The organism is Achromobacter sp. Root565, assembly GCF_001427425.1.
GTDB classification, from domain to species: domain Bacteria; phylum Pseudomonadota; class Gammaproteobacteria; order Burkholderiales; family Burkholderiaceae_B; genus Achromobacter; species Achromobacter spanius_D.
Window position 1 is genome coordinate 1,372,605 of record NZ_LMGO01000001.1, and the last position, 57,671, is coordinate 1,430,275.

The window sequence follows — 57,671 nt, forward strand, 5'->3', positions numbered from 1 at the left end:
TGCCTGCTAGCGTTCGGCTGGCCCCGTCAGGATGGACGCCAAGGGGCGCCCGTCCTGGCGCGTACGCCGCGTCGGGCGTAAGATTTGCGGGTTTCAGCAGCAACCTATACCCGCAGCCCCGACATGAGTATCCCCTTACTGATCCTGATCGACAGCGTTCGGGACTATCTTCCCGTCATTGAATCCAAGGGCTTTCGCCCGATCCTCGCCACCACCGACCAGACTCGCGCCCAGGCCATCCAGGACCATGGCGCCGATATCCGCGCCGTTCTGACCCGTGGCGCCACTGGCTTGCGCGCCGACGAGATGGCCGCGCTACCGCAATTGAGCATCGTGTGCTCGCTGGGCGTCGGCTATGAAAATATCGACCTTGCCGCAGCGCACACGCGCGGCATCCAGGTCACGAATGGTCCGGGCGCCAATGCCGTGTCCGTGGCCGACCACGCGATGGCGCTGCTGCTGGGCGCCGCGCGCCGGCTGCCGCAGGCCGACGCCTGGGTCCGGCAGGGGCACTGGAGCGGCTTCATGGGTCCGCAAGTCAGCGGCAAGCGTCTGGGCATTCTTGGGCTGGGCACGATCGGCCTGGAAATCGCCCGCCGGGGCGCCAATGGGTTTGGGATGAGCGTGGGGTACTACAACCGCCGCGCCCGCCCGGAATGCGGCTATACGTACTTCGACAATCCGCGCGCGCTGGCGGCTGAGTCCGATTTCCTGGTGGTGGCCACGCCCGGCGGCGCGGGCACGCATCATCTGGTGGACGCCGGCGTGCTGGAGGCGCTGGGTCCGGACGGGTATCTCATCAATATCGCGCGCGGCAGCGTGGTCGACACGGACGCGTTGATTGCCGCGCTGGCCGAGAAGCGCATCGCCGGCGCGGGATTGGATGTGGTGGACGGTGAACCGACCATTCCCGATGCGTTGAAGCGGCTGGACAACGTGGTCCTGACGCCGCATAGCGCGGGACGCTCGCCCGAAGCGGTGGCGGCGACCGTTGCTCTGTTTCTGGAAAACGCCACGGCGCACTTTGGCGGCAAACCCGTCCTGACGCCGGTGCGGGACGCGAGCCTCGTGGCGGCGTGAAGCCGCGCGGCCGTTTGCCGACGTGAACGTAACGTCGGCGGATGTGCCGATGTTGAATGCGCCGACGTCGCGTCCTTTGGGGGACGCGGCGTCGGCGTCTTTGCGGCTACGGTTCGGCCACCCCGTCAGTGCGAGAACATGATCGGCACGGTCATGCTCTTCAGAATGGACGCTGTGGCGCCGCCCATGGCCCATTCCCGGAACTTGCTGTGCCCGTACGCACCCATGACGATCAGGTCCGCGCTGTAATCCGCGGCGGCATTCAGGATGGTGCTGCCGACGCCGACGCCCTTGATGTCGCGGCGCACGTGGTCCGGCGCGGGAATGCCGTGCGCCACGCAATAGGTGGCCAGGTCTTCGAAGGGGATGGATTCGATGTTGCGGGTGGCCGCGCCTTCGTCCATGGTCAGCACGACCACGTGCGAGGCGCCCTGTAGCAGCGGGGTGGCGTCGGCCAGCGCGCGGGCGGCTTCGCGGCTGCCGTCCCAGCAGAGTAGGACGCGATCGCCGATGACCGGGAATTCGCCGCTGGACGGCACGACCATGACGGGACGGCCCGCGGTCAGCAGGGTTTGCTCGACGAATTCGTTTTCGTGCGCGGCCTCGACGTCGTCGCGGTTCTGCTGGCTGACGATGATGAGGTCGCTGGCACGGCCGTGCAGAGCGACGGTGGCGCTGGGCGAGGATTCGCCGGCGCGGACGACGGCCGGTACGTCTGCAGTGGCGGCGGCTTCCAGAAAGGCGTTTTGTACCTCGCCCCGGTTCTGCGCCTGCAGGTTTTTGATGATGTTGAGCGAGCGCGACATCATGACGGATTCGCCGTAGTAATACTGCGGCGGCGCGGAGCTGGCGTAGACCCCCACCAGTTCTGCCTTGTGGCGCTTGGCCAATTCCAGCGCGAGCGCGGTGCGGCGCTTGCAGTCAAACCCGTGGTCCAGGTGGACGGAAATGCGGCGGTACATGGAGGGCCTCCTTGGTTAAACAAGCCATGTCCGTATGGTTGCCGTTTAACCTGGGCTCCCCATTGATGCGCGTCAAGCCGGTTGGAGTTTCACCCCGCCGGCTCAATGCAAGCCGCTATTGCGGCGCCGGGTCGCGTTGCACGCGGTCGCGCAATTGGCGGATCTGCCGTGCCTGCTGCGCGATGCGGTCCAGCGGCGCGGCGAGCGCCGGCTCGGCGGCGGCGATGACCGCGGGCACGCCCAGGCCGCGTGCCTCGCGCACGGGGACCGGGCCTTCCGGATGCAGCACATGCGCCAGCACGGCGCCATAGTCCCGCAGGGCTGCCGCCGCAGGGGACTCGGGCGGCAGGGCTGGCTGGATTTCCAGCACAGTGCCCGCGGCCGTGATGCGGCGCATGGCGTTGAGCAGGTTCACGGCGGTGTCCACGTTCCGGTCGCGATGCACCGGATTCTGCTGGAGCCGCTGCAGGGACGCCTCGGCGTTGTCGGCCGACAGGCAGGCAAGCCGGCGCAGTCCCACGATGTCGCGGGAGGCGGCGGCGCCGCTCTTGTCCTGTGCCAGGGCCAGCGCGTAGTCCGCATGCCGCTGCAGCGCGCGCGTCAAGGCGCCGGCAAGCTGCCGCGGCTCTTTTTCCGGCCAGACCAGAAATCCCACGAGCAGCGCCAGAATGCCGCCCAGGACGCTGTTGAACGCGCGCAGCGCGGCGAGCGTGGGCTCGTAGATCTCGGGCTGCTGGATGTGGCTGACCAGGACGAACTGCGACGTCAAAAAGAAGGTGAAAAGCGCGTAATGGACGGTGCGCGCGGCGAACGTGCCCAGCGCGATGGGCAGGACCGCCAGCGCCACGGATAGGGGTGTGGTGAGCAAAAGTCCCAGCAACGAGGCGCCGATGGCGCCGGCCACACTGCCGACCACGCGCTCGACCGTGCGCTGCCAGGTCGTCGCAAAGTAGGGCTGCAGAATGAAAACCAGCGTTAGCGACATCCAGTAGCCGTGGTTGACGGCGAACGTCTTGGATAGCGCCACTGCAATGGTGGCGCCCACGCCAACACGCAGCGCGTGACGGAAGGCGTCGGATTCGAACCGCAGGTTCTGGCGCAGCGTGCGCCAGGCCTGCCGGGCGCCGCTCGCATCGCTTGCGCGGTGCGCGGGCGCGGCCGGGGTGGCGGCGAGGTCGAACAGGGATTGCGTGACCGCCTGCGCGGTGTGCAGCAGGCGGTCCAGCACCGGCACCACGGTGGCAAGGTCCGGCGCGTAAGCCATGGCGCCGCCGCGCAGGTCGCGCAGTCCGGCGTTGTAGTGGGCCAGGCGCTCGCGCAGGCACTCGGCCTGCTTGGCGTCGCTGACGTCGGAGGTGCTGGCGATGGCGTTGCAGACGCTGGCGTAGCGATGCAGCGCGTGCGACAGGTGCGCCCCGGCGCTGCGGCCCAGCCAGCGCGGGGCGTTGGATTCCAGCAGGTCGGCGGCGGCGACCAGTGCGATGAAGCTGTCCTCGGCGCTGTCCAGCAGATACAGCAGTTGATGGGCGCGGGCCCGGCGCGACGGGCGGGCGTCGAGCACCTCGCGGATCCGGACGCGGGCGGCTTCCAGGGCGGCGCGCTGGGCGCTGCGCTGCGGCCGGACGACGGCGCTCCAGGCTTGTGGCTCTGCCGCGGGCGCCAGGCCGGAGTACATGCGGGCCAGCGCATCGGAAAAGTCGGCGAGGCCCCGGTAGCAGTGGGCGACCGCATGGGTCGCGTCCTTCCAGGGCCGGCGGCGCCAGACAAGCGCCGTCATCAGGATCGCCCATACCGCGCCAGCCAGGAAGAACAGGGTGTACCAGAGGCTTTCCTGAAGCGTCGGCGCCGGCAGCTCGGCGGCCACGACAAAGCCGGCCGACAGCAGCGTGCCCACAATGGCGGCAGCGGGGCCCAGCACCCGCAATAGCCCGCCGAAGGTGCAGCAGACAAAGGTCAGCGGCAGCAGCAACCACAGATGCGACGCGCTGGCGCTGGCCAGCAGGCAGAACAGCGCGCCGATCAGGCCCAACGCCAGCATCGACCCGGCGCGCTTGCGCAAGGGGCCGCCAGGGTCGCCGAAGCAGGCCCAGAACGCCGCGATGGCGGTCCAGCCCAGGCGCGGCTCGTGGACCAGCACGGCGAGGATGACGGGAGCCGCGCTGATGGCGGCGGCTTGCAGGGCATCGAGCCACAGGACATTGCGCAGGGAGGCGCGCCAACGGGTAAGCAAACTAGTCACGCGGATGAAGTGCAGCGAAAAGAGGGCGGGCCAGGGCCGAAAGACGGCAACCCTACCATGTCGACAAGACAGTGGCAGGAGGATTCGGGGAAGGCCAGGCAACAAACCTGCAACGGGCGAACGAGCCGCCCGCAAAGCCGCGCCAAACATGAATTTGCGCACCTTAACACTGATGGTTACATGTGTGTGACTTTATGGCTCGGAGGGCGCAGAATGCGTCAATATCGTGTCCCGATCTGCGCCCGGACAGCGCAGGCAAGCCGTCGGGACACTACCGGAGCAAGCCATGTCAAATACTGAGTCTTGCCAAAATCCCGTGGTCAGCGACGCGGAAATCACGGCAATGATCACCGGCAGGGACGGGCTGCGAGTGCTCCTGCAACCGCAAGTCGACCTGCTGACCGGTCGCATCGTTTCCGCCGAAGCGCTGGTGCGCTGGCAGCACCCGCAGCTTGGCACTGTGATGCCTAACGATTTCATCCCTGCGGTAAATCGGCTCGGGCTGGACTGCATGCTGTTTGAACGCGTGTGCGTGCGGGTCATCGACGCGCTTCAGACGCTGCGCCGCGTTGGCGTCGCCGTGCCGCTGGCGATCAACGCGCCGGCCACCACGCTGTCGGAAATTCGCTGTGTCGACTTCCTGCTGGACCGCGTGCGGGCCGCGGAACTGCCGCCGTCGCTGGTGCGTGTGGAACTGACGGAAGACCAGCCCATACACGACCTGGACGTGCTGCGCGCATCTTTGCTGCGCCTGGAAGAGGCGGGCTGCGAAGTCAGCCTCGACGACTTCGGCACCGGCCACGCGTCGCTGAAGCTGCTGTCGGCGCTGCCGCTATCCGAAGTGAAGATCGACCAATATTTCGTCACGCGCATGCGCCGCAGCGCCGTGGCCTTCGAAGTCCTGCGTACCGCCGCGGAGCTGGCTACCCGCCTGGGTTGGCGCGTGGTCGCCGAAGGCGTGGAGAACGTTGCCGACATTCCCGCCCTGCGCGCGGCGGGCTGCCGCTACGGACAGGGGTTTTCGTTGGGTCGGCCCATGCCGCTGGACGAACTGATCCTGCGGCTGCGCACTCAGCGCGACGGCGGAGAGCCGCTGGCAGCGCCTGCCGCCTACGCGTCGTCGTGGCTGGACGCGTTCGATGGCCCCGGCCAGGATGCTGAAACCGGACGGCCCGCCGTGCACACGGCATTGCTCTAGCCCCTGTGCAACGGTAGTTTTTACCGATCGGCGCGGCATTTTGCGCCTTCCGCTTCCGTCCCCCAAGAATCATGTCTGGCGCTTCCCGTTGCGGGCGGCGTTGGGCACGCGGGTTGCTCTATGGTCTATGCGGAATATCTCCGCCTACTAGGAGACGTGTAATGGCCAACCAAAACCAACCCGACCAGCAGAAGCAACCGCAAAAGCAACAATCCCAGGAGAATCCTCGGGACCGTAACCAGCCGGGTCAGCAGCCCGGCCAAGCTGGCGAGCAGATGGAGAAAGACCGTAATCAGCAAGGTCAGACTTCAGATCAGCAAAACAGGAATCAGCGCTAAATGCGCTGACTACGCCGGCCGCGTGACCAGCGCGCGGTTCGTTGCGTAGTGCCTGACGGCCCCGGCCGCGTCCGCTCTCCGTGGCGCATCCGGGGCCAAATTGCGTCTGCCACCCCCGGTTATGCCGACAGGCACAGCACTGCGGGTCCGTCGCGCAGCAATTCGGTGATGGGCAGCAGGCCGTGGGCGTCCGTGCGCACGCGGCGGCCGGTCAAGGCGTCATGCAGCGACAGGCCAGGACTGCCTGCCGGCAATCGCAGCGTCGTCCCGGCCCAGAACGCGCGCGCGCCGGCTGCGTCGCCACGCGCATACCCGGTCAAATGCAGGGCACACGTCCGCGCCGCGACGATGAGGGCCGTCTGACCCTCGTGTTGGCGCACATACGCCAGCACGTGGCCAGCTTGAGCGCCCTCGGCCGCGACCGAGTGGAATTCCCCACTCGTAAAGGGCGCAGGGGTGCGCTGGCGGGCCAGAAGCAGCCGGTGAATCAGCGCCTGCTTGACCGCGCCGGTGCGCCAGGCCGACTCGGACAGGTCGATCGCCACGTCGCGTGATCCGTCAGCGAGCAGCTTCGCACGCAACGCGTAGTCGACCGGCCTGCGATTGTCCGGATCGACCAGGCTGAAATCCCACAAATCGGTTCCCTGGTACAGATCCGGCACGCCGGGCAAGGTGTTGCGCAGCAGCGTCTGCGTGAAGCTGTTGACCATGCCCGCGGGCGCGATCTCCAGGGCAAAGGCGGCAATGCCGGCCAGCACGCGGCGGCCTTCGGGGTCTCCGCCCAGCCACGCCAGGCATTCCTTTGCGGCGGCTTCGTAGGTGGGATCCTGGTCGGTCCAGCTGGTGTGCAGCTTGGCCTCGCGCAGCGCCTTTTCCTGCCACTGGCCGATCCGGTCCAGCCACGCTTGCAGGGCGTCGGGCGACCAGTCGGGGGGATCCGCGCGCCACTCGCAGGGCCATGCGCCGATCAGCGTCTGGATCAGCATGTAGCGGTCTGCCCGCGTCATGCCGCCGGGCAATGCGTCGATCCAGCCGCGCGCGGCCTCCTGCCAACGCTCGGGCATTTCCGTCAGGACAGCCAGCCGCATCCGTGTGTCTTCGCCGCGCTTGTGGTCGTGCGTGGCGGTGGCGAGCATGGCGCGGGGATGGGTGCGTGCGCGGGCGGCGCAGGCGGCATGGAAATCTTCGGCCGATAGGCTGAAGCACGCTGGCGACGCGCCCACCTCGTTGCGCGACAGCAGCGGTCCGTAACGGTAGAAGAGTGTGTCTTCCAACGCCTTGGCGGCCAAGGGCGGCGTCAGTTGCTGGAAGCGGCGCAGGGCGGTGGGATGGTCCGTTTCGCCGTTGAGCCATTGCGCAATCTGCGCCAGCAAGGTTGCGTCGGCCGAGCCTTCGCGCGCCGCCATCGCCGTCGCGGCGCCCTGAACCGCGACCTCTCGCTGGTGGGCGTCGGCCGGATTGCGGCCCTCGTCCTCCGCATAGGTGCGGTAGACGGGAAAGGCGGCCAGCAGGGCGCTCAGCGCGCGGTCGATCGCCGTGGCGGTCCAGTCGCGCGTGCGCAAATCGCGGGCGGCGATCTGTTCCAGGCAGCGCACCAACGCCTGCCGTTCCGCCGGGAAATGCCGGGCAAGCATGCGCACCCGTGCCGCGCGCAGCTGCTCGGCGGCGTCGCGGTCATCGCCGGTCAGGGTGCGCCAGAACGCCTGCAGCGGCGCCTCGGCCTGCGGGTCGTGCAGCACCGCGCTCACCTGATCCATGAAGTCGTAGCCCGTGGTGCCGTCCGTCAGCCATCGCGGGTCCAGCGCCTCGTCATGCGCCAGGATTTTCTCGACAACCAGGTAGGGCTGGTCCTGGCGCAGCGCCGCGGGACGGTTGGCATTGGCATCGGCAAGCCGTGCCGACAACCGGCGCAAATACCCGCCCGGCGTTGCCAGGCCGTCGATGTGGTCGATGCGCAGGCCGTCCAGCACACCCTGCGCGTACAGCCGCAGAACCAGCGCGTGCACGGCATCGAACACGCCGTCGTCCTCGACGCGCACGCCGACGAGTTCGCTGATTTCAAAGAAGCGCCGCCAATTGATCTGGTCCGGCGCGGTGCGCCACCACACCAGACGGTAGTGCTGGCGTTCCAGCAGTTCATGCAGGCGCTGCCGGCCAGCCGGTTGCGCGGGGTCGTATTCGCGTAGCCACGCCTGACGCTCCGCGCCGCGCGGCACGGACGACGGGGTCAGCGGAAAGCGCTGTCCATGCACGTCCAGCTCGGGGGCCGACGCGCCGGTGTCCCATTGCGGCGTGATGGCGCCGTGTTCCAGCGATGCGCCGTACGGGTCACCGAGGACCGGCAGCAGCACCTTGTTGCGCAGCGCCGGCGTGGGCGGGTTCCATTCGATATCGAAGTAGGCCGCGAATGCGCTGGCGGGACCATAGGCCAGCACGTCGTGCCACCAGGCGTTGGCGGGATTCGCCGCCATGTGGTTGGGCACGATGTCCGCGATGAGGCCAAGGCCACGCGCCCGCGCGGCGCTGGCCAGGCGGAGCAGGGCGGGCTCGCCGCCCAGTTCGGGGCTGACAACGGCGTGGTCGATGACGTCGTAGCCATGGGTGGAGCCCTCCCGCGCGCGCGTGATGGGCGATAAATACAGGTGACTGACGCCCAGGTCTGCGTAATAGTCCACCTGCGCGCACGCGTCGTCGAGCGTGAAGCCTGCGTGCAACTGCAGGCGGGCGGTGGCTTGCGGTGTGCTCAAGATTGTCTCCTTCCGGCGCGCGCGGCATCCAGGCGGGCCTGCGCGGCGGGGTCTGCGAATGTCGCGCGGATGCTCAATGGCATACGCTGGCGCCAGTTGGGATGGGTGTCGATGGTGCCGGGCAGGTTCGGCTGATCCAGCACGCCCGCAATATCCTCCATCGGCACCAGCAGCAGCGGGCAGGGACTGGAGGACACAAAGCGCAGCAGCTCGGGAACCGGGGCCTGGCCGGGCGGCGTTTCCGCCTTCGGGTCCAGGGCGCGGGTGAGCGCTTGGCGGTCCTGCGCGCGGGCGGCGCGCAGGCTTTGCTCGTCGTCGTCGTCGCCCAGCAGATGGAGTTTGACGCGCCAGTCGATGTCGCGCTCTTCCCACCAGCCGCGCAGGGTCGGCAGATCGTGGGTCGTGGTCATGGCGGCGGCGTTTTCGGGCCATTCGGCGGGCGGCGTGAAGCCGGCGGCAGCCCGTGCGCCGGAGGCATCCGCGCCCGCGGCGACTGCTTCTGCCGCATCCGCGACCGGCGGTGCGTCCACCGCCTGGCGCATGAACCACAGCACGTTCATGCCGAGCACGCCGTTGTCGTTCAACCGGTCGTCGAAGCCTTCGGGCACCGTGCCCAGGTTTTCGCCGATGGCGCAGGCGCGGTGGCGCCAGGCCTCCAGCGCGATCAGCGCGAGTATCTCGTCCAGCGGATAGCGCAGATAGGCGCCGTCGGCGGGCGACGCGCCTTCCGGCACCAGCCACAGGCGTGCCATGCCCAGGATGTGATCGATGCGCACGCCACCGGTGTGGGCCAGCACCGCGCGCAGCATCTCGATGAATGCGGCGTAGCCGTTGGTGTGCAGCGCGCGCGGTGAAAACGCGGTGAGGCCCCAACCCTGTCCGAGCGGGTTGTAGATGTCGGGCGGCGCGCCAACCGACATGCCGCGCATGAGGTCGGCCTGCCGGCTCCACGCATGGCTGCCGTCCGGACTGGCGCCCACTGCCAAGTCGGCAAGCAGGCCCAGCCGCATGCCGGCCTCGCGGCCCGCCGTGTGCGCCGCAGCCAGGTTTTCCGCCGCGAGCCATTGGGCAAATTGATGAAAGTCCACCTCAAGCGGGTGATCCTGCGCAAAGCGTTTGACTTGAGAAGAGGCCGGATCGCGCAGGGCGGCCGGCCATTTCTGCCACGGCGGGATCTTGCCGTCCGGCGCGCGCTGCGCGGCATGCAGGGCCTCGAAGATCGCATGATCGCGCAGCGCCTGGCCACGGTCTTCGCAGAACTGCGCATAGCGGGCCCGCTGGCTGGAGGCGCCGCTGCTGGCAAATTCCGCATGCAGGGCGCGCAGCACCCGCAGCCGGATCGCCGCGGCCGCCGGCCAGTCGATGAGCTCCAGCCCGTCCAGCGCGCTGAGTTCGGCGGGCTCGACGCCGGCCAGCGCGCGCACCATGGCGTCCTGGCCGAGTACCGAGGCGGGCGCCGCGTACAGCACGTTCAGGAAGAGGCGGTTGGACGGCGAGTACGGGCTGGAGCGCTCGGGCTGCGCCGTGTACATCGCGTGGACCGGGCTGATGGCCAGCATGTCCGCGCCTTGCTCCGCGGCGGCCACCGCCAGTTCGCGCAGCGCGCCGAAGTCGCCGAAACCGTGCGTGCGCGGCACGGCGGCGCTTGCGTCCTGCCGCAGGCTGTAGACCTGCGCGGCCAGGCCCCAGCAGCGCGGGCCGGTCACGCCGGTCAGGTCGGCCAGGCTTGGGGCCTTCTGCGGGGCAACCGCGAGTGTGGCCTCGGCCGTTGTGAGCAGCAGGCGATGGTAGCCGGGCTCGTCGGGGGCAATCATGAAGGGCACGCGGTCGGCGCCGGCCTGGATGTGCCCGTCCAGGATGCGGCCGGACTCGCACAGGACGCGATACGGCCCGCGCGCGGTCTTGGGTAATACGGTGCGGGCGTTGCAACGCGTCACCAGCATGGGCGGCAGCACGTCCGCGGCTTGTTCCGCCAGGCGCCGCCGGCTGTCGTCGATATCGCGCGCGGTGCCCGCCGGCAGGTCCATGGCAGCCAGCAGGGCGCGCAACGTGTCGGGGGCCACGCGCTGCGGGCGCTGGCGCGCGTCCGTCCAATGTTCCGCGATGCCAGCGTCCAAGGCCAGCGCAGATAAGCCATCCGGCTCGGCCATGGGGCGCTTCATGCCGCTTCCTCCAGCAGCCAGACGGTGCAATCGGGACACAGCTCGCCTTGCGCGAGGCGGTCGCGCCCGCCCGGAGGCGATTCGAAGAGCAGGGTTGCGAACACATCGGGACCGGGCATGAGCGATTCCGGCACCGTTTGAGGCGTGGGTCCCAGATTCGTGTAGACCGTGAGCCGGGCGCCATCGGCCAGTTCCCAGCGGGCGAACACGCTGCGGTCTCCCACCGCCGCGGCGCCCAGGCTTATTGCGCCCGCCAGGCGTGGCGCAATCGACCGCGCGCGCAATTGCAGCAGCGCGGAATAGTCGCGCATCCACTCTGCCGCATCTGGCTCGTCCTGCCAGGGAGAACTGGCGTGGTACGTGGATTCGTCGTTCGGGTCGGGCAACTTCGCGGCGGGCGAATCGCCCGCGAATTCGGGGAAGGCCGAGAATTCGCGCTGCCTGCCGTCGCGCACGGCCTGCGCCAGTTCGGGATCGGTATGGCTTGTGAAATACAGGAACGGCGCACGCGATCCGCGTTCCTCTCCCATGAAGATCAAGGGGATCTGCGGCGAGAGCAATTGCAGCGCCACGGCCGCGCGCAAGCGCTGGGTATTGTCGACCAGGGCGATCAGCCGTTCACCGCGTGCGCGGTTGCCGGTCTGGTCATGGTTCTGCAGGAACAGCACGAAGGCCGTCGGCGGCAGGTCCGCGCTGCGCTCGCCGCGCGCCTGGCCGCCTCGGTAGGCCGAGGGTTGGCCCTGATACACCCAGCCTTCGGCCAGGCAGCGCGCCAGCGCCTGCGCGGGCGCTTCGGCGTAGTCGGCGTAATAACCGCGCGATTCGCCGGTCAGCAGATGGTGCAGCACGTGGTGCGCATCGTCATTCCATTGCGCCTCGAAGTCGCCGCGCAGCAGGCTGGCGCGGTTGTCGTCGTTTTCCACCACCAGATGCACGTGACGCTCGGCAGAGACCCCGTCGCGCACAAAGCGGGCAAGTTCGTGCAGCCACTCGTGCCCGGCGATAGCGTGGACGGCGTCTAGCCGCAGGCCATCGAAGCGGTATTCCGTCAGCCAGTACAGCGCGTTTTCCTTGAAGTACGTGCTGACGGCTTCCTGGCGAAAGTCGATGGCCGCGCCCCACGGGGTGTCGATGTCGGTGCGGAAAAAGGGCGCCGCGTAACCGGATAGGTAATTGCCGTCCGGGCCGAAGTGGTTGTAGACCACGTCAAGCATCACGCCCATGCCATGGCCATGCGCCGCGTCGATCAGGCGCTTCAGGTCGTCCGGCGAGCCGTACGCCGTATCGGGCGCATACGGCAGCACGCCGTCATAGCCCCAGTTCCGTGCGCCCGGAAAATCGGCGATGGGCATGAGTTCCAGCAGGGTGATGCCCATGTCCGCCAGTTCCGGCAACCGGGCGATCAAGCCCGAGTAGCCGCCGGCCATACCCGCGTGGACCTCGTAGATGACCGTCTCTTCCCACGGGCGGCCGGTCCATTCCGGGTGGCGCCAGCGGTACACGCCCGGCTGCACGACGACGCTGTCGCCATGCACATCGCCGTCCTGCAATCGCGAGGCGGGATCGGGAGTGATGGTGTGCTCGTCCAGCCGATAGTGGTAGCGGGTGCCGGGCGGGCAGTCGACGTCGGCTTGCGCGTAGCCGTCCGGGCCGGGGCGCATCGGAATGGGCGGATGGCCCTCGACCTCCAGCGCAAGGCCGGCCGGGGCGCTGGGCGCCCATAGCCGAAAGCGCGTGACGCCGCTTTCAAGCGGAATCGCGCCAAACGAGTACGAATGCGTCATGACGCGTCTCCGGGTTCCGCGCGCTGGGCCATCAGGACCAGGCTATGCGGGGCCACCGTCACGGACGGCTCGTCCCACGGCGCGGGCGCGGCGGGCTTGTCCGAATCCAGCTCCAGCGACCAGGCGAGCCCGGGCTCCGGCAGCGTAAAGGTCACCGCTTCGTGTGTGGGGTTCATCAGCAACAGCGTGACGTCGGCGCCGCCTTCGGGGCGCTGGGCGGCGCGGCGCAAGCCCATCACGCGATCCTGCTCTGCTTCCCAGGCCGGGCCGTCCAGTTGCGCACCGGCGGCGTCGAACCAGGAAATCGCGGGGATCCCCGGCTGGATCTCCTGGCCGGCATCGCCGTAGCGGGCGCTGCGCACGCTGGGATGCGCGCGGCGCAGCGCGGTCAGTCGGCCGACATAGCGGCTGAGCGCCCGGCCGGCGTCGCTTTGCGCCTGCGTCCAGTCCAGCCATGAAGTGGCGTTGTCCTGGCAGTAGGCGTTGTTGTTGCCGTCCTGGCTGTTGCCGAATTCGTCGCCGGCCAGCAGCATCGGCGTGCCGTCGGACAGCATCGCCGAACCCAGCAGCGCGCGTTGCACGCGGCCGCGCGTCTCGAGGATCTGGGGATCGTCGGTGGGTCCTTCCTCGCCCCAGTTGTGGCTGAAGTTCTCGGAATGACCGTCGTTGCCGTCCTCGCCGTTGGCTTCGTTGTGGCGGCCGTCGTAGCTGACGATGTCGGCCAGCGTGAAGCCGTCGTGCGAGGCGACGTAATTGACGGTGGACCAGGGGCGGCGATGGCGGCGGTCGAAGATGTCGCGCGACCCGCACAGCCGGGCCGCCATGTCGCCGCGCATGCCTTCGTCACCGCGCCAGAAGCGGCGGGTGGTGTCGCGGAACTTGTCGTTCCATTCCGCGAACCCGGGCGGATGGTTGCCAAGCTGGTAGCCGTCCGGGCCGATGTCCCATGGCTCGGAAATGAGCTTGAGCTTGGACAGGACCGGGTCCTGCAGGATGACGTCAAAGAACCCCGATCCGGGATCGTAGCCGTTGCCTTCGCGTCCCAGCGTCACGCCCAAGTCGAAGCGAAAGCCGTCCACGCCGTACGAGGTGGCCCAGTAGCGCAGCGAATCGGTCACCATCTGCAGCACGCGCGGATGCGACATATTCACCGTGTTGCCGCATCCGGTGTCGTTGATGTAGTAACGCTCTTCGCCCGGCATGAGGCGGTAGTAGCTGGCGTTGTCCAGGCCGCGCCAGGACAACGTCGGCCCCATCTCGTTGCCTTCGCAGGTGTGGTTGTAGACCACGTCAAGAATGACCTCGATGCCCGCCGCGTGCAGGCGGCGGATGGCCAGACGCAGTTCGTTGGGGTGCTGCATCAGGTAGCCGGGCTCGGGCGCAAAGTACGACAGGGTGCTGTAGCCCCAGTAATTGCGCAGGCCGCGCTCGGTCAGGAAGTGGTCCTGCAGGAATGCATACACCGGCAGCAGTTCCACGGCCGTCACGCCCAGGCGTTGCAGATGCTCGATGAAATGCGGATCGGCCAGGGCGGCGCAGGTGCCGCGCAGCGGCTGGCGCAGGTCTTCGCGCTGCATCGAGGCGCCGCGCACGTGGACCTCGTAGATCGTCGTGTCGTTCCACGACGTGCACGGCGCCTTGCTGTTGCCCCAGTTGAACGGGACTTCATCGGCCACGATGGCCTTGGGCATGGCGGGCGCGCTGTCGCGGCGGTCAAGACTCAAGTCCAGCCGCGAGTGATTCATGCGGTAGCCAAAGAGCGCGGGGCTCCAGTGCAGCGGTCCGCTCAACTGGCGGGCGTACGGGTCCAGCAGCAGCTTGTGGGGATTGAAGCGGTGCCCGTTCTGCGGGTCGTAAGGGCCGTGGGCGCGGTAGCCATACAGCAGGCCGGGCTGCGCATCCGGCAGATAGCCATGCCAGATTTCGTCCGTGCATTCGGGCAGGTCGAAGCGCCGCAGTTCCTTGCGACCTTTGGGATCGAAGATGCACAGCTCGATGCGGGTGGCGTGCGCCGAGAACACGGCAAAGTTCACGCCGAGGCCGTCGCTGGTGGCGCCCAGCGGTGTCGGCTGGCCGCCGGTGATACGGGTCAGTTGGGACGGATCCATGGAGTCAGCCTTCGTGCATCAGGAAGAGGGTCGAAAGAGGCGGCAGGGTGAGCGACAGGGCCTGCGGCTGCCCATGGGCAGCCATGTCGCCGGTGTGAGCCCCGCCCTGGTTGCCCTGGCCGGACCCGCCGTAGTGGGAAGCGTCGGTGTTCAGCCGCTCGGCCCAGCGGCCGGCGCGCGGAACGCCAATGCGGTAATCGTGCCGGGTGACCGGCGTGAAGTTCGACACCACCAGCACCTGCTGCTGACCGTCCGTGCGGATGAAGGCGACGACGCTGTTGTCCTGGTCGTCCAGGATCGTCCACGCGAATCCCGACGGATCCGCATCCCGCGCGTGCAGGGCGGGCGTGTCGCGGTACAGCCGGTTCAGGTCGGCCACCAGGCGCTGAATACCCAGGTGCCCGGCGTTGTCCAGCAGGTTCCAGTTCAGCGTGGCGTCGTGGTTCCATTCGGTGGGCTGGGCCAATTCGCCGCCCATGAACAGCAGCTTCTTGCCGGGGTGCGCCCACATGAAGCCGTAGTACGCGCGCAGATTGGCCAGCCGGGTCTGCGTGTCGCCCGGCATCTTGCCCAGCAGCGACCCCTTGCCATGCACCACTTCGTCGTGAGACAGCGGCAGGATGAAGCGCTCGCTGAAGGCGTACACCATGCCGAAGGTGATGTCGTGGTGGTGGTGGCGGCGATGGATGGGATCCTGCGACAGATAGCGCAGCGTGTCGTGCATCCAGCCCATGTTCCATTTGTAGTGAAACCCCAGGCCGCCCTCGGACACGGGCGCCGTCACGCCGGGCCAGGCGGTCGATTCCTCGGCAACCATGATCGCGTCGGGCACCTCGGCGCGCACCGTGTTGTTCAACTCCTGCAGAAATTGCACGGCCTCCAGATTCTCGCGGCCGCCATAGCGGTTGGGAATCCATTCGCCGGGCTGACGGCTGTAGTCGCGGTAGAGCATCGACGCCACGGCGTCCACGCGCAGCCCGTCGATATGAAAGCGCCGCAGCCAGTGGATGGCGCTGGCGATCATGAAGGCCTTCACTTCGTTGCGGCCCAGGTTGTAGACCATGGTGTGCCAGTCGGGGTGGTAGCCCTCGCGCGGGTCCTCGTATTCATAGAGCGAGGTGCCGTCGAAGGCGGCCAGCCCGTGCGCATCGTCCGGGAAGTGCGCGGGCACCCAATCCAGGAGGACGCCGATGCCCGCAGCGTGGCAGCGGTCGATGAAGCGCGCGAAGGCCTCGGGCGGGCCGTAGCGCGCGGTGGGCGCGAACATGCCCAGCGGTTGATAGCCCCACGAGCCGCCGAACGGATGCTCCATGATCGGCATCAGCTCCAGATGCGTGAATCCCATCGCGCGGGCATAGCTGGGCAGCTTGTCGGCCATCTGGTCCCAGCCGCAGACTCCCGAATCGCAGCCTGCCCAGGACCCGGCGTGGACCTCGTAGATGGACACGGGCGCATCGGGCGACTGGCGCGCGCCGCGCCCCTGCATCCAGTCGTCATCGGTCCAGGTGTAGGGCGCGGGATCGTCCACGATCGAGGCCGTGGCCGGCGCCATCTCGCTGCGCCGCGCCATCGGATCGGCCTTCATGAACTGATTGCCGTTGCGGTCGGTGATGGCGAACTTGTAGCGCTCGCCGGGGCGCACGCCCGGGATGAAGATCTCCCAGACGCCGGCCGCATGGCGCATCCGCATGCCGTGCCGGCGCGCGTCCCAGCCGTTGAAGTCGCCCGCGACCGCAACCCGCCGGGCGTTGGGCGCCCAGACCGCGCAGCGCAGGCCGCTCACACCGTCGACCTCGACCAGGTGCGCGCCCAGCGCCTCACCGGCCTCGTGCCAGGCGCCTTGAGCCAGCCGTTGCAGCGTGTTGTCGTCGAGCAGCGCGCCGAAGGCGTAGGGATCGGCGGTGGTCTGCTCGGCCGCCGGCCATTGGATCGCCAGGCGGTACGAGGCCCCGTCGCCGGCCTGCGCATACGGCACGCGGCCAATGAACAGGCCCTGCGCCTGTTCCGTCAGGGACGTCCGGCCGCCGTCCGGGTCCAGCGCCGCCACTGCCGACGCACCGGGCACGAAGACGCGCAGCCATCCGTCGTGCGGCCCCAGTACGCCGAACGGATTGTCATGAAGCCCATGGGCCAGCGCGGTCAGTTCCTGCGGATCGATATGACCCTCCGCCACATCGGCGGAGGGGAAAGAGGCGTGGGCTCCGCTCATGGCGTTTTTCCTTCGGCGTCGATGGCGGCGGAAAGCAGGACGCTGCGCGCCAGTTCCGTCAGGGCGCACAGCGGAATCGAGATCCAGTCTGGACGGTGGGCGGCTTCGTAGCTGACTTCGTACGCGGCCTTTTCAAGCTGCGCCAGGGTGAGCAGCGTGTTCTCCCGGTCCGCGCCGCCGGCCAGGTCGCCGCCGCGCGCGCCGCGGTAACCCTGCAGGAAGGCGTCGCACGCCTGCTGCCGGAAGCGCGACAACAGGGCGTCGCGCTGTTCGGCGGGTGCGACGGTCGGGGCCTGCACCTCGTCCGCGCCCGCGTTGGCGTCCAGATGCGCGCCGCCGATGAGATCGGTGCGGGCGATGGACGCGGCGGCATAGTCAAACGAGCGCAGCATCCCCGCCACGTCCTTGTAGGGGGACGACAGCGCGCGCCGCGCCTTCAGGCTGCTGATCGGTTCGCCCTCGAAGTCGATCAGGTAGGCGTCGGTCTGCGCGACCAGCACCTGGCCCAGGTGGAAGTCGCCGTGGATGCGCAGCCAGGGCGACCCGGCTTCGGCCTTCGCCATGGCGGACACCCGTTCGGCCAAGCGCGCATGATGCTCGAAGAACCATTCGGCGCAGGCGCGCGACGGCTCTTCCAGCTTGTCCAGTGCGGCCCGCAGGTTTTTCTCGGCGCGGTCGAGCAGCGCGCGCACCTGCTCGGCCCTCGCGTCGGCGTCGGATTCGCTGGCCGGACGCGACTGGAAGCCGGCGTCATCGGTCGGCGCCGCCAGCACCGTGTGCATCTGGCCCAGGCGCTCGCCGATGGTCGCGGCCATGACCGCGTAGCCTTGCAGCGTTTCCTCGTATTCCTCCGGCGACGTCCCCACCAGCAGCGCATTGGCCAGCGTGCGCTTCAGGAAGTCCAGCGTCCAGCTCCAGGCATCGCCCTCATTTGGCACGTACCCGTGCGCCACCGCCAGCGTGTGCACGACCCCATCGGCGTCCACGCGCTGCACTTCACCCAGCAGGGGCGGAATGTTGCCGTAGCCGGCGCGGGTCAGGTAGCGCGTCATTTCCGATTCCGGAGACAGGCCGGGCTGCACACTGCGGATGATTTTCAGGATCACCGCGTTGCCGACGATGACCGAGCTGTTGGACTGTTCGCCCGACAGCCAATGCATGTCCACGTCGCCGTCGAAGTCCATCTCCTTCAGGCCCGACTCCGGCAGGAAGCGGATGACGCCCGGCTTATCGCCCGGCTTGCCGCCGCTGCGGCCGTCCAGTTCGGCGCCGGCCTGCATGGCCTTGAGCGTGCTGCGCACGAACCCCGGCTGCAGGAAGGCGTCGGCCAGGATGCCGACCTCTGCGCCGCGGCGCACGCGCGCAATGGCGTACTGGATCACCGCGGTTTCGTCCCAGACCAGCACGAAGGGCGCCTGCGCCCGGATGCCCTTTACGCCGTCCTCCGGCTCGATCTCGGCCCAGTAGTATTCGCCGTCCGCCGATGCGAACGGGGTGGCGTAGGCCAGCCGCGCGCGAGAGGGCGGCTCCGAACCCGGGTACCAGCGCTGGCGCGCCAGATACTGCGGCAGGATCTCGCGTTCCAGCGTGGCACGCGAGGCGTCGGTCAACGCCGCGCCGCCGCGCGCCTTGAGCACCAGCGTGATCAGTTCGGGCATCTGTTCGGGCGCCGTCGCATGCCATCCGGGCGGCGCGGCATCCTGGCTCAGGTCCATCCAGTAAAAGGCATAGGGCGGCAGCGTCAGCAGATACGGCAGTTCGCCGATCGCGGGGAAGGGCGTGCCGCCCAGCATTTCAACCGGCACCCGGCCATTGAACTCCTGCATATGCAGCTCGACGGGCTGCGCTGCGTTCGACAGGTTGGCCACGCACAGGATCGTGGTGTCTTCCCAATGCCGCAGATAGGCCAGGATCTTGCGGTTGCCGGCAAAGATGAAGCGCAGCGTGCCGCGCCCGAAGGCATGGCTTTGCCCGCGCTGGGCCAGCAGGCGCCGCGTCCAGTTCAGCAGCGAATGCGGGTCGCGCTGCTGCGCCTCGACGTTGACGGCCTCATAGCCGTACAGGGGGCCCATCAGCACCGGCAGCGGCAGACGCTCCGGGTCGGCGCGTGAAAAGCCGCCGTTGCGGTCGGGCGACCATTGCATCGGCGTGCGTACGCCGTCCCGGTCGCCCAAGTGCACGTTGTCGCCCATGCCCAGCTCGTCGCCGTAATACAGAACGGGCGTGCCCGGCATCGACAGCAGCAGGCTGTTCATCAGCTCGACGCGGCGGCGGTCCCGTTCCAGCAGCGGCGCCAGCCGGCGGCGGATGCCCAGGTTGATGCGGGCGCGCGGCTCGGCGGCGTAGACGTTCCACAGGTAATCGCGTTCGCGGCTCGTCACCATTTCAAGCGTCAGCTCGTCGTGGTTGCGCAGGAAGATGGCCCACTGGCAGGTGGGCGGAATGTCCGGCGTCTGACGGATGATGTCGGTGATCGGGAAGCGGTCTTCCTGCGCGATCGCCATGTACATCCGCGGCATCAGCGGAAAGTGGAAGGACATGTGGCACTCGTCGCCCGCGCCGAAATACTCCTGCGCGTCCTCGGGCCACTGGTTCGCTTCGGCCAGCAGCAGGCGGCCCGGGTACTCGGCCTCGATCACCGCCCGGATCTGCTTGAGCACGTCGTGTGTTTCGGGCAGGTTCTCGTTGTTGGTGCCTTCGCGCTCGACCAGGTAGGGCACGGCGTCCAGCCGCAGGCCATCCACGCCCATGTCCAGCCAATAGCGCATGACGGACAGGACTTCCTTGAGCACCTGCGGATTGTCGTAGTTCAGGTCGGGCTGGTGCGAGTAGAAGCGGTGCCAGAAATAAGCGTTAGCCACCGGGTCCCAGGTCCAGTTCGACTTTTCGGTATCGCAGAAAATGATGCGCGTGCCGGCGTAGGCTTTGTCGTTGTCGGACCACACATAGAAATTGCGCGCCGCCGAGCCGGGCTTGGCCGCGCGAGCCCGCTGAAACCAGGGGTGCTGGTCCGACGTGTGGTTGACCACCAGCTCGGTGATGATGCGCAGGCCGCGGGCGTGTGCGGCCCGGATCAGCTTGCGTACGTCGGCAATGGTGCCGTAGTCCGAATGCACGCCGCGGTAGTCGGCGATGTCGTAGCCGTCGTCGCGGCGGGGCGATGGGTAGAAGGGCAGCAGCCAGATGGTGTTGACGCCCAGGCTGGCGATGTAGTCCAGCTTGGAAATCAGGCCTGGCAGGTCGCCGACGCCGTCGCCGTTCGAGTCAAAGAAGGATTTGACATGCAACTGGTAGATGACGGCGTCCTTGTACCAGAGGGGATCGTCCTGAATGGTTTGGGATTTACTCATCATGGCGTTGGGCGCGGGCTTCATCCATGCAGCGAAAGCCGCCACACGCGATAAGGTTGGTCGGGGGTCAGCGTCAGATTGCGGTGCTTCTCGTGCCAGGTCTCGCGGGTTTCAGTCAGCAGGTCTTCGGCGGACAACTGGCCGGCATCGGCCTCGCCAAACAGCCAGAACGGCGCCTCGACCCGCGTTTGCTGCGCCTGGAACGGATCCAGGCTGATGACAGCCAGCACCACGTTGCCGTGGCCCGGCGTGGACTTGTAGAACGCCAGCACGCGGTTGTTGCTGCTGGTGGTCAGGGTCAGCCCGCGATGCGTCTGCAACGCGGGGTTGGCGCGGCGGATTTGGTTCAGCCGTGTGATCTCGGCGCGGATGTTGCCAGGCGCGTGCCAGTCGCGCTGGCGCAGTTCGTACTTCTCGGAGTCCAGATACTCTTCCTTGCCCGGCAGCGGCGCGCCTTCGCAAAGCTCGAAACCGCTATAGAGGCCCCACAGTCCCGAACCCAGCGCCGCCAGCGCCGAGCGGATTAGGAATCCGGGGCGGCCCGACGTCTGCAGGAAGAACGGGTTGATGTCCGGGGTGTTCACGAAGAAATGCGGCCGGAAGAAGTCCGCGGCGGGCGGCGACGAGATCTCCTGCAGATAGGCCTCCAGTTCGGCCCGCTCGTTGCGCCACGTGAAGTAGGTGTACGACTGCGTGAAGCCGATCTTTGCCAGGCGGTACATCATCTTCGGCCGCGTGAAGGCCTCGGACAAGAAGATGACATCCGGGTGCTTGGCATGGACCTCGCAGATCAGCCATTGCCAGAACGGCAGCGGTTTGGTGTGGGGGTTGTCGACGCGAAAGATGCGCACGCCATGGCTTACCCAGAACAGCACCACGTCGCGCAGCGCGCGCCACAGGCCCAGCTTGCGGCTGCGGCGGTTCTGGCCGCCGTAGAAGGACACGTTGACGATGTCCTCATACTTCTTGGGCGGATTCTCGGCGTAGCGCATCGAGCCGTCTGGCCGCCACGAAAACCAGTCCGGATGCTGGGCCAGCCACGGGTGGTCGGGCGAGCATTGGATGGCAAAGTCCAGCGCGATCTCCATGCCGTGCTGCGCGGCGGCGTCCACCAGGTTCAGGAAGTCCGTCAGCGTGCCGAGCGCGGGCTCGATCGCGTCGTGCCCGCCGCTCTGCGCGCCGATGGCGTAGGGGCTGCCCACGTCGCCGGGCTCGGCGCGCAGGCTGTTGTTGCGGCCCTTGCGGTTGCGCTGCCCGATCGGGTGGATGGGCGGCATGTACAGCACGTCGAAGCCCATCTCGCGCACGTCGGGCAGCCGGGCGATCACGTCGTCGAAGGTGCCGTGGCGCCCCGGTTCGGCGGCCTGCGACCGCGGGAACAGTTCGTACCAGCTTGAATGGCAGGCCTGGACGCGATCCACCCAAACCGGGTAGGCGATGGCGGTGACGGCTTCAAAAGGGTGGTCGTCCAGGTGGTGCATGGCATGCGCCAACCCGGGATCAAGCAGCACGGCGACCTGCTCGGCCGTCGGCGGAACAGGGTGGGCCAGATCGGCGTCCGCGAAGGCGGCCAGCGCCTCGCGCACCGGTTCGGCATTGGCGCCGGCGCCCGATCCGGATTCGGCCCGAGCGAGGGCATCGCGCAACAGCGCCAGCCCCTCGTGGATCTCCAGGCTCAGGTCGCGGCCAGCCTGATGCTTGACCTCGATGTCGTGCGAAAACGTGTGCCACGCGTCGAACCACGCAGCGACGACATATTCATGCGCCCCTATGCGGCGGGGCCGGAAGGCGGCCTCCCAGCGGTCGTTCAGGCCGCGCGTCATGGGCACGGTGTGCCAGCGGGTCTCGTCCTTGGCGCGCCAGCGCACTTCGGCGGCCAGTTGATCGTGACCGTCCATGAAGATGTCCGCCTGCACGACGATGCGCGCGTGGGGAATGGTCTTGATCGGATAGTCGCCGCCATCGACGGCCGGGCTGATGTTCTCCAGCGCGACGCGCTGGCTGGCCAGATCGTCGGCACGGGTGCGGTGATGCCGCACGGCGTCGCGCACCGGCTGCGTGGGCTGGAACATCAACATCGCGCACTCGCCGCCCGCGAGGTTGCTGGCCTGCGCGTGCAGCCCCGTGGGCGGCGTGAAGGGGACGAGGTCCGCCGGCGGCAGCATCGGCGCCAGCGCATCCCAATCCATCGCCGCATCCTGCGTGGCCGAGGGGTTGATCGCGAGCGCTAGCTTTGCGCCGTCGCCGGCGTCGCGCAGCAGTGCCGTGCAACTGCCATCGCGTCCGCCCAGCAGACACAGCGGTCCCTTCAGCCGCGGTCCCGCGAACCACGCGTTCACCGTTTCCACGTCGGGCAGGCGGCGTTCGTCCTCATCCGTGAGCATCAGGCCATCGCCGGTGACGGCCGCGCTCCAGATGGCGCGCCTGCCGTCTTCCGACGGCCGCTGCGCGCCGGACTGCGGGGGGGCCGCGATGACGTCGCCGATGGCGCGCAGCCGCGCATCCTCTTCGGCCAGCCACGAGGACTTGAAGTCCCACCACGGCAGCGACGAGAATGCCGCGTCGAACGCCGCATCCCGCAGGCCCGCCAGGTGGGCGGGCGACAGGCCGGGCGTCCAGGCCAGCAGCCGCACGTCGGGGTTTTGGGCGCGCAGTGCGCCGCCCAGCTCGCGCCACGCGTCAGCGGGCAAGCGGTGGGGCGCCTGGAAGACAAATCCCTTGACACCGCTTCGGGCCCAGTCCAGGAGGCGTTCGGTCCACGCCGTCAAAAATCCCGGCGGCAGGGGGCCTTCAGGCAGATGCAGCACGCCGCGCTCTTCCTGCGTCAGCCGCGGGTCGCGCGCGGGCTCTTCATGCAGCGACCGGTACCAGCCCGGCTCGGCAGTCGCGGCCACCGCATTGCGGGCGCTGCGGTCCAGAATCACGTCCACGAACAGCGCCAGGCCGTGCGCCGACAACTGCGCCGTGGCCTGCGTGTACCACTGGGTGATCGGCGTTTCCTCGCCGTTCCACACCGCCGTATCCGCATCCTGCGCGGCGAGCGATCCCGGCTGCGGGCCCGTCAACCAGGGGGCAGGCACCAGCACGGCATTGAAGCCGCGTTGCGCAAGCCGTTTGCTCAGGGCCTCGATGGCGGAATCCCCGTCCGGCAGGCCGTTACGGGCGTGGTACAGGCGTACTGGGGCGCGGGACGGCGCAGGGACGGTGGAATGGGGCACCGGTATGGCTCCTTAAATGGCGGCCGGCATGGCGCCACCTGTGCGCTGCGGGCGGCGGTTGACGGCGGAGGCGCTGGCTGGCTGCAAGGCAGGGGCGGGCGCCGCATCGCGGTAGTCGGGTTCCACCAGCGAGCGGTACAGGCTCGCGTACAGGCTGACTGCAGCGCGCCAGCCGAAGTCGGTGTTCATCGCGTTGCGCTGCATCAACCGCCACAGAATGCCGTGGGCACGCAGGTCGATTGCGCGCTCGATGGCGGCGCTCATGGCGTGCGGCGTGTCGCCTTCAAAGAGCAGGCCGGTGGCCGACGACATGGCCGACAGCGGCGCGCGCGGACCGGGGTCCTGGATGGTGTCGGCCATGCCGCCGACACGCGAGCCGATCGGCAGCGTGCCGTAGCGCATGGCATACAGCGGCGTCAGGCCGAAGGGCTCGAAACGGCTGGCATGCAGCAATATGTCGGAGCCCGCGTGCAGGCGATGGGCGATGCCCTCGTCGTAGCCAATGTGGGTGCCGCAGCGCCCGGGGTAGCGGCGCGCGATGTCCTGCAGCGCTGCTTCAAGCCGGTGGTCGCCCTGGCCAAGGATCGCGATCTGCAAGCTGGGGTGGCGGTCCAGCGCCTCGGGCAGCGCGTGCACCGCGACGTCCGCCATCTTCTGCTCGGTCAGGCGGTTGCCCATGCCCATCACCGTCGCGGCCGGATCCGGCCGCAGGCCGAACTCCCGCTGCAACGCCGCCTTGCAGTGGATCTTGTTGGTCAGATCACGGACGGAATAGCGGTGGCTACGCAGGTAAGGGTCACGCGCAGGGTTCCACAGCACGTCGTCGATGCCGTTCGGAATCGGCAGCAGGTCGTCCGCGCGGCTACGCAGCAGCCCGTCCAGGCCGCAGCCGAACGCGGGCGTCATGATTTCGCGGGCGTACGTATGGCTGACCGTGGTGACGCGATCGGCGAACCGGATGCCGGCTTTCAGGAAATTGAGCTGGCCCCAGGCCTGCGCGCCATCGTCGTTGCGGGCCCAATTCGGCACCCCGAATTCGTCGGCGTTGGCCATCGGGAACAGGCCCTGGAACGCCAGGTTGTGGATGGTCATCACGCTTTTGACGTCGGGCAGGTCCGCGGCGCGCAGCAGCAGCGGCACCAATCCGGCGTGCCAGTCGTGCGCGTGCACCAGCGTGGGGCGCATTACGCCCGGCAGGCCGGCCGCCACGCGCACCGCGGCGTGCGCCAGCGCCGCATAGCGCAGTCCGTTATCGGGATGTTCATTGCCATTCTCGTCGGCATAGAGACCGCCGCGGTCATACAGGGCATCGTTTTCCAGGATCAGATAGTCGATGCCGGATTGCGGGCATTTGCCTTCCAGCAGCACGGCCGGGCCACCCGGCAGGTCATGCAGCGTGGCAACCTCGCGAACGCGGTTCAATTTGGCCTTTACGCCCCGATACGCAGGAAGCAACACGCTCAGGGGCATTCGCGCCTCGATCAGCGCGCGGGCCATCCCAGTGATGGCATCTCCCAGGCCGCCCGTTTTGGCCAGAGGGAAAGCTTCTCCCGCCACGATCAGGGTTCTCGTCTTTGGCATGCTTGCTCCAGTTGATAGGCCGGTCGAGACAATTGCGACTCGATTGCGATTCCGCCGAGGCCCGAGGCCCTTCCTTACGCAAGCGCTGTGCCCAAACGACAGTCCGTCAAAAAAATTGCGCAATGCAGCAGAAATACCCGTCATCCAAATGAAGGAACGGCGTGGCTCGCGAGGGCGGCGGTATGGGCGCTTTGTAATTTTTATCTGCGCACGCCCCCCAAAATCCCATCCATGCCGGGAACGGCGGTTGCTGAACGCAGTCGCTTTCAACGACGACCGCCGGGAGAAATGTATGGAAACAGTGTCGGACTTCGTGTTGAAGCGGCTGTCGCAGTGGGGCGTGCGCAAGGTGTACGGTTACCCGGGCGACGGCATCAACGGGCTCATCGGCGCATTCGGCCGCACCGAGGAACCGCTGGAGTTCATACAAGCCCGGCACGAGGAAAGCGCGGCGTTCATGGCTTGCGCGCACGCCAAATTCACCGGACAGGTTGGGGTGTGCCTGGCGACGTCGGGTCCCGGCGCGATTCACCTGCTGAATGGCCTGTACGACGCCAAGCTCGATCACCAGCCGGTGGTGGCGCTGGTGGGCCAGCAGGCGCGCAGCGCGCTGGGCGGCGATTACCAGCAGGAGGTCGACCTGATCAGCCTGTTCAAGGACGTGGCGCACGATTACGTGCAGATGGCGACGACGGCCGAGCAGGCGCGCCACATGGTGGACCGCGCGATGCGCATTGCCTTAGAGCGCCGCAGCGTCACCTGCGTCATCTTTCCGAACGATGTGCAGGACCTGCCGGCCGTACCGGTGCCGCCGCGCGAGCACGGCACGGTGCACACCGGCATTGGCGTTACATCGCATGCCGCGGTGCCGGGCCCGGACGCGCTGCGCAACGCGGCGGATATCCTGAACCGCGGCGAGAAAGTGGCGATGCTTGTGGGCGCGGGCGCGCTGCAGGCGGGCGAACAGGTCAGCCAGGTCGCCGAACTGCTGGGCGCGGGCGTGGCCAAGGCGCTGCTGGGCAAGGCCGTGCTGCCGGACAGCCTGCCCTACGTGACGGGCGCCATTGGCCTTTTAGGCACGCAGCCAAGCTGGGAAATGATGAACGAGTGCGACACGCTATTGATGGTGGGCACGTCGTTTCCGTATGCGGAGTTCCTGCCGCAGGAAGGCCAGGCGCGCGCGGTGCAGATCGACCGCGACGGGCGCAAGCTCAGCCTGCGCTATCCCGTGGAAATCGGATTGGTGGGCGACAGCCGGCTGACGCTGGAGGCGCTGATTCCGCTGCTGGAGCCCAAGAAGGCGCGCCGCTGGCGTGACCGGATCGAAAAGCAGGTCTCGGCCTGGCGCGATACCGTGCATGCGCGCGCCATGGTCGACGCCAAGCCGATCAATCCCCAGCGGCCATTCCTGGAATTGTCCAAGCGGCTGCCGCCGCAGACCATCCTGGCGTGCGATTCGGGTTCGTCCGCGAACTGGTACGCGCGCAATGTCGATATTCAGGCGGGCATGATGGGATCGGTGTCGGGCGGGCTGGCCACGATGGGTTGTGGCGTGCCTTACGCCATTGCGGCCAAGGAGGCTTATCCCGACAGGCCGGTCATCGCGCTGGTGGGCGACGGCGCCATGCAGATGCTGGGCATCAACGAGCTCATCACGATCGCCCATCGCTGGAAGGACTGGCGCAATCCCACGCTGGTGGTCATGGTGCTGAACAACGGCGACCTGAACCTGGTGACGTGGGAGCAGCGGGTGATGGGCGGCGATCCGCGTTTTGCGGATTCGCAGTGGCTGCCCAAGTTCTCGTACGCCGAATATGGCCGGATGCTGGGCCTGGAGGGCATCCGGGTCGACAGCCCCGACGATGTCGGTCCGGCCTGGGACCGCGCGTTGGCGGCGGGCCGCCCGGTGGTGCTGGAGATGGTGACCGATCCCGAGATGCCGCCGTTGCCCCCGCACATTCCCGCCAAGCAGATCGGCGCGTACTTCAAGGCGTTGCGCCAGGAAGATGCCGCGTCGGGCGGCGCCGCGCTGCGCGCCACGATCAAACAGTGGTGGGCTGGCTGACGCGCCGGCCCGATCGATCTTCTCACTTCAGGAGGCCCATCATGGCAACAACCGGAGGGACGAGTTCCCAAGAGCCCGGGCAGGGCGGTCAGCAAACGCCCGACCAATCGCCCGCCGAACAACCCAAGCCGGACGTCCCCGAAAAGGGCAAGGACGAAAAGGGCCATTGGCCGCCGGACAGCATTCCCAATCCCATGCCGGGCGTGGACCCGCAACAGACGCCGGGCATCGACCATCTGTGATGGTCATGCAAGGCATGCGGTCTGCGGGCCGCGCTCCGCGTGCGCCGTGCCGCGGGGGGAGCGACCCGCAGTTTTTCAAGGAGAACACATGAACAAGCGAGATAGGCTGCGCGATATGTTTCACACGTCGGACACGTCTTCGCACACGATGCGTGACCTGATTTCGGGCACCGAGGATCTGCTGCGAAGCACAGCCAGCTATAGCGGCTCGGAAATCGAATCCGCGCGCGACAAGCTCAAGCTTCGGCTGGACGCCGCGCGCGACCAGGCCCGTGGCTGGGAACGCGCCGCCTGGGACCGGGCGCGCGAGGTGTCGCACGCCACGGACGACTACGTGCATGAAAACGCCTGGAAGAGCATCGCAGGCGCGGTGCTGGTGGGCGTGCTGGCCGGCATCTGCATGATGTCGGATCACGGCAAGCGGCGATAACGCCCGCCGGGCGGGTCTCCCGCGGCCGGGGCCGGCTCTGCAGCGCGCAGGGCCGGCCCCGGCATTTTTGTGGGAACGTGATGTAAGAAATGCCGTTGGCTCGGACGTGATGCGCGGCGTCAAGGGCATGGAGGCCCTGGCACACGGCTTGCGTGCAACGCGGGCGGCGTGGCGAGCCTTTTGCCACGCGGGACGTTTCATTAAAGGAGAGACACCATGAACCAACCATTGACCGGTGCCGGCCATACGCAAAGCGAAACCAAGATCGTGGGCGGTCCGAAGAGCGATCCAAGCGGCCCCGGACCTGAAATCATGGCGGCCAGCACGCTGGAAGGCAACGACGTGTACAACCCCGCCGGCGAATCCCTCGGCAGCATCCAGGAGATCATGGTGGACGTTCCGCGCGGTTGCATCGCATATGCCGTGCTGTCGCGCGGCGGCATCCTTGGCATTGGCGACAAGCTGTACGCCATTCCGTGGAGCGCGCTGACGTTGGATACCGACCGCAAGTGCTTCGTGCTGAATGTGGACAAGGACGTGCTCAAGAACGCGGAGGGGTTCGACAAGGACAATTGGCCCAGCATGGCGGACGAGACCTGGGCGCGCGGCATCCATCAGTACTACAACCAACCTCCTTACTGGTAAGCCGGACAGCGAGGACGGCATGCTTCGCGAAGGCAGACTGATCGCGGTTTCTCCCTGCTTCAACGACGCCGTCGTCAGTTGTGCGGGCCTGCTCGCGGCGCGTCCGGACAGCACCGTGCTGACGGTGTACTCCGGCTTGCCGCTGGCGCCCGAAGCCGGCAGCGCAGCGGATCGCTGCAGCGGATTCAAAAACGGGCGCCAGGCCGTTCTTGACCGTCGCGCGCGCAACGAACGTGCCTTATCGCTGTTGGGCGTGCGAGGCGTGCAGATGGATCTGCTGCACGACGCCTACCTGGAAAGCGGCGAGGAGGGACGTCTGACGGGCGCGTTGGCCTCGGCACTGTCCGCCCTGCGGCCACGGGTCGTCTTGCTGCCGCTTGGCCTGCACAGCGCGGCGCACGTGCGCGTGTCCGAGGCGGGCCTGACGCTGCGCGCGCTGTTCCAGCGCGTTGAATGGATCGCTTACGAAGAGGTTGCGGACGCCGAGCCGGGGGCCGTCCAGGAACGCCTGGCGGATTTGCTGGGCCGTCGGATTCTGGCATCGCCGCTGGACGTTGGCACGGAGGTTGACGTTTTCGCCGCCCGGCAGCGCGCATTGGCCGCGCGGGGCAGCCTGGCGCTTGACCCGCCCGATGCCGCGCCGGGGAAGGCCCCGGGAACGGCGCCGGGCGCGTTGGCATCCCGTCCCGAACGTTATTGGCGCCTGTCGTGGCGGCGCGAGAAGGGATGAGGCTCAGAACCGGTTGAGGGGTCCAGCCGTCGCAAACCGCCTCATCCTTTTCGAGCATTGATGAACGATTGCGCATCCCGGACGATGCTCTGGTTGCGCCGGCCGCCGCGCCTCGCTATGGTGCAAGGTGTGCGGCGCTTTTCGCGCCGCTGTCCTATACAACTTCGGAAACCACAATGAGTTCGAACGCAGCCGACGCGCGTGGCCGGTCACGCTGGGGCACCGCCCTGGCGATATTGCTGTTGATCGGCGCAGTGCTCGCGGTGCTGGCGCTGGCCGCCACCCGCGTGGCCGAGCAGCGCATCGCCAGCATTCTGGGCCCGCGCAGCCAAGTCGGCAACGTGCAGGTCGGCCTGCGGCAGGTGGTGCTGACCGACGTCACCGTGCCGGGCGCCTCCGGTCAGCCCGGCGCGCGTGCCCGGCGCGTTGAACTTGAACCCGAGTGGACCGCCTTCCTGCGCCGCGAGGCCGTGTTCAAGCGGATCGTCGTCGAAGGCTTCGATTTCGCCGTGGTGCGCAGCCCCGATGGCGACATGCAGATCTCCCCCGCGCTGCAAGCGGCGCTGCGCGCGGGCGACGGCGATGGCAAGACGCGGCGCAACGGTCCTATCCGCGTGGCCGAGCTGATCCTGCGCGATGGCCGCCTGGACTATCTGGACGGCGCGGTGTCCAAACCGCCGCATCGCATTCCGTTCACGGACGTGCAGGCGCATCTGCAGCCCGTCGTGATTCCGGGCGACGGCACCACCAGCGACATGGAATTCTCCGGCAAGGTCGAGGACAACCGCAACGGCGAGGCCACCGTGCGGGCAAAGGGCAAGCTGGTGGTGGGCGGCACGGACGCCGACATCACGGTGGCGGCGCGCAACATGGACATCCGCCATGCGGCGCCTTATCTGGCCGATAACGGCGCCGGCTCGCTGTCCGGCGGATCCATGGACCTGGACATGAAGACGGCCATCGCGCGCCACGAGCTCAAGGCGTCCGGCACCGTCGCGTTGCATAACCTGAAGTTCAGCGGCGACGGCAGCCTGTTTTCGTTGCCGCGCAAGGCGGTGCTGGCGGCCATGAAGGACAAGACCGGTGTTATCCGATTTGAATTCGCGCTGGCCGGCAGCCTGGACAATCCAAAGTTCTCGGTCACGCGCGGCTTTTCGGCGCAGGTGGCGCGCGGGTTCGGACACGCCATCGGGGTGGGGGCAGAAGGCGCCGCCGAGGGCGTCGCGGGCGCCGTCAAGGAACTGGGCGATGCGCTGTCGGACATGTTGAGCCCAAAGCCCTGAACCCCGCGTCGCCGCGGGCGCCGTCCCGTTTACGGCACCGGCCGCGGCCGTCCCACCCGTGCGCCCATGACCATCTCCGTCACCCAGTTCACCAGGATCGACGTGTACGCCTGCTGCGAGGCCTTGTCGGTCAAGGCGTGGTCCGCGCCGTCCAGGATGCGGTGGGTCAGCGAATGCGACCGCCGGAAGGCCGACCGGTAATTCATGATCGTGGAATGCGGGATATAGACGTCGTGCTCGGCTTCCACGATCAGCACGTCGCCGGTGAAGTTGGCGCAGCACGACAGCGCGCGGTTGCTTTCGGGCTCGATGCGGGTGTTGCGGTAGGCGCGCAGGGTCTCTCGGTTGAGCTGGTTCTTGGGCAGCATCCATTCGTCGTCGCGGTACAGCGCGGGCACGTGCAGGGCCAGCCAGCGCACTCGGCGCAGCCCGCTCAGGATGGCGGCCAGATAGCCGCCGTAGCTGCTGCCCACCACGGCCACCGAGCCGCTGTCCAGCGACGGATGCGCCGCCAGGCGGTCGTAGGCCGCCATCACGTCGCGCAAATTGTCGTCGCGCGAAACCTGCATCTGCTGGGCTTGCGTGGCGGCGTGGCCGCGCAGGTCGAACGTCAGGCAGACGCAGCCCAGCGCCGCGATGCCCTTGGCGCGGGCCAGGTCGAATTTCTGGTCGCCGCCCCAGCCGTGAATGAACAGAACGCCCGGCACCTTGCTTTCGGGCGTGAGAAAGGTGCCGGCCAACTGCTGGTCCGCCACCGCGATGTCGATTGGGTCGCTAAAGGCGGCCATTGTCGTCCTCCAGGATGCCCCCCGATTTGGTGATCATACCGACGGCGGAATCTTCGCCGCGATACACGTATTGCTCCGACGTGGGCGCCGGTTCGTCCGCGCCGTAGCGCTCGCGCGTAAAGGCGGACACCGTCTTTAGCGACGGGGACAGCATGAACGCCTGCAATGCGGACAGCTCCGCGATGCTCGCGCCGCCGGCGCGCCATGACTGTTCCAGCACGCCCGCGCGGGGCTCGCCCCGGGCATTCTGGCCGATGCCGACGTCGTAATTGCGCCGCGACGCAAAGAAGTCAGGATACGCCGTGGATACGGCCGTGTCGTAGCGGCAGCTCAGGTCCACCGCCTGCCGTTCTTCGTCCGACAGGTTCAACGCCCGCAGTTCGTCGAAACCGCCGCGCGCGAAGGTCAGCGTCGAGCCCCCGTACACCGGCTCGCCGCTGTTGTCGCGGGTGAGGGCCTGCGTGCCCACGTACGACGCTTCCAGCTTGCCCACGCGGATCCAGCCCACGCTGTAGGTGGCGATCTGCGCCAGGTCTTCTTCCAGCACCAAGCCCAGGCGGCGCATCGTGGCGGCGTCCTGACCGTTCAGCGCGGCGCGCAGCTCCTGTGCGTTGCGCACGACGACCTGGCCGCGCCCGGCGTTGGCATCGGCGGGTTTGAGCCGCAGTGCGCCCGTCTGAAGCAACCGCTCGCCCGCGCGGTGGGCATCGTCAAGCGTAAAAGCGGTGTACCCGCGCAGCACGACCTCCTCCAGATCGCCCGCCAGCGACCTTACCCAGCCCTGCGGCGCTCTGGCTTGGGCATCGACCACGCCGTGGGTGACGGATTTGGTGGCCACAAAGGCGTGCGGCGTCACCCCGCCGAACAGGTCGGCCGCGCGTGCGATGCCCAGCTTTGCCGCGCGCGCCAGGCTGGTGATGCTGCGGTCGGGAACGTAGTAAGGCGGTGGCTCGCCGCGATTCCGGGTCGGCCGGAAGTCCGGGACGAAGCGCCTTCCCAGCAAGGCCGCGATCCGCAAGGCCAGCGCCTCCTGCGAGGCGATTTCATGTTCGGAGGCGCCAGCGCGCCGGGGGTAGGCGGCGACGGCGTCAGATGCGTCGGGTTGGGATCGATCCATGGCGGGCCTCATAGCAGTCGCCGAGCGTGGCTGGGGGGAGCGGCCTCTCCCTTGCGTTTGCGCATGCCCAGCTTCAGCTCGATCAGGGGATAGGCCACCAGCGCCAGGCACAATGGCGCCAGCGCATACACGGCGCGGTAAGCGAGCGCCGCGCCAAGCACTTCGGTGGGCGGAATCTGCGATCCCAGCGCGGCCACGAAGATCGCCTCGGTCGTGCCCAGGCCTCCCGGGACGCGGGTGATCACAGACGCGAAGCTCGTGCACAACAGGATGCCGAGCACGGCGGGGTAGCTTGCCTTGCCCTGCAGCAGCACAAAGCAGATCGCGCCCATCAGCGACCACGACAGCGCGGCCACAGCACACTGGGCGACCGCCATGCGGGCGTGCGGCAACGCGATGTGGTGTCCCATCCATGTGACGCTGCGGCGACGGGCGCGTGCGCACGTCACCACGTAGGCGATGCCCGCCGCCAGCAGCCCTAGGCCCAGCAGGCGCAACATGCCGGATCCGATTTCCCAACCCGCCGGCACCGGCACCGCGCCCAATGCGAAGACGATGCCCGCCAGCCACGCGTACCCGATCCAGTTCGACGCGGCGGCAAATAGTGCGACGCGCGTCGCCACGGACTTGCGGCAACCCAGCCGCGTGTACAACCGCAGGCGGGCGCCCAGGCCGCCCACCAGAACGCCCAGGTTCAGATTCAGCGCGTAGCTCAGCATGGCCACGCCCAGCGCTTTCGGCGCGGGCAAGTGATGGCGCGTGTACTTTTTGCCGAGCAGGTCCAGGCTGCCATAGGCAAGATAGCCGGCCACCACCAGCGCGGCCGCGATGGCGATGTTCTGGCCCGGAATCTTGCGCATCGCCACCCACACCTGCGGCCAGTCCACGGACCGGCCGAAGTAATAGAGCAGGCCCGCCACGACGATCAGCACGAGCACGGGCAGGACACGCTTGATCCGGGGCCAGCGGCGCCGCAGCGCCCGCATGGGAGACGAGTGCAGGATCTTCATGCCGTCTCCCTGCCGGTGTCCGCCGTCATGGATTGCAGACGCGGCTTGTGGGCCGGCAGGCTGCCGGCCCAAGCGGGAAAGCGCCGCAGAAAGTGGAATACCACCACGCCCAGCCACAGGCGGCGCAGCCGGCGCCGCGAGTTCTTGGCCATCTCGACCGGGCGGCAGTCCTCTGCGATCAGCCGGTCCAGGCTCTTGCGCAGGGCCGCATTCAGCGATGCGTCGCGCACCACCACATTGGCCTCCAGGTTGAGCGCAAGGCTCAGGGGGTCCAGATTGCTGGAGCCGATCGTCGACCAGTCGTCATCCACGCACGCCACCTTGCCGTGCAGCGGCTGCTTGCAGTACTCGTGGATCTCGACGCCCGAGTCGATCAGGTAGTCGTAGAGCATCGACGCGGCCAGCCGGGCGACCAGCACGTCGGGCTCGCCCTGCAGCAGCAGCCGCACGCGTACACCGCGGCGGGCCGCCTTCACCAGATCGCGCAGCAGGTGGTAGCCGGGAAAGAAATACGCGTTGGCGATCAGCACGTCCGAGCGCGCCGACCGCACGCCCGCGCGGTAGTAGCGCTCGATGTCGCTGCGATGGCTGACGTTGTCGCGCACCACCAGTCGGCCGCCGCCGTCGCCGGCGGGCAGGGGATCCATGCGCGCGGGACGGCGCCGCAGCCGCCGCTTGCCGTTGCCCAGCGCGGCGCGCGCGTAGTCGGCAAGGTCGGCCGCCAGCGGGCCCTCGACGAGAACGGCGTAATCCTGTTTCGCTTCCGGGCCGTAATCGGGCAGGTGGTCCGCGGAAAAGTTGATGCCGCCAATGAAGGAGCGCTGGCGGTCGATGGCCACGATCTTGCGGTGCATGCGCCGGAACACGTTCGTGCGCACACCCAGAAAGCGCGGGCGCGGATCGAAGACGTGAAAGCGCACGCCGGCCTCGGTCATGGCGCCGATGAAGGCCTCGCTCAGCTCGTCGGAGCCGTAGCCGTCGACCAGCAGGTCGACGCTGACGCCACGCCGCGCCGCGCGGATGAGAGCCTGCTGGATCTCCTGGCCCACGGCATCGTCGAACAGGATGAAGGTTTCGACCAGCACTTCGCTGGCCGCCGCGTCGATGGCCTCGACAACGGCGGGAAAGTACTCCGTGCCGTTTTCCAGCAGGGTATATCGGTTGTTTTCGCGCCAGCCCAGGTTCATAGCGCAATCTCCGCACAAATTGGCACATGATCGGAAAGGCGCGACCACACGCGCGACGCCAGCGGCACGGGCTGCCAGTCGCGCACGCTGCGCACATAGATGCGGTCCAGCCGCAGCAGCGGCCAGCGCGCGGGAAACGTCCGCGCGGGCCGGCCCAGTCGCGAGGTGAACACCTCGGATGTCCCGCAATCGCGCATCAGGGCGTCGGCGCGCAACCGCCAGTCGTTGAAGTCGCCGGCGATCAGCAGCGGCTCGTCGGCCGGCACGTCATGCGACACCAGCTTGCACAGACGGCGCAGTTGCTCGCCGCGATGGCGTTCCAGCAGGCCCAGATGCACGCAGATCGCATGCACGGGCGAGGCGAGCGCAGGGGGCCGCAGCACGCAGTGCAGCAGACCGCGTCCCTCGTGGCCGTCCACGCTTACGTCATGGTTGTGGTGACTTTCGATCGGGTAGCGCGACAGGATGGCATTGCCATGGTGGCCTTCAGGATAGACGGCGTTCTGCCCGTAGGCAAAGTCCGTCCAAAGCGTGTCGGCCAGAAATTCGTATTGCGATTGCGCCGGCCAGGAATCGTGGCGCCCGGCATGCGTCTGGTGTTCGCCCAGGACTTCCTGAAGAAACACCACGTCCGGCGATGCGGTGCGCAGCGCCTCACGCAGGTCGTGCAGCATGAAGCGGCGGTTGAAACTGGTAAAGCCCTTATGGGTATTGACCGTCAGCACCGTCAGCGTCGTGGTGTCGAGGGAATGCGAAGCGGGCATGAAAACTCCGGCAGATGCGATCCGGCGGAAGGAGCAAGCGGCGTGCCCGCGCGGTAACGAAACGTTTGGGAGCACGTCATTTTTTGCGGGAGGCGGGGCAGGGGACGCATGAGCAAATGAGAAATCAGCATTTCTCAAGCCCGGTGGCGCAGGCCTAAGATCCGCAGCTTCCAACCAGGCACAACCAGAGTCCGACATGCGCACCACCCGCCGCGAGTTCCTGTTGTCTTCCGGGGCGCTTGCCGCCTCGATGGCATTTCCCACGTCGCTCCTGGCGCAGTCCGCCACGCCGCGGCATGGCGGGGTGCTTAACGTGCACCTTGGGTCCGAGCAGCGGATCCTGAATCCGGCGCTGCGGGCTTCGACGGGCGTGTACATCGTTACCAGCAAGATCATCGAATCGCTGGTGGACCTGGATGCGGCCGGCAAGCCGGTGGGGCAACTTGCCACCGCCTGGACCGCCGACCCCAATGGCAAGACCATCACGTTCAAGCTGCGCGAAGGCGTGACCTGGCACGACGGCAAGCCGTTCACCTCTGCCGACGTGCAATACAACGCGCTGGAACTGTGGAAGAAGCACCTGAATTTCGGCACCGCGCTGCAGCTCTATCTGGAGGCGGTCGACACGCCCGACGCGCACACGGCGGTCTTCCGCTACAGCCGCCCAATGCCGTTGGACCTCTTGCTGCGCGCGCTGGCGGATCTGGGCTACGTGGTGCCGCGCCATCTGTACGAAGGCACCAACGTGCTGGAGAACCCGGCGAACACCGCGCCGGTCGGCACGGGCCCGTTCAAGTTCGTGCAGTACCAGCGCGGCCAGTTCATCATTGCCGAGCGCAATCCCAATTACTGGCGCAAGGGCGAGCCCTACCTGGACCGTGTGGTTTGGCGCATCATTACGGACAAGTCGGCCGCCACGGCCGCGCTGGAAACCGGCCAGCTTCAACTGAGCGCCTATTCGCAGCTCACGCTGGCCGATCTGGACCGCCTGAAGCAGAATCCGCAGTTCGAGGTGCGCAGCAAGGGGCTGGAGGCCAACGTCTTCAACAACACGCTGGAATTCAACTTCCGCCGCAAGGAACTGGCTGACGTGCGCGTGCGCCGCGCCATTGTCCACGCCATCGACATCGAGTTCTTCATCGAGAACTTCCTTTACGGCCTGGGCAAACCGGCCACCGGTCCCATTCCGTCATCGTCCGAGGCGTTCTTCCCGGCGGGCAGCAAGCCGCCGTACCCGTTCGACGTCAAGCGTGCCGAGACGCTGCTGGACGAGGCCGGGTACAAGCGGGGCGCCGGCGGCGTGCGCTTCACGTTGAAACTGGTGCCCATCCAGAACGGCGAAGACGTGCCGCTGCTGGCGACCTTCATCCAGCAGTCGCTGGAGGCGGTGGGCATCAAGGTCGAGATCGTGCAGTACGACATCGCGGGCGCGCTGTCCTCGGTCTACAAGGAACACAACTTCGATATCGCCACAGGCTGGCACCAGTACCGCGGCGATCCGGCGGTGTCCACGACGGTCTGGTACCGCTCGGGCAGCCCGGCGGGCGCGCCGTGGACCAACCAGTACGGCTGGCAGTCGGACAAGGTCGACAAGCTGATCGACGACGCTGCGTCTGAAATCGACGCGGCACGCCGCCGCGCGCTGTATGCGGAGTGGGTGCAGGCCGTCAACGACGAACTGCCCATCTGGATGGCGACCGAACGCCAGTTCTATTCGGTGGCCAGCCGCAAGCTGCAGAACGGCCACAACAACGCGCGCTGGCCGTCCAGCGACTGGCACGACGCCTGGCTGTCGGCGTAGGACCACGGCATGGGGTTCCTGACTCTCGCGGCGCGGCGGCTTCTGGCGGCGGCGCCCGCGCTTCTGATCATCCTGGCGGGTCTGTTCCTGCTGCTGCAACTGGCGCCCGGCGACACCGTGGATGCGCTGGTGGCGCAAATCGGCGGCGCTGACCCCGCCACCATTGCGGCCATGCGCACGCACTACCAGCTGGACGAGTCGGCCAGCGCGCGCCTGGGCAACTATCTGTGGCGTCTGGCGCATCTGGACCTGGGCTATTCCGCCATCTATGGCAAGCCCGTGGCTGCCGTGATCGCCGAGCGCTTGCCGGCGACGCTGCTGCTGATGGGATCGGCGCTGTCGTTCGCCTTTGCGGGCGGCATGGCGCTGGGCGTCATCGCGGCGCGGCGCGTCAATGGCTGGGCCGACGGGCTGATCTCGACGCTGGGCCTGGTGTTCTGCGCCACCCCGTCCTTCTGGTTCGGCCTGATGGGCATCTTTGTGTTCGCGGTGTGGCTGGACTGGGTGCCGGCCGGCGGATTTGAAACCATTGCGTCCGGCTACACCGGCCTGACCCGCATTCTGGACATCGCGTGGCACCTGATCCTGCCGACGACGACGCTGGCGCTGATCTTCCTGGCCATCTACCTGCGCATCATGCGCGCGTCGATGCTAGAAGTCGCCTCGCACGATTTCATCCGCACCGCTCGCGCCAAGGGGCTGCGCGAAACGGCCGTGGTGGCGCGGCACATGCTGCGCAACGCGCTGCTGCCGATGGTGACGCTGCTGGGTCTGCAGGCCGGGACCATGCTGGGCGGGTCGGTCGTCGTCGAAAGCGTCTTTGCCTTGCCGGGACTGGGGCGCCTGGCTTACGAGTCGGTCGTGCAGCGCGACCTGAACACCTTGCTTGGCATCGTGTTCGTGTCCGCCCTGCTGGTAATCGCCATCAATTTCATCGTTGACCTGCTGTATGCGCGGCTCGACCCCCGCATTGTCCGGAGCTGAACCATGGAAACGCTACGCCGATACTTCCATAGCCCCGTCGCCGTGCTGGGCCTTGTGCTGCTGGCCGCCGTCTGCGCGGCCGCGCTGGGCGCCGACTTCTGGTGTCCGCGCAATCCGCTCAGCCTGGCGGGCCGGCCGCTTCAATGGCCCGGCGACAACGCGCGCTTTCTGCTGGGCACCGATCAGGTTGGGCGAGACATTGCCGCGCAGATCCTGCACGGCGCGCGCGTCACGTTGGCCATTGGCCTTGCCGCCACCGTCGTGTCGGTGCTGATCGGCGTGGTGCTGGGCGCCGTGGCGGGCTATTACGGCGGCCTGGCCGACGACCTGCTGATGCGCGTGACCGAAGCCTTCCAGATCCTGCCGAACTTTCTGTTGCTGTTGGTGCTGGTGGCCGTGTTCGGTTCGGACCTGCGCACGGTCGTGCTGGCGATCGGCCTGGTGTCGTGGCCGCCCGTGGCGCGTCTGACCCGCTCGGAATTCCTGTCGCTCAAGACGCGGGAATTCGTGCAGGCGGGCAGGGCGCTGGGCATGGGCGACCTGCGCCTCATCTTCCGCGAGATCCTGCCCAACGCCTTGCCGCCCGTGATCGTCTACGCCAGCGTCATCATGGCCACCGCCATCCTGCTGGAAAGCGCGCTGGCCTTTCTAAACCTGTCGGACCCCAACGTGCCGTCCTGGGGCAACCTCATCGGCGGCGGCCGCGGGGTGATCCGGGTGCAGTGGTACGTATCCGCCATTCCCGGCATTGCCATCCTGCTCACCGTCCTGGCGATTTCGCTGGTCGGGCAGGGGGTGAACGATGCTCTCAATCCCAGGCTGAAACGATCATGACCGAACTGCTCCGCATCGAAAACCTTACCGTGAACCTGCCGCCCGGCGCCGACCGGCCGCATGCGCTCCGCGATCTGTCGCTGGCGGTCAACCCGGGCGAGATCGTGTGCGTTGTGGGCGAAAGCGGCTCGGGCAAATCGCTGACCGCCGGCACCATTCTCGGCCTGCTGCCGCAAGGCGTGCAAGCGAGCGCCGGCCGCGTGCTGTGGGAAGGCCAGGACTTGCTGAAGCTTGCGCCCGAGGCGCTGCGCCGGTTGCGCGGCAAGCGCATCGGCATGATCTTCCAGGAACCGATGACCGCGCTCAATCCGCTGCGTACCATCGGCGACCAGATCGCCGAGGTGTTCCGCACGCATACCCGGCTGTCGCGCGCCGTGATCCGGCAGCGCACGCTGGACCTGTTGGAATCCGTCCGGCTGCCCGACCCCGTCCAGGCGCTGGGCGCCTATCCGCATGAGCTGTCCGGCGGACAGCGGCAACGCGCGATGATCGCCATGGCGCTGGCGCTGGAACCGGCGCTGCTCATTGCCGACGAACCGACGACCGCGCTGGACGTCACGACGCAGGCGCAGATCCTGCATCTGATCCACGACCTGCAGCGCCGCAAGGGCACGGCCGTTCTCTTTATCACGCACGATTTTGGCGTGGTGGCCGAGATTGCAGACCGCGTCGCCGTCATGCAGCGCGGCGAACTGGTGGAAAGCGGCCCGGCCGACCAGGTGCTGGAGCATCCGCGCCATCCCTACACCCGCGCGCTGATTGCCGCGGTGCCGCCGCTGGCGCCCGCGCCCGCCCGCGCCGACCTGGACGCCAGCGCGCCCGCGATCCTGACCACGCAGGGGCTGTCCAAGACCTTCCGCAAACGCGGCTGGTTCGGCCGGCCCGGCCGCGTGACACATGCGGTGGACGACGTGACGCTGACCCTGCGGCGCGGCGGCACGCTGGGTATCGTGGGTGAAAGCGGATCGGGCAAGTCCACGCTGGCGCGCACGCTGCTGGGATTGCTGCCGCCCGATGGCGGTGACATCACGCTGGCCGGCGAACCCCTGTCGTTCAAGGGCGCGCGCGCCCGCCGCGCCCATGCGCAGCGCGTGCAGATGGTGTTCCAGGACCCGTACGGGTCGCTGAACCCACGCCAGCGTGTCGGCGAGATTGTGGCGCAAGGCCCCATCGTGCACGGCACGCCGCGCCGCGAGGCATTGGCCCGCGCGCAGGAACTCTTCGAACTGGTGGGCCTGTCGCCCGACGCCGTGCGGCGCTTCCCGCACGAATTCTCGGGCGGCCAGCGCCAGCGCGTCGGTCTGGCGCGCGCGCTGGCGATGCGGCCGCAGGTGCTGATCGCCGACGAACCGGTGTCGGCGCTGGACGTGTCCGTGCAGGCGCAGGTGCTGGCGCTGCTGGCGCGGTTGCGCGAGCAACTGGGCCTGTCCATCGTCTTCATCACGCACGATCTTCGCGTGGCAGCGCAGGTCTGCGATCACATCGCCGTCATGAAGTCGGGCCGCGTCGTGGAAGAGGGCGTGTGCGCCGACGTGTTCAACAATCCCTCCCATCCCTACACGCAGGCGCTGCTGGCGGCCGTGCCGGGCCGCCGGTGGGACCCGGCCGCGGTCGCGACGCGGCTCGCCGCCTGAACCGGCGGCGCCCCAATCATTGTTCAAGGAGTTTGAGTGACCTTACGCATCGATCACGTCGTCATCCAGGCGGGCCTGGATCTGGACGCCTCAGCGGCGCGCTTTCGCCGGCTTGGCTTTCAACTCACCGACCGGGGCCACCACTCGCTGGGGTCGAGCAACCATCTGGCGATCTTTGGCGACGACTATCTGGAGCTCATCGGCGTCGAGCCGCCCAAGGCCGATATCCCGGGCGCACGTTGGGAGCATCCGCTGGGTCTCGCGGGACTGGTGTTCAAGACGGCCAATGCCGACGCGACCTGGAAGGATCTTGCCAACCGCGACGTGCCGCTGGAAGGCGAGGGTGCGCGCAGCTTCCATCGGCCGGTCACCGCGGCCGGACAGACGCTGGGCGATGCGCGTTTTCGCACGCTGCGCATCCGTGCAGACCTGATTCCGAATGGCCGGGTGTTCTTCTGCCAGCACGAAACGCCGGAACTGGTGTGGCGGCCTGAATGGCGGGAACACCCCAATGGAGTGCGCGGCATTGCCGAATACGTCTACGTGACTGACGAACCCGCGGCCTCGGCCGAACTGCTGGAGCAGGCTTTTGGCCCCGGCGCGGCGCAGCCAGTGCAGGACGGCGTGGCCGTTGCCGCCGGCCGCGCCAGCATTCTGTATCTGACGCCAGCGGGCATCCAGACGCGCTTTGGCGTGGATGCCGCGCCGCTCATCGCGGGCGGCGAACGCGCCGCGGCGCTGACGCTGCGCACCGATGCGCTGGCGCGAGTGCAGGAGGTGCTGGCAGCCGCGGGCGTGGCGCATCAGGCACACAAGTCCCGCATCGTCGTGCCGCCGTTGGAAACCGGCGGCTTGATCCTGGCCTTCGTCGAATCCTGAGCCAGATGACGGGCGCGGCGTGGGCTAGTGCCCCGCGGACGCGCCCAGTTGCGCGTAGCGGCCGACCAGCGTCGCGCTGGCCTCATTCAGCCCCACAACGTCGACCTGACGTCCGGCCCGGCGCAGCTTGAGCGTCACTTTGTCCAGTTCACCGACGGCCGAGATGTCCCAGAAGTGCGCGGCCGACAAATCGATCACCACGTGGTCGACCGCTTCGTGAAAGTCGATCGCCGCCGAGAACCGCGAGGCCGACGCGAAGAAGATCTGGCCCGCGTAGCGGTAGGTGCGCGTGCGGCCGTCCTCGGACAGCGACGTGTCCACGTCGAGCAGCCTCTTCACCTTGCCGGCAAAGAACAGGCCGCTCAGCACCACGCCCACCAGCACGCCGCGCGCCAGATCATGCGTCCAGACCACCACGGCGACGGTGGCCAGCATGACCACGGACGACTGCCACGGATGCGAGCCCAGGTTGCGCAGCGAGCGCCAGTTGAAGGTGCCGATGGACACCATGATCATCACGGCCACCAGCGCCGGCATCGGAATCTGCGCCACCAGCGGGCCCAGCGCCACGATCAGGAACAGCAGGAAGACGCCCGCCACGCAGGTCGACAACCGCGTGCGGCCGCCGGCGCGCACGTTGATGACCGACTGGCCGATCATGGCGCAGCCGCCCATGCCGCCCAGAAAGCCCGTGACGATGTTGGCGATGCCCTGGCCCTTGCACTCGCGGCGCTTGTCGCTGGGCGTGTCGGTCATATCGTCCACGATCTGCGCCGTCATCATCGACTCCAGCAGGCCCACCGCCGCCATCGTCAGCGAGTACGGCAGGATGATGCGCAGCGTCTCCAGCGTGAAGGGCACGTCGGGAATCATGAACGACGGCAGCGCCGACGGCAGCGTGCCCATGTCGCCCACCGTGTTGACGTTCAGGCCCGCAAAGATGGATACGGCCGTCATCACGATGATGGCGATCAGCGGCGACGGCACGGCGGTGGTGAGCCGGGGCAGCAGATAGATGACGGCGAGCGCGGCGGCCACCATGGCATAGGTCACCCACGTTACCCCGATCAGCTGCGGCAGCTGCGCCATGAAGATCAGGATGGCCAGCGCGTTGACGAAGCCGGTCACGACCGAGCGCGACACGTACTGCATCAAGAGATCCAGCCGCAGGAAGCCGGCGGCGATTTGCACGACGCCCATCAGCACGGTGGCGGCAAACAGGTAGCCGACCCCGTGGTCGCGCACCAGTGGGGCGACCAGCACCGCGACCGCGGCCGTGGCGGCCGAGATCATGCCAGGCCGCCCGCCCATGAACGCAATGATGAACGCGATGGAAAACGAGGCGTACAGGCCGACGCTGGGGTCGACGCCCGCGATGATGGAAAAGCCGATGGCTTCAGGGATCAAGGCAAGGGCGACGAGCACGCCCGACAGAATGTCCGCGCGCGGATTGGCCATCCAGTCGCGGCGAAGCTTGGAAAGAACTGACATCGATTGGCTAAGCAGAATTGAACAAGCGCCAGGCGTGGATCGCGGTGCCTGCGTGCGCGGCAAATTATGGGCGAGCGCCCGTGGTGCTTGAGAGTTGTCCGAGGGATAGGCGCCCGGCCGAGCCACCCGGCAAGCCGGGTCCATCTGGGACCGCGACAGCGTCGCGGACGCGCACCCATTGCGGATGCGGCGGACGCGATTGTACTCCCCTCGAGCTGTTCCTACCGCATTCCGCCCGCGACGCTAGCGCGGCGCGGGCGCGGGCCCGGCGTAATACGCCGCCAGCGCCTGGATCTCGGCGTCGGTCAGGCGTTGCGAGAACGCCCGCATCACGCCCACGTCGTCGTTCTGCCGCGAGCCATTGCGAAACGCGTTCATCTGGTCGGTGAAGTATTCCCGCGACTGACCGGCCAGCCGCGGCAGCAGCGGCCCTTCGCCCATGCCGCGCATACCGTGACAGTTGGCGCAGGCGGGCAGCGCGCGTGCGCCGTCGCCATCGACGTCCAGCCTGCGGGCCGCCTCGCCGCCGAACTCGCCCACGTGCAACGGCGGTCCGGCAAGGGTGCCGTAGTAGGCGGCCACCTGGCCGATTTCTTCTTCGGTCAGCGCACGGGCAATGGTATTCATCAGCGGCTGCACGCGCGTGCCCGCCCGGAAGTCGGCAAGCTGCTTGGCCAGGTATTCGCTGCGCAGGCCGGCAAGGTTGGGGAAGATGCCGCCTGTGGGCGTGATGCCCGCGGGGCCGTGACAGGCCACACACGCCTGCACGGCGGCCGCGGGTTTGCCGTTGGCGGCAAGCTGCTTGCCCGCCTCGGGGTCGGCTTCGCGCAGCCACTTTTCCCAATCGGGGCGCGACGCGGTGAAATCGGTGGCGCTGCGTCCGGGCACGGGTTTCATCGGGGCGGGCGCCGTGCCCGCTGCGGCAGGCGTGGCCGGCGCTATGCCAGATGGCGCCGGCGCGGCGGCTTGCCCGCCTGGGATCTGCGGCGCCGCGCTGACTGCTTGCGGCGGCGGCTGGGGCACGGCGGAAGCCCGGATGGCCTCGTCGCCGCCGGCGCCCATCATCTGGACTCCCGTGGCAACCAGCGTGATGACCGGCACCGCTATCATCAGCCCGAGGGTGAAGAGAATGCCTGTGCGGTTTTCGCTCATGATGACACCAGCGGGCCCGGCGAACGCAGATAGTCCGCCTTGATTTTCTCTACGATCCAGTAGGCGGTGGCGCCCACGGTGCCGGTCGGGTTGTAGCCCGAGTTCTGCGGAAAGAGCGCCGCGCCCGTGACGAACACGTTGGGCACGTCCCACGACTGCCCGTAGCGGTTGACGACGCTGGTGTTGGGATCGTCACCCATCGCCGCGCCGCCCGTCAGGTGGGTGGACTGGTACGCCGTGGCCGAGAACGGCCGTTTGCGCGGACCGGGCTCGGTGCGCACGATGCCCTTCATGGCCCGCGCGATCTCATCGCCTTTCTCGGTCAAAAACGCCGACATGCGGATGTCGTTGTCGGGAAAGTCGTAGGTCACGCGCAATAGCGGCAGGCCCCACGCGTCCTTGTAGGTGGGGTCCAGGCTCAGATAGCCGCCGCGCCACGGCTGCGCCGAGCCGGTGATGGTGATATTCGCCGCATGGTTGTAGTGGCGCGCGACGGCCTTCTTCCATTCGGACCCCCACGACGGCGTGCCCTTGGGCGTAGGATGAAACCCGATGGGCGCGCCGCTGACCACCTGGATCTGCAGATAGCCGCCGCCCACAAACCCCACCGGCCCGTGATCGAAGTTGTCGGCGCTGAAATCGTCCATCGTCACCGCGACCGCGCCGGCCCCCATGAACGGGTTGATGTTGACCGACTCATCAAAAAACAGATTCACGCCCGAGGTGGTCTGGTGCGTGTAGTTGCGGCCCACGACGCCGGTGTTCGTGACCGGATCGAAGGGCTTGCCGATGCCGGACAGCAACAGCAGGCGCACGTTGTTGATGCCGAATGCGCAGAGGAACACGAGCTCGGCGGGCTGAAAGACCTCTTCGCCAGCCGCGTCCACGTACGTCACGCCGCGGGCGCGCTTCTTGTCCGGCGTCAGCTCCACGCGCAGCACGTGCGCGCCGGTGCGGATCTCGAAGTTCTCCATCTTCATGGCCACGGGCAGGATGCAGACCTGCGGCGAGGCCTTGGCAAAGTGCTCGCAGCCGAAGTTCGAACAGAATCCGCAGTACACGCACGCGCTCATGTGCAGGCCTTCGGTATTCACATAAGGCCGCGTACAGAGTGCGGACGGCTGCACATAAGGGTGATAGCCCAACTTGCGCGCGGCCTCGCCGAACAGCGCGGGTGCGTAGGGCACCTTCATGGGCGGGTTGGGGTAGGGGCGCGAGCGCCATGGCTCGAACGGATTGCCGCCTTCCTGCTTTTCGCCCTTGATGTTGCCGGCCTGGCCCGACGCGCCGATCAGGTAATCGAAGCGGTCGAAGTACGGCTCCAGCTCGTCGTATGTCACGCCCCAGTCCTGACAGGTCAATTCCTTGTCGAAGATGTTCGCGCCATAGCGTTCGGTGTAATGGCTGCGCATCACGAAGTCGGTGGGATCGAAGCGGTAGTAGGCCCCCGACCAGTGATTGCCCGCGCCGCCAAGGTGCGTGCCGGGGTAGGCGAATTGCCAGCGCCGCATCGGCAGCGCCTTCTGGTCCGTGCTGTTGCGGAACGTGTAGGTTTCCGTCGCGGCGTCCTGATGCAGCTCGTGGCGCCGTGTGTACTTGAGTTCGTCGTGGACGTTGGGCCCTTGGAAATCGGGCGAGGGCCAGCGCGCCTCGCCCCGTTCCAGCACCACGACCCGTTGATTGGCGGCCGCGAGCTCCTTGCCGATGATGGCGCCCGTCCACCCGCCGCCAATGATCGCCACGTCCACCGCAGGTAGCGATTTAGCCATGCTTGCCTCCCGGCGTCATCTTGTGGCTCACGGCGTTGGCAATCGACACCGGCTGGCCGGCCCAGATCACGCCATGGCGCTCGATGTCGTTGGAGAACGAGGCAAACGCGCCCGGAAACCCCACGAGTTTCCAGCCCACCATGTCGGCGTTGCCGCCGTACAGCGGGTCTGAGAAGAAGCCTTCAATCGTGCCTTCAAGCAAGGCCTGGAAGAACACGCCTGACGGCAACGGCGAAAAATCCGGCTTGCCTTCCTGCATGTCGCGCAGCCAGGCGTCTTGCCGCGTGGCGTCCAGCTCGGCGAACGGCTTGTCGTCCTGCTTGCGCGTGGCAGCGTCCAGCGCGGCGAGGCCGCGGCGGAACATCTCGGCCGGCGTGAACGATAGCTGGTAACCCTGTTCCGGCGTGCCTTGCTCAAACGGGCCTTGGCGGTAGAGCTGGCTGCCCGCGCCCCAGGCGCCGGCGAGCTGGCCGTCCAGGAACAGCGTCGCGCCGGCTTCCTTGGCCCCCGGCCCCAGATCGTCGGCCGGAATCAGGCGCGCGGCGATGGCGTCCATCGTCAATGCTTCCTGCGCATTGAAGAATTTGAGCGTTCGATTGGCGGCGCCGCCCGTGGCGGCAGTGTCTTGATGGGGAGTGGGGGAGGCAGGTTCCGGGGCGCTGATCGCGCGGGGGGCCCACGCAGCGCCGGGGACACCGACAGCCAGGGCTTTGAGCAGCCCCCGCCGGCCGGGTACAGGTTTATCACTCATGGTTCGCTCCCATGGCGAGGCAGGCACGCGACTTGCCCCTGGATGAAAAGAGATCCCGCGTCAGCCCGTTGGCCTGGGGCTCAGTGTGTCACCGTTGCCGACGAAGGAGCAACCATGAAACATCCGATTCTGTATCTGTGCGCTACGGCCATGAGCGGCTTGCTTGCTACCAGCGTTTCGGCGCAGCGTATTGAAAAAACGCTTGTTGCCCAGGCGCAGACGACTACGCCCGACGCGCGCACGACCAGCCAACCCAAGTCGCTTCAACAGTCCGGGACGACCCAGAAGTCCGCGCAAGGTAAAAAGGGCGATCACGCGAAGCGCGATTCGCCACGTGCGGGATCAAGCCCCCGGCAGGATGACGCGGGCGCCGACACGCGCGGCGCAAAGGGCGCGACGGGCGCCAATACGGGTTCGACCGGGCACGGCGGCATGCCGGGGTCGGGCGCATCGTCGGGGTCTGGCGGCACGGCCGACATGCGTGGGCAATAGGCGCAATGCCGGGCTCCACGTCGCGCGATATTCGGTTTCAGGTAATATTCAGGATCCTGTAAGAAAGAGAGCGCGGCGGATATTCCGACTGTTGCTGCTTCGGCAGCCTGGAGCCATCCGCCATCTATGAACGAAGACCCTCCTCCTAGCAGGGCGCCGCACATCTGCCGGCGCCCGTCATCTTCTCCTCCTGCTGCCGCGCCCAGGGCGTTCCTGCGCGCCGGATCCCTTAGCGCCACCGCGGCCACGCCGCGTCTCGGCGGCCGTGCGCCGCCGCGCCAGGCCGCGCCCGCCCGCGCGCCTGCGCTGCCGCGGCTGCGCGCCGCTGAAAAAACGCCTTCCCGCCGACGCGCATCGCTTGCGCGTCCGCTCACGTTTTCCGTGGAAAAGTGATGATTTTCGATTGGATGTCCGACCCTACCGCCTGGCTTGGCCTGGCGACGCTGGTCGTGCTTGAAATTGTGCTGGGTATCGATAACCTGGTGTTCATTGCCATCCTGGCGGACAAGCTGCCGCCCGAACAGCGCAATCGCGCACGCCTGATCGGCCTGACGCTCGCGCTGGTGATGCGCCTGGGCCTGTTGGCCAGTATTGCGTGGGTGGTCACGCTGACCGCGCCGCTCTTCACGGTGATGGGCGCGGAGATTTCCGGGCGCGACCTGATATTGATCCTGGGCGGCCTGTTCCTGCTCTTCAAGGGCACGATGGAGCTGCACGAACGCGTGGAAGGCAGCGCCAGCCACGACCAGACGCAGAAGCCGCAGCACGCCGTCTTCTGGCAGGTCATTCTGCAGATCGTGGTGCTGGACGCCGTGTTCTCGCTGGACTCCGTCATCACCGCCGTGGGCATGGTGCAGGACCTGAGCATCATGATGATCGCCGTCGTGGTCGCGATGGCCGTCATGATGCTCGCCAGCCGCCCGTTGATGGCCTTCGTGGGACGCCATCCGACGGTTGTGATCCTGTGTCTGGGCCTGTTGCTGATGATCGGTTTCAGCCTGGTCGCGGAAGGCCTGGGCTTCCATGTTCCCAAGGGCTACCTGTACGCGGCCATCGGCTTCTCGATCCTGATCGAGCTGTGCAACCAGCTGGCGCGCCGCAACCGCGCACGGGGCACGCATGCGCTGGGCCGCCGTCAACGCACGGCGCAGGCCGTGTTGCGCCTCTTGCGCGGCGGCCGCGCTGGCCAACCCGTATCCCAAGCGGACGAAGTGGTGGCGCTGGTCGACGGTGCGGGTGACGAGCCCGCCTTCGCGCCGGAGGAAAGCTCGATGATCGAGCGCGTACTGTCCATCGGTGCCCGCGACATCCGCTCCATCATGGTCCCGCGCGGCGACATGACGTGGCTGGACGTGGCCGACACGCCTGACATCATCGTCCGCAAGTTCGCCACCGGCCATTCGCGCCTGCCGCTGTGCGCTGGCGACCCGGCAAACGTTCTGGGCGTGCTGCACTTCAAGGAAGTGCTGCCGATGCTGCAGAACCCCGGTCCGATCGACCTCGTGGAACTGGCGCGCGAGCCGCGCTACGTGATGGAAACGACGCCGGTGCTGAAGGTGCTGGATGAGCTGCGCGCCTCGCGCGACCACATGTTGATCGTGGTCGATGAACACGGCGTGTGTGAAGGCCTGGTCACGCCGCTGGACGTGCTGGAAGCGGTGGCGGGCGACTTGCCTGAACATCAGGAAGATCTGCCCGAGGCCTTGCAGCTTTCCGACGGTTCATGGCTGCTGGGCGGCCGGTTGTCCGTGGACGAAGCCGCGCGCCTGCTGGATGCGCCGGCGTTGGCGGACGATTATCCCGATGCGACGCTGGCAGGTTGCCTGCTGCGCGCGGGCGGCCGGATCCCCGAGGCAGGCGATACCGTGCTGCTGCGTGACTGGGGCTTCGAGGTGACGCGCCGCGATGGCTTGCGCATCGACCAGGTGCATGCGCGTCCGCATCAGCCGCAGGTCAGCGCGGCCGACTGACGGGGCAGCGGGGCGGGCTGACCGCCTCAACTGCAGATGCGGCGCCACGGCGACCGGTTCACGGGGCAATAGCCCGGACACCGCGTCGCCACCGCCTTGCCGCTGACGCATTGCGCATTCGGCTCGGTGAAGCCGTACTCCATGCTGCCGTAGCATCCGCACAGTTCCAGCACAGTGCCCGGCGGGAGCTTCTGCGGCTCGGCGGGCGCCTTGCCTGCCGGCTTGGCAGCATTGGCCGCGCTTGTCGTGGCCGAAGTCGCCGCGGATCGCGTCGCGGCAGTTGCAGCGGGTTTTTCGGCGGATTTTGCGGCAGACTTTTCAGCGGGTTTTTCAGCGGACTTTTCCGCCGGATTATCCCCTGACGTCGCCGCAGGTTTTGCCGCAGCGGCCCCGGCGCCCAACCTTTCCTTCACGGCCGCCGCGCTCATGCCACAGCGTTTGGCGATGGTGGCCACGCTGCGTCCCGCGTCGGACAGCCCGCGCACGGTTTTGTCGCTGCATGCCGCCAAAGCCCCGGCCGGAGCCAGGAAACCCAGCATCAGCAACGCGCACGCGAATGCGCCTGGTCTGCATAGCGTCATGACGCGCCTCCCGCACCTTGGTGCGCCAGGGCAGAACCACGCCCGGTTGGACCACGAGTGCGGGCTAGCGTAAAGCGCCTAAATCAAGGGTGTCAATGCGGCCCAAACGGATCGCCCGAAGGCATTGCGCCCTCGGCCGCGAGCGGGTCGGACAGGCGCCATCCGGATACCAGCCGGATGGCGCCGCGTGCGTCAGAAGTTCCAGCGCACGTTCAGGAAGCCCGCGTTCTCGCGGCTGCCGCTGCCGAATTGGCCTTGGTAGCTCAGGCCGATCGCGGCATTTTTCGACACAGCCACTTCCGCCCCGACCTCGGCCACTGCGGCGTTGCGGGCGATGGGCGTGCCCGCCACCGTGAACGCCGGACCCGAGCCGAAAGCCATCGTGCGGTCGGGGTCCACGTCTCCCATGGCGTGGCGCCAGCCAAGCGTGGCGCGCAGGCGGGCGGGCGCGCCCGCGATCTGCGTGTCCAGGTTGCCGCGCAAGCCGACGGTGGTGGTCGTGACGTCGTTGCTTTGGCTGTCCGCCGACAGGGCCGCGGAGCCGCCGTCTTCCGAGAAGCCGCCCATGCGCTGCTTGATCCACGCCGCGCCGACAAAGGGTTCGACCGTCGCGTTCGGCGCAACCGGCATGGCGTAGCCCAGTTCGCCGAAGATCTGCGTGGTGTTGCCGCGGTAGTCTGCCTTCAGCTCCTGGCTGGCGCCGCCGATGGCGAGGTTGCGCTTCGTCTCGATGTCCTGCCAGCTATACGACGCGCCAGCCATGACGTTCCACGCGTTGCCGCTGGGCTGGACGAACGACTTGCCGCCGAACAGCGTGACGCTGTAGCTGTCGACGTCGGCCTTGGCGTTGCGGCTGTCCTGCCAGATCGTGCTGTCCTGGTAGCCCAGCGCAACACCCACGCGCCAGCCGTCGCCCACCCGGATGTCGCCACCGGCCAGCACGCCGCCGGTGCGTTGGCGGTAGCTGGGCGCATTGCCGTCGCCATCCTGGCTCTGCCAGTTGCCCAGTACTTCGGTCCACACGTTGCGCTGGCACGAGAAGCGCTCGGCGTAGCCGCCCGCGCTGCGGCCCGGCTCGCCGCACGCGCCGTCCTGGCCGCGGCCTTCACTGCGCAGGCTGTCGCGCAGGTGATTCAGCGGCAACGTCCGCACCGATTCCGAACTGCGCACCAGCGCCGACGACAACGAGGCGTGGCTGTCGCCGGACAACTGCTTGAAGGCTTCCGGCGCCTCGTCCCGGCTCAACCCCAGGATCGCCGAGTAAAGGGGCGAGCCGGGATTGATCTGCCCCAAGGCTTGCGCGACGGCGTTCTGGTTCGGCGTGTCCGTGACCGTCTCGAACCCGGTGTCGTTGCGCTGGAAGGTCACCGTGACGTTGTTGGGGTCGTAAGCCACCGCGCCGTCCAGGAAAGCGAGCTGGGGCAGGGTGGTCGAGGCAAAGGTGCCTTGCACGCCCTGATCCGCCGTCAACACCGTGTAGGTGCTGTTTGCGGTGAGCGGGGCGGTGTTGGTCACCTGCAGTGCGCCGTTGAGTGTCGCCGAGCCGGCTACGTGGACGTTGGTGGCCGCGGTCGGCCCCACGTTCACGGCCAGCGTTGCGCCAGCGGCGTTGCTGAAGTTGTTGCTGACCTTCAAACCGCCGCCCGCTGCGGGCGAGCTCTGGACCGTACCGGCGTTGCTGAGGCCGGCGATCGTCCCATTGCCGGCCAGCGTGGCGCCCGGATTGACCTGCACCGAAGCGGGCAGCGTGGCGGGCGCCTGCGCGCTGCCAAGCAGAACCGTGCCGCCCGCGATGATGGCGTTGCCCGTGTAGGTATGGTTGCCGTCGATCGCCAGCGTGCCGCCGCCTTGCTTGACGAGGCTCCCCGAGCCCGACAACGTGCCATTGAACACGCCGTCCGCGCCCTGGTTGAAGACCAGCGCCGCGTTGTTGGCGATGGCGCCTTGCAGGCTGGACGTGTCGCCAATCAGCGTCCCTGCATTGACCTGCGTGCCGCCGCTGTAGCTCGACACGCCGGCCAGCGTCAGCGCGCCGGCGCCTTCCTTCACCAATTGGCCCTGGCCGCTGACTGGGCCGGACAGCACCCCGTCGGTCGCCTGGTTCACGCGCAGCGTGGTGCCGGACGCGGTGCTGACGGCCCCCGCGATGCTGGTGCTGCTGCCTTCCAGCGTGCCGCCGGAGATAACCGTGCCGCCCGTGTAGCCGTTGGCGCCGTTCAACACCAGGGTGCCGTCGCCTAGCTTGGCAAGCGCGCCCGTGCCGTTGATCGGCTGGTTCAGCGTGAAGGTCTGGCCGGCGGCCACCACATCGATGCCGCCGCCCGCGCCATCGAGCGAGAGGTTGCGGGCCGTGGTGGCGAAAGCGCCGTCCGCGATGCGCAGCGTGCCGCCATTCAGGGAGACGCCGCCGCCGTTGCCCAACTGGTTGTCGGCGCTGACCTCAAGCACGCCGCTGCGGATCGCCGTGTTGCCGGTGTAGGTGTTGACGCCGCCAAGCACCAGCGTGCCGCCGTTCAGCTTGTCGATGCCGCCCGCGCCGGTGATGGGCGCGTCGATCGTGGCGGTGGCGCCGTTCTCGACCCGCACTGGCGTCTGCGCCTGTGCGATCGCGATGGCGCCGGCCGTGCCGGCTTGCAGCGTGTAGCCGTCGGTCAGGAACTGCAGGCCGGTCACGTTTCGCGTGCCCTCGATGGTGACCGTGCCCGCCGCGCCCGAGAACGCCGCGTACTTGCCGTTCCACCGGTCGGCGCTGGCGCCCGCCGTGTCGGTCCAGTTGGTGGTAACGGCGTTCCAGGTGCCCGCGCCGCCCGCAATGATCCCGTCGGGCGTGGTCTTGGCGCCGTTCCAGAACTGGATCTCACCGGGCTGCGTCTGCAGCACCAGGTTGATCTGGTTGGGCTGGTTCTGCAGCGTCAGGTCGGCGGTGGCGAGGCTGGACGGCAGCGTGCCGAACTGCACGCCGTTGTCGGTCAGTGTGCCGCCATAGGCGAACAAGCGGTACACGCCCGTGCCCAGGTTTCCGCCATCCGTGATGTTCAGCACGCCGTCCAGCCGCAGGTTCTGCGCCACGGTCACGGCTGTCGTCGCCGAATTCGGCGTGCCGAGCGTGAAGTCGAGCTGGGTGCCGTTGGACAGCGCCAGGCTGCGCGCGAACGAGATCGGATTGCCGGGGGTGCCCGCCACCAGCCGCGCGTTGTCTTCCAGTTCCACGTCGGCCGCGACCGAGCCCGAGCCCCCCAGATTGCCGCCGGGGTTGATCGTGACGGGGCCGCCGGTCAGCGTGCCGTCGACCAGCAGGGTGCCGCTGTTGACGGTGGTGCCGCCGCCCACGTTGTTGTTGCCGGTCAAGGTCAGCGAAGCGTTGCCGTCCTTGGTCAGCGTGCCCGTGTTGTTGCCCGTGGTGCTGATGTTGCCGGCATAAGTACCGTTGGCGCCGTTCTGGTTGAAAACGATGGCGCTGCCGTCCACGACGGTGATGTTGCCTTGCAGGCTGGTCGCGTTGCCGGCCAGCGTGCCGGCGTTGATCACCGTGCCGCCGGTGTACGCGTTGGGGCCGGTCAGCGTGACCGTGCCCGCGCCGTCCTTGACCAGTCCGCCGCCGCCCGTGATGGCGCCGGCGTACGTGCCGGTGCCGGGCGCCTGGTTGAAGACGACGGACGTGCCCGCCGAGGTGGCGATGTTGCCGGTTAGGCTGCTGGTGTCGCCGATCAGCGTGCCTCCGGCCAGTGTCGTGCCGCCCGTGTACTGGTTCTGGCCCGTCAGCGTCAGGGTCGAGCCATCCGTCTTGACGAGGCTGCCCGCGCCGGTGAGGTTACCGGCCAGCGTCAGGTCGTTGACGCCCGACACCGTCAAGGGCGCGCCCAGGCCGATGTCGTTGCCCAGCACGATTCCGGGTGCACCGGCCTGCAGCGTGCCCGCGCCGGCGACGGTCAGGTCGCCGGTGCCCAGCGCGGCGTTGTTGCCCGCGATGATCGTTCCGCCGGCCAGCACGGTGCCGCCGTTGTAAGTGTTGGCGTTGCCCAGCGTCAACGTCGACGTGCCGCCCTTGGTCAGCGGACCGGTGCCAGACACGACGCCGTTCAGCGCCAGGTCGCCCGCGCCGCCCACCGTGACCGGGCCTTGCAGCAGCACGTCGTTGGTCAGCGAGGCGCCCAGGCCCAGCAGGGTGGTGCCGCCCGCCGCGGTCAGCACGCCCGAACCCAATGCGGTGTCGCTGCCGATGGCGAGCGTGCCGCCGGAAAGCTGCGTGCCGCCCTGGTAGCTGTTGTCGCCCGACAGCGTCAGCACGCCCGTGCCGGTCTTTACCAGGCCGCCCGCGCCATCGATGTCGCCCGACAGGCCGAGGTCGGCGCCGGTGATCGTCGTGGCGCCGGCCAGCGTGATTGCGTTGGCGGCGTTGACTGGCACGCTGGCTGACAAGGTGGTGCCGTCGGCGGCGGTCAGGCGGCCGACGCCCAGCGCCGTGTCGCTACCCAGCGCAAGCGTGCCGCCGTTGAGCGCCACGCCGCCCTGGAAGCTGTTTGCGCCGTTCAGCGCCAGCGTGTCCGTGCCGTTCTTGATAAGGCTGCCCGTCCCGCCGATGTCGCCATTCAAAGTCAACGCGGCGCTGCCCGGCAACGTCAGCGCGCCATCGAGCTGCACGTCGTTGGCCAGTGCCACGGGCGCGGACGCGTCCAGCGCCGTGCCGTTGGCCGCGGTCAGCGTGCCGGTTCCCAGCGCGCCCGGCGCTCCCACGGTGATCTGGCCGGCATTCAGGCTCGTGCCGCCTTCGTAGGAATTCGCACCCGTCAACGTCAGCGTGCCGGGGCCGGTCTTGATGATGCCGCCCGCGCCGGACACATCGCCCGACAGCGTCATGGCCGCGCCGTTCGCGACGGTCACGCCACCTTGAAGCGCGACGTCGTTCTCCAGCGCGACGGCGATGTCATTCGACAGGGTGGTGCCGTCCGCTGCCGTGAACAAGCCTGTGCCCAGGGCCGTATTGGCGGCGACCTTGATCTCGCCGTCCTGCAGCACCGTGCCGCCCGCGTAGGTGTTGGCGCCCGCCAGCACCAGCGTGCCCGCGCCAGTCTTGGTCAGCGTGGCCGTGGGATCCGTGCCGGATATCGTGCCGGCCGCGGTGTACGCGCCGTCGGTGACGTCGATGGCGCCCGCGCCTTCCAGCGCGAGGTTGCGCGTGGTCGTGCCAGGCGCGGCATTGGCGTAACGCAACGTGCCGCCGTCAAAGACGACGCGATTGGCGGCGTTGCCAAGCTGGTTGTCGGCGCTGATCTCCAGCACGCCGCCTTCCAGCCGCGTGTCGCCAACATAGGTGTTGGCCTGCGTGAGGACCAGCGTGCCGCCGTCGCGCTTGGCGATGGTCGCATTGCCCTGCAGGGTCGTGTCCAGCGTCGCGGTCATCGACGGTTCGACACGCAAGGTGGCCACGCCATTGCTGTCGGGCAATGCGTTCAGCGCGCCGCCGGTCAGCGTGTAGCCGTCGGTGGAGAACTGCAGGCCCTGGAAGCCCTGCGTGCCGGCCAGCGTAACGGTGCCCGCCGTGCCTTCAAACACGCCGAAGCGGCTGCCCCACGTGGCGGCTGTGCCGGTGGCGTCGGCCCAGTTCTGCGTGGTGGCGTCCCAGGTGCCCGTGCCGCCTTGCCAGAACTGGATCTCGCCAGCCTGGGACTCGTTCAGCACGTTGACCTGGCCCGCCACGTTGGTCTGCAGCGTGATGAAGCCCGGCGGCAGGGTCCCCAGCGCCAGGTTCAGGGAGGTGGCCGCGCCCGAGTAGGCGATGATGCGGTACACACCCACGCCAAAGTCGGGCGTGCCGTCGATGTTCAGCGTGCCGTTCAGGTCCACGTCGCCGTGCACGTTGATGAGGCTGCCGGCATTGGGCGCACCCAATTGCGCGTCGATGAAGGACGCGTTGTCCAACGTCAGCGAGCCCAGGATCAGCGCGCCGGGTGCGGCGGAACTCACCGCAATCCGGCCGCCGTTGTTCACGTTCACGTTGCCGTTGGCCGTGCCCGTGCCGGTCAGGGTGGCGGCCGGGCCGTTGACGTTGACCGTGTTGCTGGCCAGCGTGCCGCCCAGGTTCACCGTGCCGCCGTTGATGTCGAAGACGCCGGTGTGGGTGCTGGCGCCGTTCAGCGCCAGCGTGCCCGCGCCGGTCTTGGTGATGTTGCCCGCGCCGGCCAGCTCGCCACCGAAGACGCTGTCGGCCGCGCCGCCCAGGCCGAGGCTGCCATCCACCTGCAGCTTGCCCGCGCCGGAAAGCGCGGCGATGAATTCGGCGCCGGTCAGTTGCAGCGTGGCGCCGCCATCGACGCGCACGCCGGAGGCCGATTCCAAGAGGTTGTTGCCCTGCGTAACCAGCGTGCCTTGGGCGACGCCGACGCCACCTGTCAGCGCATTGCTGCCACCGAGCGTCAACGTGCCCAAGCCCGCCTTTTCCAGACTACCCGCGCCGGACAGCGCGCCGACGTAAGTGCCCGTCGCGGCTTGATCGAAGGTGAGGGTGGTGCCCGCGCTGGCGACGACTGGACCGGTGATGCTGTCCGTGTCGCCCGTGATGGCGCCGGCCTGCAGCTGCGTGCCGCCGGCGTAGGAGTTGCTGCCGGCCAGCGTCAGCGTGCCCGATCCGGTTTTGACCAACGCGCCGTTGCCGGTGATGTCGCCGCCGAGGGTCCAATTGCCCGCGCCGTCCGCCGTCAGGGAGTTGGTCAGCGCCACCGCATTGGCCAGTGTCACGCCATCGGCCGCCGACAGCGTTGCGTTGCCGGTGACATCCAGCGCGCCCGTGCCAAGCGCGGTATCGCTGCCGGCGATCAGCGTGCCGGCCGACAGCGTCGTGCCGCCGGTGTAGCCGTTGTTGCCGGACAGCATGAGCGTCGCGCCGCCGTTCTTGATCAAGGCGTTGCCGCCGGTGATGTCGCCCGTCAGCGTCAGATTCTGGCCGCCGTTCACGGTCAGGTCGCCGCCCGCCAGCGCAATCTGGTTGTTCAGCGTCGTGGCCATTGCCGCATCAAGCGCCGCATCGCCCGAGACAGTGAGGGCGCCCGTGCCCAGCGCCTGGTCCGAACCGGCCACGATCAGGCCTTGTGCCAGCGTGGTTCCGCCCTGATAGGTGTTCTCGCCCGTCAGCGTCAGCGTGTTGGCGCCCAGTTTGGCCAGGCCGCCCGCGCCGGACACGTCGCCCGTCAGCGTCACGTTCTGCGCGCCCGACACTTCGAGCGGCCCGCCGTTCAGCGCGACGGCGTTGGCCAGTATCACCGGCGTGTTCAGCGCCTGCAGGCCCGCCGCCCCGTCAACCGTCAGCGCGCCGCTGCCCAGCGACGTATCGCCGCCAACCCGCAATGTGCCACCGTCGATCCGCGTGCCGCCCGCGTAGGTGTTGGCGCCAGCAAGCGTCAACGCGCCCGCGCCCGCGGCGGCAAGGCCGCCGGCCCCGGAGATCTCGCCGTCAAAGCGCAATCCGTTCGTCGTGTCCAGGTTCAGCGCCTGGCCCAAGACGACGTTGTTGGCCAGCGTCACCGCCTGGGTCGAGCCCAGCGTTGCCGCGCCATTGACCGTGAGATTCCCGGTGCCCAGCGCGGAATCGTCGCCCACGCGCAAGACGCCCGCTGTCAGCGTGGTGCCGCCGGCATAGGTGTTTGCGCCGGCCAGCGTCAGCGTCGATGCGCCGCTCTTGGTCAGCGATCCCGTGCCGTCGACCACGCCGCTCAGCGTGATGTCGCGGTCGCCGGTCACGTTCAGCGCTGAATTCAGCGTCGTGTCGTTGATCAGCGTCAGCGCCGGCCCGCCCGTCACACCCGACAGGCTGGCGCCGGCGTTGACGAGGAGGGCGCCCGTGCCGAGCGAACCGCTCTGGCCCAGCCGCAGGTTGCCGCCGTTCAGTTGCGTGCCGCCCGTGTACGTGTTGGCGCCGTTAAGCGTCAGCGTCGTGCCCGTGCCGCCAGCGATCAGGCCACCGTCGCCGCTGACGGTGCCCAGCAGCGTGGCGTCCTGCGATTGCGCCAGAGTCAGATCGGCGCCGGCCGCCACGTTGATCGCGTTGCCCAGCGACAGGGCGGAGGCGCTGTCCACCGCGGCGTCGGCCGTGACGGTCAACG

At 68.0% G+C, this 57,671-nt stretch carries 37 protein-coding genes and 1 other annotated feature (1 of these 38 only partly in view); of the genes, 16 read left to right on the forward strand and 21 right to left on the reverse strand.

Translation table 11 applies throughout. From position 1 onward, the window contains the following. Positions 1-123: 123 nt before the first annotated feature. Positions 124-1,080, forward strand: a complete 957-nt coding sequence (locus ASD71_RS06200) for a 2-hydroxyacid dehydrogenase (RefSeq protein ID WP_056561192.1) — start codon at positions 124-126, stop codon at positions 1,078-1,080. Between the two features lie 125 nt (positions 1,081-1,205). Here ASD71_RS06200 and ASD71_RS06205 read toward each other — a convergent pair whose 3' ends face one another. Then, the gene (locus tag ASD71_RS06205; protein WP_056561194.1) at positions 1,206-2,042 is read right to left on the reverse strand and encodes a universal stress protein; all 837 of its coding nucleotides are present in this window, start codon (positions 2,040-2,042) and stop codon (positions 1,206-1,208) included. 115 nt (positions 2,043-2,157) lie between these two features. After that, positions 2,158-4,281, reverse strand: coding sequence for an FUSC family protein (locus ASD71_RS06210; RefSeq protein WP_056561196.1), 2,124 nt, complete (start codon positions 4,279-4,281; stop codon positions 2,158-2,160). Positions 4,282-4,567: 286 nt separating this feature from the next. Between ASD71_RS06210 and ASD71_RS06215 the strand changes: the two genes are divergently transcribed. Both ASD71_RS06215 and ASD71_RS28175 read left to right on the forward strand, forming a co-directional pair. Next, positions 4,568-5,479, forward strand: a complete 912-nt coding sequence (locus tag ASD71_RS06215; RefSeq protein WP_056561198.1) for an EAL domain-containing protein — start codon at positions 4,568-4,570, stop codon at positions 5,477-5,479. 161 nt (positions 5,480-5,640) lie between these two features. Further along, positions 5,641-5,817 carry a hypothetical protein gene (locus ASD71_RS28175; RefSeq protein WP_200949360.1) on the forward strand — a complete coding sequence of 59 codons (177 nt, stop codon included), beginning with the start codon at positions 5,641-5,643 and terminating at the stop codon, positions 5,815-5,817. Between the two features lie 119 nt (positions 5,818-5,936). Here the strand turns inward: ASD71_RS28175 and treY are convergent, their stop codons facing one another. Genes treY through glgA form a run of 8 tightly spaced genes read right to left on the reverse strand, consistent with a single transcriptional unit; the run spans position 5,937 to position 24,976 of the window. Further along, positions 5,937-8,564, reverse strand: a complete 2,628-nt coding sequence (gene treY, locus ASD71_RS06220) for a malto-oligosyltrehalose synthase (protein WP_056561200.1) — start codon at positions 8,562-8,564, stop codon at positions 5,937-5,939. Next, positions 8,561-10,726 (reverse strand): 4-alpha-glucanotransferase, encoded by a 2,166-nt coding sequence (malQ, locus tag ASD71_RS06225; protein WP_056561202.1) that lies wholly within the window; start codon positions 10,724-10,726, stop codon positions 8,561-8,563. The genes treY and malQ overlap by 4 nt, the downstream gene beginning before the upstream one ends. Next, the gene (treZ, locus tag ASD71_RS06230; protein ID WP_056561204.1) at positions 10,723-12,510 is read right to left on the reverse strand and encodes a malto-oligosyltrehalose trehalohydrolase; all 1,788 of its coding nucleotides are present in this window, start codon (positions 12,508-12,510) and stop codon (positions 10,723-10,725) included. Before treZ ends, malQ begins: the two co-directional genes overlap by 4 nt. After that, entirely contained in the window at positions 12,507-14,618 is a 2,112-nt protein-coding gene (gene glgX / locus ASD71_RS06235; protein WP_056561206.1) for a glycogen debranching protein GlgX, read from the reverse strand. Before glgX ends, treZ begins: the two co-directional genes overlap by 4 nt. A 4-nt stretch (positions 14,619-14,622) precedes the next feature. After that, positions 14,623-16,827 carry a 1,4-alpha-glucan branching protein GlgB gene (glgB, locus tag ASD71_RS06240; protein ID WP_056561207.1) on the reverse strand — a complete coding sequence of 735 codons (2,205 nt, stop codon included), beginning with the start codon at positions 16,825-16,827 and terminating at the stop codon, positions 14,623-14,625. Next, on the reverse strand, positions 16,824-20,201 hold the full coding sequence (gene treS, locus ASD71_RS06245) for a maltose alpha-D-glucosyltransferase (RefSeq protein ID WP_369818940.1): 3,378 nt from the start codon (positions 20,199-20,201) through the stop codon (positions 16,824-16,826). The genes glgB and treS overlap by 4 nt, the downstream gene beginning before the upstream one ends. Continuing rightward, positions 20,198-23,401, reverse strand: coding sequence for an alpha-1,4-glucan--maltose-1-phosphate maltosyltransferase (locus tag ASD71_RS06250; RefSeq protein WP_369818959.1), 3,204 nt, complete (start codon positions 23,399-23,401; stop codon positions 20,198-20,200). The genes treS and ASD71_RS06250 overlap by 4 nt, the downstream gene beginning before the upstream one ends. Positions 23,402-23,407: 6 nt before the next feature. Next, positions 23,408-24,976, reverse strand: coding sequence for a glycogen synthase GlgA (gene glgA / locus ASD71_RS06255; RefSeq protein WP_056561211.1), 1,569 nt, complete (start codon positions 24,974-24,976; stop codon positions 23,408-23,410). Positions 24,977-25,268: 292 nt separating this feature from the next. Here glgA and ASD71_RS06260 point away from each other — a divergent pair, with 292 nt between their 5' ends. From ASD71_RS06260 to ASD71_RS06285, 6 genes are all read left to right on the forward strand, one after another. Further along, entirely contained in the window at positions 25,269-27,041 is a 1,773-nt protein-coding gene (locus ASD71_RS06260) for a thiamine pyrophosphate-requiring protein (RefSeq protein ID WP_056561213.1), read from the forward strand. Positions 27,042-27,082: 41 nt separating this feature from the next. Next, complete coding sequence (locus tag ASD71_RS06265) at positions 27,083-27,283, forward strand: hypothetical protein (RefSeq protein WP_056561215.1); 201 nt, start codon at positions 27,083-27,085, stop codon at positions 27,281-27,283. Positions 27,284-27,371: 88 nt separating this feature from the next. Then, positions 27,372-27,713: a YqjD family protein gene (locus tag ASD71_RS06270; RefSeq protein WP_056561217.1), complete on the forward strand. Its 342-nt coding sequence runs from the start codon at positions 27,372-27,374 to the stop codon at positions 27,711-27,713. A gap of 216 nt (positions 27,714-27,929) precedes the next feature. Further along, positions 27,930-28,358, forward strand: a complete 429-nt coding sequence (locus ASD71_RS06275; protein WP_056561219.1) for a PRC-barrel domain-containing protein — start codon at positions 27,930-27,932, stop codon at positions 28,356-28,358. A gap of 19 nt (positions 28,359-28,377) precedes the next feature. Then, positions 28,378-29,088, forward strand: coding sequence for a hypothetical protein (locus tag ASD71_RS06280; RefSeq protein ID WP_056561221.1), 711 nt, complete (start codon positions 28,378-28,380; stop codon positions 29,086-29,088). A gap of 176 nt (positions 29,089-29,264) precedes the next feature. Further along, the gene (locus ASD71_RS06285; protein WP_056561223.1) at positions 29,265-30,371 is read left to right on the forward strand and encodes a DUF748 domain-containing protein; all 1,107 of its coding nucleotides are present in this window, start codon (positions 29,265-29,267) and stop codon (positions 30,369-30,371) included. Between the two features lie 29 nt (positions 30,372-30,400). Here the strand turns inward: ASD71_RS06285 and ASD71_RS06290 are convergent, their stop codons facing one another. From ASD71_RS06290 to ASD71_RS06310, 5 genes are read right to left on the reverse strand one after another with little or no spacing between them, the layout of a single operon-like run. Next, positions 30,401-31,159, reverse strand: coding sequence for a S9 family peptidase (locus ASD71_RS06290; RefSeq protein WP_056561225.1), 759 nt, complete (start codon positions 31,157-31,159; stop codon positions 30,401-30,403). Further along, positions 31,146-32,276: a DUF3182 family protein gene (locus ASD71_RS06295; protein ID WP_056561227.1), complete on the reverse strand. Its 1,131-nt coding sequence runs from the start codon at positions 32,274-32,276 to the stop codon at positions 31,146-31,148. Before ASD71_RS06295 ends, ASD71_RS06290 begins: the two co-directional genes overlap by 14 nt. Positions 32,277-32,284: 8 nt before the next feature. Next, positions 32,285-33,286: a lysylphosphatidylglycerol synthase domain-containing protein gene (locus tag ASD71_RS06300; protein ID WP_056561229.1), complete on the reverse strand. Its 1,002-nt coding sequence runs from the start codon at positions 33,284-33,286 to the stop codon at positions 32,285-32,287. Beyond that, entirely contained in the window at positions 33,283-34,473 is a 1,191-nt protein-coding gene (clsB, locus tag ASD71_RS06305) for a cardiolipin synthase ClsB (RefSeq protein WP_056561231.1), read from the reverse strand. Before clsB ends, ASD71_RS06300 begins: the two co-directional genes overlap by 4 nt. Further along, positions 34,470-35,237: an endonuclease/exonuclease/phosphatase family protein gene (locus tag ASD71_RS06310; protein WP_056561233.1), complete on the reverse strand. Its 768-nt coding sequence runs from the start codon at positions 35,235-35,237 to the stop codon at positions 34,470-34,472. Before ASD71_RS06310 ends, clsB begins: the two co-directional genes overlap by 4 nt. Before the next feature lie 196 nt (positions 35,238-35,433). Here ASD71_RS06310 and ASD71_RS06315 point away from each other — a divergent pair, with 196 nt between their 5' ends. The 5 genes from ASD71_RS06315 to ASD71_RS06335 are packed head-to-tail and all read left to right on the forward strand — an operon-like array spanning position 35,434 to position 41,369. Next, entirely contained in the window at positions 35,434-37,038 is a 1,605-nt protein-coding gene (locus ASD71_RS06315) for an ABC transporter substrate-binding protein (RefSeq protein ID WP_056561235.1), read from the forward strand. 9 nt (positions 37,039-37,047) lie between these two features. Beyond that, the gene (locus ASD71_RS06320) at positions 37,048-38,022 is read left to right on the forward strand and encodes an ABC transporter permease (RefSeq protein ID WP_056561237.1); all 975 of its coding nucleotides are present in this window, start codon (positions 37,048-37,050) and stop codon (positions 38,020-38,022) included. Between the two features lie 3 nt (positions 38,023-38,025). Next, positions 38,026-38,856: an ABC transporter permease gene (locus tag ASD71_RS06325; RefSeq protein ID WP_056561240.1), complete on the forward strand. Its 831-nt coding sequence runs from the start codon at positions 38,026-38,028 to the stop codon at positions 38,854-38,856. Next, a complete protein-coding gene (locus ASD71_RS06330; protein ID WP_056561242.1) occupies positions 38,853-40,490 on the forward strand; it encodes an ABC transporter ATP-binding protein in 1,638 nt (545 codons plus the stop codon). Before ASD71_RS06325 ends, ASD71_RS06330 begins: the two co-directional genes overlap by 4 nt. Positions 40,491-40,526: 36 nt before the next feature. Continuing rightward, the gene (locus ASD71_RS06335) at positions 40,527-41,369 is read left to right on the forward strand and encodes a VOC family protein (protein WP_056561243.1); all 843 of its coding nucleotides are present in this window, start codon (positions 40,527-40,529) and stop codon (positions 41,367-41,369) included. Positions 41,370-41,393: 24 nt separating this feature from the next. On the opposite strand, the gene ASD71_RS06340 is transcribed toward ASD71_RS06335, so the two are convergent. The 4 genes from ASD71_RS06340 to ASD71_RS06355 form a co-directional block, all read right to left on the reverse strand. Further along, positions 41,394-42,860 (reverse strand): SulP family inorganic anion transporter, encoded by a 1,467-nt coding sequence (locus ASD71_RS06340; RefSeq protein WP_056561245.1) that lies wholly within the window; start codon positions 42,858-42,860, stop codon positions 41,394-41,396. A 92-nt stretch (positions 42,861-42,952) separates the two neighbouring features. After that, positions 42,953-43,005: a sequence feature (sul1 is cis-regulatory element that is thought to sense ions involved in sulfur or methionine metabolism; They are found in Alphaproteobacteria), on the reverse strand. 98 nt (positions 43,006-43,103) lie between these two features. Further along, entirely contained in the window at positions 43,104-44,012 is a 909-nt protein-coding gene (locus tag ASD71_RS06345; protein WP_056561247.1) for a c-type cytochrome, read from the reverse strand. Then, the gene (locus ASD71_RS06350; RefSeq protein ID WP_056561249.1) at positions 44,009-45,781 is read right to left on the reverse strand and encodes a GMC family oxidoreductase; all 1,773 of its coding nucleotides are present in this window, start codon (positions 45,779-45,781) and stop codon (positions 44,009-44,011) included. Before ASD71_RS06350 ends, ASD71_RS06345 begins: the two co-directional genes overlap by 4 nt. Further along, the gene (locus ASD71_RS06355; RefSeq protein ID WP_056561252.1) at positions 45,774-46,532 is read right to left on the reverse strand and encodes a gluconate 2-dehydrogenase subunit 3 family protein; all 759 of its coding nucleotides are present in this window, start codon (positions 46,530-46,532) and stop codon (positions 45,774-45,776) included. Before ASD71_RS06355 ends, ASD71_RS06350 begins: the two co-directional genes overlap by 8 nt. Positions 46,533-46,646: 114 nt before the next feature. Between ASD71_RS06355 and ASD71_RS06360 the strand changes: the two genes are divergently transcribed. Further along, positions 46,647-47,024 carry a hypothetical protein gene (locus ASD71_RS06360; protein ID WP_056561253.1) on the forward strand — a complete coding sequence of 126 codons (378 nt, stop codon included), beginning with the start codon at positions 46,647-46,649 and terminating at the stop codon, positions 47,022-47,024. 392 nt (positions 47,025-47,416) lie between these two features. Continuing rightward, the gene (locus ASD71_RS06365; RefSeq protein WP_056561255.1) at positions 47,417-48,994 is read left to right on the forward strand and encodes a TerC family protein; all 1,578 of its coding nucleotides are present in this window, start codon (positions 47,417-47,419) and stop codon (positions 48,992-48,994) included. Between the two features lie 26 nt (positions 48,995-49,020). On the opposite strand, the gene ASD71_RS06370 is transcribed toward ASD71_RS06365, so the two are convergent. Next, positions 49,021-49,533: a hypothetical protein gene (locus ASD71_RS06370; protein ID WP_156395089.1), complete on the reverse strand. Its 513-nt coding sequence runs from the start codon at positions 49,531-49,533 to the stop codon at positions 49,021-49,023. 234 nt (positions 49,534-49,767) lie between these two features. Beyond that, positions 49,768-57,671: the 3' portion of an autotransporter-associated beta strand repeat-containing protein gene (locus tag ASD71_RS27925; protein WP_056561259.1), read on the reverse strand. It continues 4,993 nt past the right edge of the window; only the last 7,904 of its 12,897 coding nucleotides appear in the window; the start codon falls outside the window, past its right edge; the stop codon is at positions 49,768-49,770.

What these genes read in the sequence shown, in the direction of transcription:
- ASD71_RS06200 (WP_056561192.1), top strand. Translation starts at nt 124, where the DNA reads ATGAGTATCCCCTTACTGATCCTGATCGACAGCGTTCGGGACTATCTT.
- ASD71_RS06205 (WP_056561194.1), bottom strand. Translation starts at nt 2,042, where the DNA reads ATGTACCGCCGCATTTCCGTCCACCTGGACCACGGGTTTGACTGCAAG.
- ASD71_RS06215 (WP_056561198.1), top strand. Translation starts at nt 4,568, where the DNA reads ATGTCAAATACTGAGTCTTGCCAAAATCCCGTGGTCAGCGACGCGGAA.
- ASD71_RS28175 (WP_200949360.1), top strand. Translation starts at nt 5,641, where the DNA reads ATGGCCAACCAAAACCAACCCGACCAGCAGAAGCAACCGCAAAAGCAA.
- malQ (WP_056561202.1), bottom strand. Translation starts at nt 10,726, where the DNA reads ATGAAGCGCCCCATGGCCGAGCCGGATGGCTTATCTGCGCTGGCCTTG.
- treZ (WP_056561204.1), bottom strand. Translation starts at nt 12,510, where the DNA reads ATGACGCATTCGTACTCGTTTGGCGCGATTCCGCTTGAAAGCGGCGTC.
- glgX (WP_056561206.1), bottom strand. Translation starts at nt 14,618, where the DNA reads ATGGATCCGTCCCAACTGACCCGTATCACCGGCGGCCAGCCGACACCG.
- glgB (WP_056561207.1), bottom strand. Translation starts at nt 16,827, where the DNA reads ATGAGCGGAGCCCACGCCTCTTTCCCCTCCGCCGATGTGGCGGAGGGT.
- treS (WP_369818940.1), bottom strand. Translation starts at nt 20,201, where the DNA reads ATGAAGCCCGCGCCCAACGCCATGATGAGTAAATCCCAAACCATTCAG.
- glgA (WP_056561211.1), bottom strand. Translation starts at nt 24,976, where the DNA reads ATGCCAAAGACGAGAACCCTGATCGTGGCGGGAGAAGCTTTCCCTCTG.
- ASD71_RS06260 (WP_056561213.1), top strand. Translation starts at nt 25,269, where the DNA reads ATGGAAACAGTGTCGGACTTCGTGTTGAAGCGGCTGTCGCAGTGGGGC.
- ASD71_RS06265 (WP_056561215.1), top strand. Translation starts at nt 27,083, where the DNA reads ATGGCAACAACCGGAGGGACGAGTTCCCAAGAGCCCGGGCAGGGCGGT.
- ASD71_RS06270 (WP_056561217.1), top strand. Translation starts at nt 27,372, where the DNA reads ATGAACAAGCGAGATAGGCTGCGCGATATGTTTCACACGTCGGACACG.
- ASD71_RS06275 (WP_056561219.1), top strand. Translation starts at nt 27,930, where the DNA reads ATGAACCAACCATTGACCGGTGCCGGCCATACGCAAAGCGAAACCAAG.
- ASD71_RS06280 (WP_056561221.1), top strand. Translation starts at nt 28,378, where the DNA reads ATGCTTCGCGAAGGCAGACTGATCGCGGTTTCTCCCTGCTTCAACGAC.
- ASD71_RS06285 (WP_056561223.1), top strand. Translation starts at nt 29,265, where the DNA reads ATGAGTTCGAACGCAGCCGACGCGCGTGGCCGGTCACGCTGGGGCACC.
- ASD71_RS06290 (WP_056561225.1), bottom strand. Translation starts at nt 31,159, where the DNA reads ATGGCCGCCTTTAGCGACCCAATCGACATCGCGGTGGCGGACCAGCAG.
- ASD71_RS06295 (WP_056561227.1), bottom strand. Translation starts at nt 32,276, where the DNA reads ATGGATCGATCCCAACCCGACGCATCTGACGCCGTCGCCGCCTACCCC.
- ASD71_RS06300 (WP_056561229.1), bottom strand. Translation starts at nt 33,286, where the DNA reads ATGAAGATCCTGCACTCGTCTCCCATGCGGGCGCTGCGGCGCCGCTGG.
- clsB (WP_056561231.1), bottom strand. Translation starts at nt 34,473, where the DNA reads ATGAACCTGGGCTGGCGCGAAAACAACCGATATACCCTGCTGGAAAAC.
- ASD71_RS06310 (WP_056561233.1), bottom strand. Translation starts at nt 35,237, where the DNA reads ATGCCCGCTTCGCATTCCCTCGACACCACGACGCTGACGGTGCTGACG.
- ASD71_RS06315 (WP_056561235.1), top strand. Translation starts at nt 35,434, where the DNA reads ATGCGCACCACCCGCCGCGAGTTCCTGTTGTCTTCCGGGGCGCTTGCC.
- ASD71_RS06320 (WP_056561237.1), top strand. Translation starts at nt 37,048, where the DNA reads ATGGGGTTCCTGACTCTCGCGGCGCGGCGGCTTCTGGCGGCGGCGCCC.
- ASD71_RS06325 (WP_056561240.1), top strand. Translation starts at nt 38,026, where the DNA reads ATGGAAACGCTACGCCGATACTTCCATAGCCCCGTCGCCGTGCTGGGC.
- ASD71_RS06330 (WP_056561242.1), top strand. Translation starts at nt 38,853, where the DNA reads ATGACCGAACTGCTCCGCATCGAAAACCTTACCGTGAACCTGCCGCCC.
- ASD71_RS06340 (WP_056561245.1), bottom strand. Translation starts at nt 42,860, where the DNA reads ATGTCAGTTCTTTCCAAGCTTCGCCGCGACTGGATGGCCAATCCGCGC.
- ASD71_RS06345 (WP_056561247.1), bottom strand. Translation starts at nt 44,012, where the DNA reads ATGAGCGAAAACCGCACAGGCATTCTCTTCACCCTCGGGCTGATGATA.
- ASD71_RS06350 (WP_056561249.1), bottom strand. Translation starts at nt 45,781, where the DNA reads ATGGCTAAATCGCTACCTGCGGTGGACGTGGCGATCATTGGCGGCGGG.
- ASD71_RS06355 (WP_056561252.1), bottom strand. Translation starts at nt 46,532, where the DNA reads ATGAGTGATAAACCTGTACCCGGCCGGCGGGGGCTGCTCAAAGCCCTG.
- ASD71_RS06360 (WP_056561253.1), top strand. Translation starts at nt 46,647, where the DNA reads ATGAAACATCCGATTCTGTATCTGTGCGCTACGGCCATGAGCGGCTTG.
- ASD71_RS06365 (WP_056561255.1), top strand. Translation starts at nt 47,417, where the DNA reads ATGATTTTCGATTGGATGTCCGACCCTACCGCCTGGCTTGGCCTGGCG.
- ASD71_RS06370 (WP_156395089.1), bottom strand. Translation starts at nt 49,533, where the DNA reads ATGCTGGGTTTCCTGGCTCCGGCCGGGGCTTTGGCGGCATGCAGCGAC.